The sequence below is a fragment of the Pseudomonas sp. EpS/L25 genome (assembly GCF_001512295.1).
GTDB lineage: Bacteria > Pseudomonadota > Gammaproteobacteria > Pseudomonadales > Pseudomonadaceae > Chryseomonas.
In genome coordinates, this window is record NZ_LNUP01000018.1 from 319,832 (window position 1) to 376,428 (window position 56,597).

Consider the following 56,597-nt stretch of genomic DNA (forward strand, 5'->3'; position numbering starts at 1 on the left):
GGCACCGGATGCCCGGGTGCGCGCCGGGCTGGTCCAGGTGCTGGAGGGGCGCCACTGTTTCGGACGGCTCAGCGTGGAAGAGAACCTGCTCAGCGGCGGCTTCGTCCGCCGCCTGGGGCGGGACGCCCGGCGCAACGAGCTGGAACGCGTCTATGCCTGGTTTCCGCGCCTGGCGGCCAAGCGCAAGCACCTGGCCGGGCTCACCTCGGGTGGCGAGCAGCAGATGATCGCCCTGGGGCGCGCCCTGATGGCGCGGCCCCGCCTGCTGCTGCTGGACGAACCTTCCATGGGCCTGGCGCCCCTGGTGGTGGAAGAGATCTTCGCCAGCGTCGCCCGGCTCAACCGGGAGGAAGGCCTGAGCGTACTCATGGCCGAGCAGAACAGCGCCATCGCCCTGGACTACGCCCATCAGGCCTATGTGCTGGAGGGTGGCCGCGTGGTGCAGGCGGGCGTTCCCGGCGAAGGCCTGTCGCGGGAGGCGGTGCAGGCGGCCTATCTGGGAGCGGGCTGACCGCCTCGCCGTGGCTGCTCAGGAAAGACCGACCCTGCGTTGTGGCCCTGACGCGGCGGCAAGGAGGACTGGACGATAATCGCCCGGATTGTGCGTTCCGCCGGGTTGCGAACGCTCAAGGGCACGTCACGCGCACCGATACGCTGAGGCATTACCAATACCTTTGGCGGTGGAGCCTCGATGAACCTGAATAATTACAATATCGGAACCCGGGCAGGACTGAGTTTCGCGGTGATCGCCGCGCTGGTGCTGCTGCTAGGGCTGTTCGGCCTCTATAATGCGCACTCGCTACGCAGCGCGCTGGTCCATACGGAAGACGTCACCCTGGCAGGTAGTCGTTCGCTGGCCCAGATCCGCGACAACCAGCTGGGCATTCGGGTCATCACCCTGCGCATGATGCTCAACCGCGAGCCCGCGGTGCTCACGCCTACGGTGGCCCGGCTCGAGGTATTGATCGGACTGTTGGACAAGGCCATGCAGGACTACCGCCAGGTGGTGACTGCCCAGGGCCTTAGCGGTTTCGAGCAACTGGACGCCACCATCGGCAACTACCGGACCCTGCTCGGCCAGTATCGCAGCCTGTCCGACCGGAATGACCTGGACGGTATGCGCGCATTGCTCAATGGCGGCATCCAGGACGCCTCCAACAAGACCGGGGATCTGTTCAACGCCCTGCTCAAGACCAACGTCGAGGAGAGCAATGCCTATACCGCTGAGGCGACCGCTCGCTACCAGACCATCTGGTTCGGCTCGCTGGCGGTGCTGGGCCTGGCCCTGCTGCTGACGATCACGCTGGCCTGGGCGCTCACTCGCAGTATCGTCAAGCCGCTACGGTCCGCCATCGTGGCGGCTCGGGCCATGGCCGATGGCGATCTGCGCCAGAGCCTGCAGGTACAGGGCCGTGACGAGCCTTCGCAATTGCTCGAAGCCTTGTCCGGGATGCAGGCGAGCCTGCGTCAGGCATTGGGGTTGATCAACAGCACCTCGGACCAACTGGGCGGTGCCTGTGGCGAGGTGAGTCGTATCACCCAGCGCAACCTGGGCGAAGTGGCGCAACAGCACGACGAAATCCAGCAGGCTGCCACGGCGGTCAACGAGATGACTGCCGCCGTGGAAGAGGTGGCCAGCAATGCCGTTTCCACCTCCCAGGCGTCCGACGAGTCCCAGCGGATCGCCCGGCGGGGCAGCCAGCAGGTACAGCACACCCTGGCCACCATCCGGGTGCTGGGACAGGACATGGGCCAGGCGTCCACTGACATCGGGGAACTGGCAGAAGAATCGCAGAGGATCGGTACGGTGCTGGATGTGATCCGCGCCATTGCCGAACAGACCAACCTGCTGGCGCTCAATGCGGCCATCGAGGCGGCCCGCGCTGGCGATGCCGGTCGGGGTTTCGCCGTGGTGGCCGACGAGGTACGGGCCCTGGCCGGACGTACCCAGAGCTCCACCGCCGAGATCGAACAGATGGTCTCGCGCATCCAGAATGGAACGCGCCAGGCGGTGGACGCCATGCAGAACGGTACCCGCCAGGTGGGCGAGACCCTCGTCAGCGCCGAGTCCAGCGGCCAGGCGCTGGAGGAGATCAACCAGGCGATCATCGCCATCCACGAGCGCAACCTGGTGATCGCCAGCGCCGCCGAGGAGCAGGCCCAGGTCGCCCGGGAAATCGACCGCAACCTGGTGAACATCCGCGATCTCTCGGTGCGCAATTCGGAGGCCTCGTCCCAGGTGGGCAGCGCCATCGACGAATTGAATGGGACCTCGGGTGAACTGCAGCGGATGCTGCATCGCTTCCAGTTCTGAGGCGTGACGGAGGTCGAGTTACCTTTGCTCCGGCGCCCCCTTACTGTTGCTACCCTGGGCTGAGCTTCCAGGACAGCAACAGGATTTCACCGTGAACAAGACCTCCTACAACGCCATCGCCGATACCTTCCGCCAGGCCAGGAGCAGCCTCCGAGAAGACGAAGGTCGTTATCTGGACGTGCTCTTGGAGAAGCTGGCGCCTGGTGCCACCCTGCTCGACCTGGGCTGTGGCACGGGGACGCCGGTCGCGGCGGCCATCATCGCCCGGGGGCATCGCGTCCTCGGGGTCGATCAGGCGGCCGCCATGCTGGCCCATGCCCGCCGGGAATTCCCCAAGCAGCGCTGGATAGAGGCGCGCCTGGAAAGCTATGCCTGCGCCGAGCCCTACCAGGGGGCGCTGCTCTGGGATTCGCTGTTTCATCTGGAGCGCCAGTGGCATGCCATCGTCCTGGGTCGGGTGATCGCCGGACTGCCGCAAGGTGGGCGGCTGATGCTGACCTCGGGCGGTTCGACCAACGAGGCCTTCGTCGACCGGATGTTCGACCAGCCGTTCTTCTACGACGCCCATCCCCCCGAGGTGCTGCGCGAGCTCTTGCTGGCGCAGGGCACGCGCCTCCTGGTCGAGGAGTTCATGGACCTGCCCGACGGCGAGCGCAACAAGGGGCGCTGCGCCTTCGTCGTCGAGAAGGTCTGATCAGTCCGCGCGCGTCACTCCTTCCAGCCCGGCTGGTAGAGCGTGCCATGGGCCTGGTCCAGGGCGGCACGGACCTTGGGCGAATGCTGGTAGACATCGATCAGCTTGGCCAGCCGTGGATCGTCCTTGTTGTCTGGCCGCGCGACGAACTGGATGACGTACTCGGGATGGTCGAGACCGTCGAAGAGCAGGGCCTGGTTGGGGTCGATGGTCTTGGCCAGGCGCAGGTAGTGGGGATAGCCCTGGGCCACGTCGACGTCGTCCAGCGAGCGCGCCAACTGCACGGCCTCCAGCTCGACGATCTGGATGTCGCGCGGATTGCTGGTGATGTCGGCCAGGGTGGCGTGGTAGCCAACGCCGGGCTTGAGCGTGATGAAGCCGGCCTTTTCCAGCAGCAACAGGCCACGGCCGCCGTTGATGGCGTCGTTGGCGATGGCCACCCGCGCGCCCTTAGGTACCTCGGCCAGGGTCTTGTACTTCTTCGAATAGAGCCCGACGTTGTTGATGATCCCCGGCGCCACCGCCACCAGGTCGTAGCCGGCGGTGCGCTTGGCGTTCTCCAGAAAGGGGATGTGCTGGTAGTAGTTGGCGTCGATGTCGCGGTTGGCGAGGCTGGTGTTGGGGGCGATCCAGTCGCTGAATTCGACAATTTCCACGTCCACGCCGGCGGCCTTGGCCTCCTGCACCGCCACTTCCAGCGGTGGGGCGAAGGCGGCGGTGGTGCCGATCTTGAGCGGATCGGCCAGGGCCGCGGTGCTGAGGAGGCCGAGGGCGAAGAGCAGGGGGTTTAGGCGGGTCATAGGGCGTCCTTGAGAGGTCAGTCCTGGCGGAAACGGGTGCCGAAGTGGTGGGTGTCGAGGTGGTCGCCGCGGCCGAACAGCTTGTGTCTGAAGCTGCCCTCGGCGTAGGCGGTCTTGTACCGACCTCGGCTCTGCAGCTCCGGGATCACCAGGTCGATGAAGTCGGCGTAGCACTCGGGGGTGACGGTGCGGGCCAGGTTGAAGCCGTCCAGTCCGGTCTCGTCGATCCAGCCGAGCAGGGCATCGGCCACCTGCTGGGGATCGCCGACGATTGCGGTGTAGCGTCCGCCCAAGGCGTGCTGCTCCAGCAACTTGCGGCGGGTCCAGCCGGCGTCCTTGGCGACCAGGCGCTTGAGCGCCGATTCGATGGCCTCGGTCCTCTGTGGGCGGATGGGGTCGTCGAGTCCGTAGGCGGCCAGATCGATGCCCACCGAGGCGGCGTGGTGTGCCACGCCGGCCTCGGCGCTGGCATGGCTGAGGTATTCGGCATGTTTGTCGCGCGCCTCGGCGGCGGTGGGTGCGACGATCACCGTGAGGCCCATGAACAACTTCACGTCATCCGCGCGCCGGCCGGCGGCCACCGCCGCACCGCGCACCCGCTCGACCTGGGTGCGGGTGGCGGCCTGGTCCTGCCCGGAGATGAACACGCACTCGGCATGGCGCCCGGCGAAGGCCAGGCCGCGCTCCGAAGAACCCGCCTGGAACAGCACCGGGGTGCGCTGCCGCGAGGGCTCGCAGAGGTGGTAGCCCTCGACGTCGAAGAATTCGCCGTGGTGCTGGACCTTGCGCACTCGCTCCGGGCGGGCATAGATCCGCTGGGCGCGGTCACGGACCACGGCGTCGTCGGCCCAACTGCCTTCGAGCAGCTTGTACAGGACTTCCAGGTATTCGTCGGCCTGGTCGTAGCGGCGGTCGTGGGCGATCTGGCGGTCCAGGCCCATGGCGCGGGCGGCGCTGTCCAGGTAACCGGTGACGATGTTCCAGCCCACTCGCCCTTCACTCAGGTGATCCAGGGTGGAGAGGCGGCGGGCGAAGGGATAGGGCGGCTCGTAGGTGAGGTTGGCGGTGAGGCCAAAACCCAGGTGCCGGGTGCTGGCGGCCATGGCCGAGACCAGCAGGAAGGGATCGTTGACCGGCAGTTGAATGGATTCGCGCAGGGTCAGGTCGACGTTGCCGCCATAGACGTCGTAGACACCGAGGATGTCGGCGATGAACAGGCCATCGAACAGGCCGCGCTCCAGCAGCTGGGCCAGCTCGGTCCAATAGCCGAGGGTGTGATACTGGCTGGAGGTGTCGCGCGGATGGGTCCAGAGACCGTGGTTGATGTGACCCACGGTGTTCATGTTGAAGGCGTTGAGCAGCACCTGCTTGGTGGGGCCGCTCATGGCGCGGGCGCCTGCTTAGGGGTAAAGGTCCGGAGCACGGCCATGGGATCCTCGGAATCAGGGCAAGGGGAGAGATCCGGTGGTCCGGTATTTATACGATAGCCTCAAGGTCCAGGCAGTTTTAAATAGCTTTTCGGAATAACTTTAGGGTGCGGGCAGAGTCGTGCGGCTCTCTAACCAAATTCCAAATCGGTATTAAGATGCACTTTGCATATTCCTTATCTTGGCCGGCGACTATCCGCCGCCTGCCGAGGAATCCATGGCCGCCATCCGTTTTTCATTGGGCCCACGCCTGCGCCAGGGGCTACTCGCCCTGGGCTTGCTGGGCCTCGCCTGTGCCGCCCAGGGCGATACCGCCCTGCGCATCGGCTATCAGAAGTCGTCCACCCTGCTGGTATTGCTCAAGGAACAGGGCACCCTGGAACGGGATCTGGCAGCCAAGGGCATCACCGTGAGCTGGCATGAGTTCTCCAGCGGCCTGCCGCTGCTGGAATCCCTCAACGTGGGCAACGTGGATCTCTCCGCCGACGTCGCCGACACCGTGCCGGTGTTCGCCCAGGCGGCGGGTGCCAAGCTCACCTATTTCGCCCGGGAAACGCCTTCGCCCCAGGCCCAGGCCCAGGCCATCCTGGTCCCGGAGGGCTCGCCGCTGAAGACGCTGGCCGATCTCAAGGGCAAGCGTATCGCCGTGACCAAGGCTGCCGGTAGCCACTACCTGCTGATCGCCGCCCTGCAGAAGGCCGGTCTGACCTTCGCCGACATCCAGCCGGCTTACCTCACCCCCGCGGACGGTCGCGCCGCCCTTGAGAACGGCAAGGTGGACGCCTGGGTGACCTGGGAGCCCTTCGTCGCCAGCGCCCAGCGCCAGCAGCAGGTGCGCATCCTCGCCTCGGGCGAAGGCCTGGCCAGCTACCAGCGCTATTACCTGGCCGCCACCCCCTATGCCCAGGCTCATCCCGAAGTGCTGGCCCTGGTGTTCGCCGAGCTGCAGCGCACGGGGCAGTGGGTGAAGCAACATCCCGCCGAGGCGGCACGTATCCTCGGTCCGCAGTGGGGTCGCCTGGACGAGGCCACCGTAGAGCTGGCCAACGGCCGCCGCACCTACGATGTCCAGCCGGTCAGTCGCGGGGCCCTCGGCGAGCAGCAGCGCATCGCCGATGCCTTCCACGCGGCCAGGTTGCTGCCCACCGCGGTGGACGCCAGCGCCGTGAACCTCTGGACCCCGACGTTACCGTGAACCCTCCGAGCTGAGCAGGTTTTCACTCAGGACAAGGCCCAGCAACGCCGGGCCTTGTGTCTTGCCCCGCCAAGCCAGGCCGCTCCGGTCGGGGACGCCTATCTGAACCACGCCTCCTGGCGCCCACCACCGGATGCCGGACGCGAGCGCTCGCGCGTCCGGCGAGGCTTCATCGACGCTGTACCTATTAGGTCAGGGCCTACAAGGTCGAGTACCTCTTGTTCGCTTTATCCTGTTGGTATAACGTGATTACAAAGTACCAAAGGCAGTTTGACAGCCGTGTTCTCTGGTCGGGTTTCATGAGGCCCATGGCTGCGCTGTTCAAAATCATTGCAAATATTGTCTTTCGTTGTAATAAAAAACATATGAGGTTCGTTCATGATCGAAGTCGTCAACCCCGCCACCGGGGCCACCATCGCGACCTACTACACCCACACGCCGGCCCAGGTCGAAGCGCGCCTGGCCCAGGCCGCTGCGGCGCAGCGGTCGTGGGCGGAGCGTCCTCTCGCCGAGCGCTGCGCGGCCCTGGTACGCCTGGCCGCCATCTTGCGCGCCGGTCGCGATACCTATGCGCGGCTCATCGTCAACGAGATGGGCAAGCCGCTGGTGGAAGCCGAAGCGGAGATCGAGAAATCCGCGCTGACCTGCGAGTTCTACGCCGAGCGGGCGCCTGGCTTTCTCGCCGATACCCCGGTGGTCAGCGCCGCCGCCGACAGCCGGGTGGTCTACGATCCGCTGGGCGTGGTGCTCGCGGTGATGCCCTGGAACTATCCGTTCTGGCAATTCGTCCGCTTTGCCGCACCGGCTATTGCCGCCGGTAATGGTGCCATCCTTAAGCACGCCAGCAATGTGCCGGGCTGCGCCCTGGCGCTGGAACAGGCGTTTGCCGAGGCTGACCTGCCCACCGGCCTGGTGGCGACCCTGCTGATCGAGGCCAGGGAGGTCGCCGGGGTGCTGGCCGATTCGCGCATCGCCGCCGTCACCCTGACCGGCTCCACCGCGGTCGGCCAGCAGGTGGCCAGCCAGGCCGGCACGCTGATGAAGAAGCAGGTACTGGAACTGGGTGGCTCGGACCCCTTCATCGTGCTGGCCGATGCCGACGTGGCCCTGGCCGCGCAGACCGCAGTCAAAGCGCGTTTCGGCAACGCTGGTCAGAGCTGCATTTCCGCCAAGCGCTTCATCGTCGTCGAGGCGGTGGCCGATGCCTTCACCGAGGCCTTCGTGACCGCTGCCGCTACCTTGCGGCTGGGCGATCCGCTGGAGCGGACCACTCAGATCGGTCCGCTGGCCCGTGCCAGTCTGCGCGAGGATCTGCAGCGCCAGGTGACCCTCAGTCTGGCCGAAGGCGCGCGTCTAGTTCTGGGTGGTACGCCGCTGCCGGGACCTGGCTTCTTCTACCCACCCACCATCCTCGACCGGGTGACGCCCGAGATGACTGTGGCCCGTGAGGAAACCTTCGGGCCGGTGGCCGCGATCATCCGCGTCGCGAACGAGGAGGAGGCGATCCGCGTCGCCAACGCCAGCGAATTCGGGCTCGGCGCTGCCCTCTGGACGCGTGATCTGGCGAAAGCCCAGCATCTCGCCCGACGCATTGAGGCCGGTGCAGTGTTCATCAATGCCCTGGTGGCTTCGGATCCGCGGGTGCCCTTCGGCGGCATCAAGCAGTCCGGCTATGGCCGTGAGCTGGGCGAATGGGGCATTCGCGAATTCACCAACGTCAAGACCGTCTGGCAAGGCTGACCTCAAGGAGTTTTCCATGATCAAGACCAATTCCGATGCCTGGCTGCTCAAACCCGAGGCTATCACCAAGCACGACCGCGGCGGTGGCGCCGCTACCACGCCGCTGGTGACCGCAGGCCTGGGGGCACGCACCTTCATCAACGGCTACACCGAATTCCAGGGTGGGGCGCAGATTCCCTTCCATTTCCACAATTGCGAAGAGAGCGTGATGCTGGTGGAGGGCCAGGCGATCTTCGACATCGACGGCCAGGAATTCACCATCGCCCCCCAGGACGTCACCTATATCCCCGCCGGGGTGCCCCATCGCTTTCGCAATGCCTCGTCGACCGAGCCCATGAAGATCCTCTGGATCTACGGCTCGGCCGACGCCACCCGTACCCTGGTGGAGACGGGCGAAACGCGCCCGATCGCCGCCGAACATCGCAGCTAGCCAAGGAGTCTCTCATGCCGGAAATCATCGTCCATGCAGTTAAGGGCCGTAGTGCGGAACAGAAGAAGCTACTGATGAAACGCATCACCGAAGCCGTCGTAGACAGTTTCGGTGTACCCGCCGACAGGGTTGTGGTGCAGATCGTCGAGGCCGAGCCGGAAGACAAGGCGCGCGGCGGTGTGCCTTACAGCGAACGCTGAAACAGGCACGTCGCAAGAGTTCGCCAGGCGCGAACGCTGCGTTGGCCAAAGGTCAATTTTCGCTGGGCAGCGGGTTGCCTAAGGTGGCGCAAGCGGGTCTGACGGTCGCCATGGCGCGGACGTCGGACCTTTCCAGTCGGTGCCAGGAGAGTCCTATGTACGCCTATGTCGGCAGCCGAACCACCCGTGCCCGTCAGGCCCGCGGGGAGGGGATCAGCGTTTACCGCGTTACTCCCGCAGGCGCGCTGGAACTCGTCCAGGTGGTCGGTGACCTGATCAATCCATCCTACCTGACCCTGAATCGGGCGGGGGACCGTCTCTATACGGTGCATGGCGACGAGCAGGCGGTCAGCGCCTTCGCCGTCGACCGCTCGAGCGGCTGCCTGACCCTGCTCAACCAGCAGGCCAGCGGCGGTTGCAATCCGGTTCATCTGGCGCTGGCGCCGGACGATCGCCACCTGGTGGTGAGCAATCATCTCGGTCGCAGTCTCGCCGTCCTGCCCGTAGCGGAAGATGGCCGGCTGGCGCCGCTGGTCCAGCTGCTGGAGCTGCAGGGCGAGCCCGGGCCGCACCGCCAGGAACAGCCCCATGCCAAGCCGCACTGCAATCCCTTCGACCCAAGTGGCCGCTTCGTGCTGGTGCCGGACAAGGGGCTGGACCGGATCTTCAGCTTCGCCTTTCGCGACGGACGCCTGGTGCCGGTGGCCGAGGTGGCGACCCGCGAAGGGGCGGGGCCGCGGCATCTGGTATGCCATCCGCGCCTGCCGCGCGCCTATGTGGTCAACGAACTCGATTCGACCCTTACCAGCTATGCCTTCGATGCTAGCTCCGGTGTCCTCGAACCCCTGACCATCCATTCGACGCTGCCGGCCGACTTCACTGGCAACAGCCGGGCGGCGGCCATCGAACTGGATCGGAGCGGCCGCCTGCTCTACACCTCCAATCGCGGCCACGACAGTCTGATGGTCTTCACGCTGGATTCCCAGAGCGGGCTGCCGACGCCGATCGGCAGCCTGTCGAGCGGGGGCCGCACGCCACGCGCCTTCGCCCTCGCACCCGATGGCCGCCAGCTGTTCGCCCTCAACGAAGACAGCGACAGCATCGTCTCCTTCCTGGTCGACGAGACCCGCGGAATCCTCGAACCCACGGGCACGGCGGTGCGCTGCGGCAGCCCAGTGTGCCTGGTCTTCAGCCGCTGAAGATCGTCGCCACATCCTACAACAACAAGATCGGCCGCCTCGTCGCGGCCCTGTGAGGCCATCATGAACACTACCCCCGTCACCCGGGAGCAGGCCATCATCCGCAAGGTGGCCTGGCGCATCATCCCCTTCGTCTTCCTGCTCTACATCGTTTCCTATCTGGATCGGGCCAACATCGGCTATGCGGCGTTGCAGATGAACGCCGAGCTGGCTCTGTCGAGCGAGGTCTTCGGCTTCGTTTCGGGCATCTTCTTTATCGGCTACTTCCTGTTCGAGGTGCCGAGCAATGTCATGCTCGAGCGCTTTGGCGCACGGATGTGGATCGCGCGCATCCTGGTCACCTGGGGTGTGATCGCCGCGGCCACGGCCTTTGCCCAGACCGCCATGCACCTCTATGTCCTGCGCTTTCTGCTGGGGGTGGCCGAAGCGGGTTTCTTTCCCGGGATCATCGTCTACCTGACCTACTGGTTCCGTTCCCGCGAACTGGCCACCACGGTGGCCCTTTTCACCGCGGCGATTCCGGTGTCCTACATCATCGGCGCGCCGCTCTCGACCTGGATCATGGACAACGTCCACTGGCTGGGCTGGAGTGGCTGGCGCTGGATGCTGTTCCTCGAAGGCATCCCGGCGGTGTTCCTAGGTGTCATGTGCTACCTCTACCTCACCGATCGGCCCGAACAGGCGCGCTGGCTGGCAGATGAAGAAAAGGTCTGGCTGCTCGCCGAGCTGGAGCGTGATCGCCAGGCGCGCAAGAACGTCAAGCATTTCGGCGCGCTCAAGGCCATGAGCAATCCCAAGGTGCTCTACCTGGCCTTCATCTACTTCGTCTACCAGTGCGGCAGCCTGGGTGTAGGCTACTGGATGCCGCAGATCATCAAGGGCTTCTCGTCCACGCTGAGTCACACCCAGATCGGCCTGATCGCCACCATCCCCTATATCGTCGCCACTCTGGTGATGATCGCCTGGTCGCGGCGTTCGGATCGTCTCGGCGAACGGCGGCTGCATTCGGCCTTGCCGCTGGCGGTCGCGGCGGCGGCGCTGGTGGGGGCCGGACTGGTGCGCGAGCCTTACCTGGCGATCGGCCTGATCAGCCTGGCGCTGGCCGGTCTGTACAGCTTCAAGTCGCCGTTCTGGGCGTTGCCAACGCTGTTTCTCAGCCGCTCCACGGCCGCAGTATCCATCGCCGTGATCAATTCCATTGGCAACCTGGGCGGCTTTGTCGGCCCCTTCATGATCGGCATGGTGAAGGGCAATACCCAGAGCGCCTCGGCGGGTCTGCTGTTTCTCAGTGCGCTGCTGGCGATCGCCTTCATCATGACCCTGCTGATCCGCCTCGACCGTGGTGACGACGACACCCGCGCCGCCGCGGCTACCACCTGACCTCCAAGGAGTTTTCCCATGACCCCCAGCTCAGCGGTACTCGCGGACCTCGCCCCCAAGGGCGCGCTCCGGACGGCGATCAACTACGGTAATCCGGTGCTGGCGCAGCGCGGTGCCGAGGGGCAGCCGGCCGGGGTGTCCGCGGCCCTGGCCCATGCCCTGGCCGAGCGCCTGGGCGTACCCGTGCAGTTCAGCACCTGCGACGCCGCCGGCAAGGTCTTCGCCGCCCTCGAAGGCGACGCCTGGGACTTGGCCTTTCTGGCCATCGAACCGGTGCGGGCGGCGCAGATCGACTTCAGCCACCCCTACGTCATCATCGAGGGCACCTATCTGCTGCGGGACGCCGACCCGGCCCAGAGCGTGGCCGAGCTGGACCGTGCCGGCCGCCGTATCGCCGTGGGGCAGGGCGCCGCCTACGATCTCTATCTGAGCCGCACCCTGACCCAGGCCGAGCTGGTGCGGGCGCCGACCTCGGCGGCAGCGGTGGACTGGTTCGTCGACCAGCGCCTGGACGCGGCTGCCGGCGTTCGCCAACCGCTGGAAGCCTATGCCCGGGATCACGCCGGCTACCGCGTGCTGGCCGACAGCTTCACCGAAATTCGCCAGGCCATGGCCGTCCCCAGGGGGCGCAGCGCCGGCGCGGCCTTCGTCCGTGGTTTTCTTGACGAGCAGATCCGCAATGGCTTCGTCGCCCGCGAGCTGGCCACCAGCGGTCAGTCCGAGGCCCGGGTGGGACCGGCACTGGGCGGCTGACAGCATCTGGACCAGGCTGCGGGCAGAGGTCGCAGCCCGGTCCTCGGCGTTCGCCACGCGGCTGGCAGCGTTGCGCTGTCGCCGCCGGCGCTAGTGCGGTTCCCTGACCACCGGCTCTACCGGGCGTGCAAACCAGCGTCGATACAGCGGCTCGGCCACCGCCATCACCACCACCAGCCGCAGGATCTGCATGACAGTGACGGTGCCCACGCCCAGCCCCAGGGCCTCGGCCGTCAGGTACATCTCGGTGGTGCTGCCTGGGGTCATGCCCAGGCCCAGGGTGGTGAAGGGCAGGGCGAACACCTTGGCCAGCAGCCAGGCGATCAGGAAGGTGGCGACCAGGCAGAGCAGGGTGTAGAGCGTAGCCAGCAGCAGAAAGCGCGGCGAGCGGCGAAAGAAGGCGCGGTCGAAGTGACACCCCAGGGTGACGCCGATGAGCATCTGGGCCAGGTGACTCAGCGTCGGCGGCAGGCTGGTAACCAGACCGCTGGAGGCGGTGACCAGGCAACACAGCGCCAGGGGGCCGAACATCCAGGGATTGGGCCAGCCGCGGCGCTTCCAGGCCAGGGCCGCTACCAGGCCCGCCGCCAGCAGCGGCGCTAGCCAGCGCCAGTCCGGCGGGGGCGGCACGTGGGCGGCATGGGCGATACCTGGCACGCCCCAGAGCATGGCCGGCGGCACCACCAGCACGATGATCACCAGGCGCAGGGTATGGGCGGCGGCGACCTTGGGCGCATCGGCGCCATGGCGTTCGGCCAGATTGATCATCTCGGCGAAGTTCGCCGGCATGAAGGCGAAGAAGGCGGTCTTGCGTTCCGTGCCCAGGCGCTGCACCGCCATGATGCCGAGCAGCGCCAGCAGCAGGGTGGCGACGGCGGCCAGGGCCATCAATGGCAGGTGGCCGACGACCTCGGTCAGTACCGCCGGAGTGAAATGCAGGCCGATGGCCGTGGCGATCAGCCATTGCCCGGCCGGGCGGCCGTGGGGAATGGCGCTGATGCGCCAGCCCAGGCAGCGGCACAGGGTCACCGCGACCAGCGCGCCGGTGATCCAGGGCAGCGGCCAGTGGACCAGGCTGGCGAGCCAGCCGCCGAACAGGCCGACAAAGGGGGTGGGCCACCAGGGGCGAGGCGCGAAGCGGGAGGTCGGCATGGCGTTGTTCAGGGATCCGGTAGCAGGTTCAGGAACGTAGATGACCGACGAAAGCCTTGGCCACGGGCGACAGCGCACTGTAGCGCCGCACCACCACGACGATGGCGCGACTGGCCCAGGCTTCGTCCAGCTCCAGGGCCACCAGTTTCATCGGCTTGAGATAGGGCCGCACGATGGATTCGGGCAACACGCACAGGCCCAGGCGAATCGCCGCCAGGCGGCACATCGCCTCGAAGCTGCTGATGCGCACGCGCTGACGGATACTGCGCTCGAGCAGCGCCGCCTGGCGCGAGAGCAGGACGTTCATCGAGCTTTCCACGTGGGGACCGATGAACTCGTGGTCCAGGGTCGCGGCGAAGCTTACCCGCTTGTGCCCGGCCAGGGGGTGATCCGCGGCGGCGATCACTACCAGTCGCTCGCGGCGATAGGCGAAGGTCTCCAGGTCCAGGGCGGCGGTATCGGCCGCAACGATGCCCACATCCGCGCGACCTTCCGCCACCGCCTGGACAATGCTGCCGCCCACCCGCTCCTCTATGTCGAAATCGACCCGCGGATAGAGGCCCATGAAGCTGGCGAGGTCCGGAGTCAGGTGGTTGGTCAGCGCGGAGGTGATGGCTTGCAGGCGGATATGGCCGGTGGCGCCGCTGCCGTGCTCGTTGAGTTCCAGCTGCATGTGACGAAGATCGTCATGCACCCGCTCCACATAGTGCAGCATGGTCTCGCCAGCCGGGGTCAGCCCCATGCCGCGAGCATGACGGATGAACAGCGGCACCCCGACCTGGTCTTCCAGTTCGCTGATTCTCTTGCTCACGGCAGAGACCGCCAGGTGGCAGAGCCGCGCGGCGCGGGTGACGTTGCGCTCCTGGGCCACCACCCGGAAGACGTTCAGGCTGACTAGGTCATAGCGTGGCGGAGAGCCGCTCATGGGCGATCCTCGCAAGGGGTCAGGGGGCGACGGCCAGAGCCCGTTCAAAGAAGTCCGGCGTACCGAAGTTGCCAGACTTGAGCGCCAGAGCGATGTCGCCCTGGGCACCGCTGCCCAGGGTCCAGGGTACTCCAGGTGCGATGGGAGCGCCGATACGCAGGCTGGAGATCGCCAGCGCCTTCACTACCGCGCCGGAGGTTTCGCCCCCGGCCACCACCAGGCGTCTCACTCCACGCTCACGTAGGCCGCTAGCGATACGCGCCAGGGCGTCTTCGACCAACTGGCCGGCCCGTTCCACTCCCAGTTGAGCCTGGGCCTTGCGTACCTCTTCGGGATCGGCACTGCCGTAAATGAGGACTGGTTCCTGCGCCAGGCGCGGTTCGGCCCAGGCCAGTGCGGCGCTGACCTGATCCTCGCCAGCGGCCAGGGCCAGCGGATCGAGGCGAAAGCCCGGTCGGTGCGCTAGCCAGACGGCAACCTGCCCGCGGGTAGCGGTCGAACAGCTGCCCGATAGCACGGCAGCGTGACCCGGCATAGCGGGCAGCGCTGCCGCTTCGGCATGGGCAGCCAGCAGGCCGCGACGGCGGAAGTTGGCCGGCAGTCCCAGCGCCACGCCGGAGCCGCCGGTGACCAGCGGATGATCCGCCACTGCGGCGCCTATGGCGTGAAGGTCGGCATTGTCGATGGCGTCGACGATGGCATGACGGACGCCCTGCGCCTGGAGGTCGGCCAGGGCCGTGGAGAGCGCGGCGCTGCCCTGGCGCACCTGGGGCAGGCGTACCAGGCCCACGGGGTGGGGCGTCTGGGCTTGCAGCACCCGCATCAGGTTGCTGTCGGTCATGGGCGTCAGCGGATGGTGGCGCATGCCCGACTCGGCCAATGGCTGGTCACCCACGAACAGCTGACCGAGGTAGAGCGTCCGGCCGTTCTCGGGGAAGGCGGGGCAGGCGATGCTCAACTTGGCGCCGAGGGCTTCGGCCAGGGCGTCGGCGACCGGTCCGATGTTGCCGGCAGCGGTGGAGTCGAAGGTGGAGCAATACTTGAAGAAGAACTGCTGGCAACCCAGCTCCTGCAGATAGGCGAGGGCCGCCAAGGACTGGGCGACCGCCTTGGTGGCGGGCAGGGTACGGGACTTGAGGGCGACCACCACGGCATCGGCGTCGGCGGGCAGCGGGCCCTCCGGCACGCCTAGTACCTGAACGGTGCGCATGCCCTGGGCCACCAGGGTACTGGCGAGGTCGGTCCCGCCGGTGAAGTCGTCGGCAATGCAGCCCAGTAGCGGCGTGGCCATGGGGATTTTCCTTGTTCTTGTCAGGGATGCCCGGGGCGCGAATGTCCCCGGGAGCAACGGGTACCGCCCTAGCCGCGCAGAACCTGGGCCACCGCTTGGCCAAAGGCGGCGCAGCCCAGGCTGCCGCCCAGGTCGGCGGTGCGCTTGGCCGGATCTTCCAGCACCTTGTCCACCGCCTGGTCGATCGCTGCGGCCGCTTCCTGCAGCTTGGCATTGCCACGGTGCTCGCCCATCCAGTGCAGCATCATGCCGATGGACAGGATCATCGATACCGGGTTGGCCTTGTCCTGGCCGGCGATGTCCGGCGCCGAGCCATGCTGGGCCTGGGCGCAGCAATGGATGTTGCTGGCCATGATGGAGCCGGCGAGGCCCAGGCTGCCGGAAAGTTCGCTGGCCAGGTCGCTGATGATGTCGCCATAGAAGTTGGTGGCCACCAGCACGTCGAAGCGTTCGGGGTTGCGCACCAGATGCGCGGTGGAGGCGTCCACCAGCAGGTCGTCCAGCTGCACCTCGGGGAATTCCTTGGCCACGTTGCGCACGCATTCAAGGAACAGGCCGTCGGTCATGTGGAAGCTGTTGGCCTTGTGGATGGCGGTGACCTTGCGGCGGCGCTTCATCGCCAGCTCGAAGGCCTGGCGGGCGATGCGCTCGCTGCAGTGGCGGGTGATCTTGCGAGTGGACAGCGCCATGTCCGGGGAGGGCATCACCTCGCCCCAGCCGCGGCTCATGTTGCGATCCGGATAGAAGCCTTCGGTGGCCTCGCGCATGATCACCAGGTCCATGCTCTTGCCTTCCTTCATGTTGGAGGCGAGGAACGGCCGGGTGCGCGCCGGGCGCACGTTGGCATAAAGATCGAGACCGATGCGAAAGCCGGCAGAGACGTTGCGACCGCCTTTCTCAGGCGCCGGGTAGTCGGCATGGGACTGGGTGCCGAGGATCACGCCATCGTAGGTCTTGGCCTTTTCCAGGGTCTCGTCGCGCAGAGTGATGCCGTGCTTCTCCAGGCTGGTGAAGCCGACGTCGTCGTAATCGAAGGTCAATCCCAGGCCGAACTTCTCGTTGGCGACATCCAGCACGGACATGGACGCCTGGATGATTTCAGGACCGATACCGTCGCAGGGCAGGACCAGAATGCGCATTGTTTTCTCCTTGTAGATTCTGTGGGAACGTCGGCCTGGTGGGTGAGCCTAGGGCGATCACGACATCACCAAACTCTTTGTACTTTATGTCACCTAAAAACAATTCGTGCAACGGCGCAGGACAAAAAAAGCGGTGCCTATTCGTGGCTTGCGAACGCGCGCGCGCAACGCCTGTACGGAGGACGGCCGGGTAGGAGAGGTGGAAGGTTCAGGCGGGTGGGCAGATCAGGCTGGCTGCTTTGCCGCGTCTTCTTCGGCGGCTTCGAGTTGGCGGTCCTGGGCGGCCTTGAGCCGGCTGACCACATCGAGATGCTGGTGCAGGAAGAGCGCCGCTTCTTCGCGACTGCCGCCTTCGAGCAGGTCGAGGATATGCAGGTGTTCCTGACTCTGGCCGATCTGCCGTGAGCGTTCGACGTTGGAACGATAGGCCATGAAGCGACGCAACTGATTCTGCCGGCGGATGGCTTCGAGCAGGAAGACGTTGCCCGAGCAGCGCACCAGCAATTCGTGGAAGCTGGAGCCGATCTCGAACAGCTGGGCGCGGGACAGGGTGAACAGCTCCCCGTCCAGCAGCCGTTGCTGCCACTGACGGGCCTGGGCGAAGGCGCGCTTGTCGATGCGATAGCCCGGCTCGCGCAGGGCGAAGGGCTCGATGGCCATGCGGAAGCGATAGCTCTGGATATGGGCTTCACTGTCATGCAGGAAGGTATTGATCTCCCACCCCTGGCCAGGGCGGCGTTCGATCATGGCCTCGCTGGCCAGGCGGTTGAGCACCTTGAGCAACTGGCCGCGGGGGATCTGGTAGCGCCGCAGCAACTCGGCCTCGAAAAAGCTGCTGCGGATGTCGCCACGCAGCATGTCGTCCACCACCCGCAGGTAGAGCTCCTCATAGGGATCGTCCTCGCTGGGCAGGGCCGTCTGCTCGATGGTGCTGGCATTACGGGTCAGGAAGAAGCCGCGATTAGGCTCCTTGCGCGCCAGTCCCAGCTCTTCGAGAAGGGCAAAACCGCGTCGTACCGGTGAACGGGAAACCCCCAGCTCCTTGGCGAAGGCCTCTTCGCGCAACGGATCGCCGGCCTTCATCGAGCGGGCACGGGCAAGATCGATGATGCGCGGGGCGAGCTGTTCGGCGAGGTCTTTTTTCATCGGGATTCTTCTGGACTACGGGTACTGGAAGGCCAGTACGGGTAGGTTGGCTAACTCGTTTTCGCGGATTGCCGTGACGTTACCACAACGGCGACCGCTGGAGCATTTGAGCGGCCGGTGACGGCGCCGGAAGCGCCGTCACCGAGGCCTTCAGACTGCCGAATAGAGGGGAAAGAGTCCCAGCGCCATGGAGGCCGCCATGATCAAAAAGCTCAGGGCGAACGCCCATTTCATGGTGTATTTCTGGTGGTCACTAAACTCCACTCCGGCCAGGCCCACCAGCAGATAGGTGGACGCTACCAGAGGACTGAGCAGATGCACGGGCTGCCCGATGAGCGAAGCCCGACCGATCTCCGCCGCCCCTATGCCATAGGCCTCGGCTGCGTGGGCCAGTACCGGCAGTACGCCATAGTAGAAGGCGTCGTTGGACATGAAGAAAGTGCCGGGGATGCTCAGCAGCGCGGTGATGGGCGCCAGGTAGTTACCCCAGCTTTCCGGCAGGGCCCAGAGCAGCGAGCCGGACATCGCCTTGACCATGCCGGTCCCGGAGAGGATGCCGGCGAAGATGCCGGCGGCGATGAATATCGAGATCTGGGTGAGCGCTGCGGGTGCATGGGCTGATATACGCCGACGCTGGTCGTCCATCTGCCGATAGTTGATGGTGAGGGCGATGCAGAAGGCGACCATGAACAGGATCGGCAGCGGCAACAATTCGATCACCAGGCAGGTCATCAGCGCCAGGGTAAGGATGGCGTTGAACCAGAACAGCTTGGGCCGGCGGAGCTCGGCGTTCTCATCGCTCAAGGTGAGCAGATCACCCATGTCTTCGTCCATGCCAGTCGCGCGTAGCGAGTTGCTGCCCGGCGCGACCAGCAGACCCAGACGGCGCCGCTCCCGCAGCCCCAGCCAGAACGCCAACGCCAGGACCCCGATGAAGCTGATAATCATCGGCGGAATCAGCGGAATGAACAGCTGGCTGGTTTCCACCTGCAGCGCGGCGGCGACCCGCGCCATGGGTCCGCTCCAGGGCAGCAGGTTGGTGACGCTGGCAGCGAGGATGACCACGCAGGGCAGGATCAGTGGATTCAAGCGCAGCCGCCGGAACAGCGGCAGCATGGCGGTCAGGGTGATCATGTAGGTGGTGGAACCGTCGCCGTCCAGGGAGACCATGCCGGCCAGCAGGGTGGCGAAGAGCACGGCTTTGGCGGGGTCGCCTTTGATCAGCTTGATGAAGGTGCGGATGATGGGGTCGAACAGTCCGGTATCGAACATCAGGCCGAAGTAGAGGATGGCGAACATCACCATGATGGCGGTCGGCGCGACCTTGCGCAGGCCATCGATCATCATTGGCCCCATCTCCGGAGCGAAGCCGCCAATGATGGCGAAGATGATGGGGATGATGGTCAGGGCCACCAAGGGCGGCAGCCGCTTGGTCATGATCAGTGCCATGAAGGTCACGATCATTCCATAGCCGAGCAGAGAGAGCATCTGTATCTCCTGGTTCCAAAATACAACTTTTGTTGTGGTTGTCGTTGTGATCCGGTGGAGGAGCGTAATTAGCTCATGTGCAGGCCACCATTGAGGGAGAAGTCCGCACCGGTGGCGAAGGCCGATTCGTCCGAGGCGAGCCAGGAGCAGATAGAAGCAATCTCTTCCGGAGTGCCCAGGCGCCGCATAGGAATCTCGTGGACGATACGGTCCATGAGATCGGTGCGGGTCAAGGCCTTGAGCCGAGGCGTGGCGATGTAGCCGGGCGAGACGGTATTGACCGTCACCCCGCGCGCCGCCAGTTCGCGGGCCAGCGCGCGGGTGAAGCCCCGTATTGCCGACTTGGCGGTGGAGTAGTTGACCTGACCGACATGACCGAGTTGGGCGTTGACTGAAGAGATATTGATGATCCGGCCCCAGCCGCGGGAGGTCATGCCATCGATCACCTGGCGGGTGACATTGAACAGCGAGTTGAGGTTGGTATCGATGACGGTCTGCCAGTCGCCCGGCTGCATGTCGCGGAACACCACGTTGCAGGCGGTGCCGGCGTTGTTGACCAGCACATCGATCGGTCCGACCTCGTCGCGGATCTTGGCGAAGGCGGCGCGCGTGGATTCCCAATCGGCGACGTTGCCTTCGGCGGCGATGAACTCGAAGCCCAGCTTGCGCTGCTGCGCGAGCCAGTCGGTCTTGAGTGGTGAATCCGGTCCGCAGCCAGCGATGACGGTGAAGCCGTCCCGGGCCAGGCGTTGGCAGACGGCAGTACCCAAGCCGCCCATGCCGGCGGTGACGAAGGCGATACGCTTGCTCATGTGTTGCTCTCCTGTTGTCGTTTTTGTCAGTTGCGAGCCCTTGTACGAGCAAGGTACGGTGCGTCATATTGTTCTGTAAACATCTAAAATACAATTTGTCGACGTTCTGCGCGTTTCCTGTCGGCCGTCGAAGTCTTCCACGGCAACGGGCAGTTCTGTCGGGACTGAGAACTAGAACGAGTAACCAGAGAGGCTTACATGACCCCGGAAAGTCGCTTGCGTGAAGAAATTTGTACGATCGGCGAAAACTTCTATCGACGCGGCTACTGCGTCGGCAGCGCTGGCAACATCAGTGCGCGCCTCGAGGATGGCTGGCTGATCACCCCTACCGATGCCTGCCTGGGCCGCCTCGATCCGGTGGCGATTGCCAAGGTCAGCAGCAGGGGCGAATGGCTATCGGGGGACAAACCTTCGAAGACCTTGACGCTGCATCGGCGGATCTATGAGCGGGCCACTAGCGCGAATGCGGTGGTCCATACTCATTCCACCTCCCTCGTCGCGCTCACGTTGCTGGAATGCTGGCGCAGCGATGCCATCCTGCCGCCTATCACGCCCTACCAGGTCATGAAGGTCGGGCGCATTCCGTTGATTCGCTATCGCCGGCCCGGTGCCTCCGAGGTGGCCGACGAGGTCGCCCAGTTGGCGGCGGAGGTCCGCGGCGTGATGCTGGAGCGACTGGGCCCGGTCCTCTGGGAAAGCTCGGTGAGCCGGGCCAGCTATGCCCTTGAAGAATTGGAGGAGACGGCGCGTCTGTGGCTGCAGACCACGCCTCGCCCCGCGCCTCTAGATGATGTTGCCGTGGCCGAACTGAGCGCCGTCTTCGGAGCTAGTTGGTGAGCGGGCCCCTCTCGCAGGCATCCGACTCAGGGGCTTCGTGGGTATTCACGGGCTCCGGAGCGGTCCTGGGCTGCTATCGCTTCCAGCCGGAAGCGGGTGAGCTGGAATGGATCAGCGAAAGGGCGCTACCCGCCAAGATCCAGTACGCCACCTTCGATCCGCAGCGACGGCTGGTCTATGTGGCCGTGAGTGATGCTGGCGCGGGCGTAACCGGCGCCCCGGGGCACCTCCACCAGTTACACACACTCGGCCTGGATACCTTACCGGCAGCGCCACGCATCATCTGCGAGCCACTGACGTTGCCGGAACGACCGATCCACGTAGCCTTGGATACCCAGGGCGCTGCCTTGCTGATCGCCTTCAACCGGTCCGGGAGCATCGCCCGAGTGGCATTGGATACCCTGGGCTGTCCACGCAACGAGCCGGTGACTACCTTGCCCGCCGGCATATTCACCCATCAGGTTCTTCCTGCTCCCAACGGCCAGTATGTGATCGCCTTGAGTCGTGGCAATGCGGCCACGGCAGGACGGGAAGAAGAGCGGGGTAGTGTTCATCTCTACCGGTACCGGGCGGGGGCGCTGCTAGAAACTGGCTATCACCCCTGTGAGCCACAGCTTGGCCCCCGTCACCTGGCCTTCCATCCCATGAGGCCTTGGCTATACATGGCCATGGAGCGAGGAAATGCGCTGCGTCACCACCACCTCGATGAGCAAGGCGAACCGGTCTTTCCGGCCGTCGACCACGTGCCCACTCTGCGAGATGCAGAGCACGGGCGGCTGGACCGGCAGAAAGGAGGCTGTCTGGTCTGCCATCCCAACGGCCGCCATCTTTACGTCAGCAATCGCTCAGACATCATTGAAATGCGAGGTGGTCGCCCCGAGCTCAGTGCTGGTGAAAATACGATTGCCGTCTTCGCGCTCGATCAGCTCACTGGCGCGCCGCGTCTAGTCCAGCAATTAGACAGCGGCGGAATAGAGCCACGTTGCCTCGCGATCGACGGTTCGGGTCGCTGGCTTATCGTCGGAAATCAACTACCCGCCTGGCTGCCAGCGGCCGCGCGTTATCAGCCGGCCAACTTGGCTGTCTTTCGCATCGGTGAGGAAGGTCGGCTGGATTACCACGGCCAACACCAGCTGGCAGCGTACGCCAGCCTGTTCTGGCTGGACGTACTTCCCGCCTAAGGGGCCAGACGGCTGTTCGCTCAGCTACGCGGCAAGGCGTCCGGGTCCAACCGCGAGGTTGTCGGCGCCGACAGGGGGGCGCTCGTGGATGGAGTAGCGTCCGCCTTCAGTTCAGGTTCTGGCCGCCGCTCCAACGCGGCGTGCATCCGCTCCAGGTCCAGCGAACCCTCCCATTTGGCGATCACCACACCGGCGACGGCATTGCCGATGATGGACGTTAAAGCCCGCGCCTCGCCCATGAACCGATCGATACCCACCAGCAAGGCGATTGCACTAAGAGGTAGCACCTGCACCGCGCTCAAGGTAGCCGCGAGCGCTACGAAGCCACCGCCCGGAACGCCGCTCATGCCCTTGGACGTAAACAGGCCGATCCCAAGGATGGTGAGCTGCTGCATCAGGGTCAGCGGGGTATCGGTCGCCTGGGCGATGAATAGCACCGACATGGTGAGGTAGATGCAGACGCCGTCCAGATTGAAAGCGTAGCCAGTGGGGATCACCAGGCCGACCACCTCTTTCTTGCAGCCAGCCTTTTCCAGTTTCTGTAGAAGACCAGGCAGGGCTGGTTCGGCGCTGGCGGTACCCAGGGTGATCAGCAATTCGGTCTTCAGGTAGGCCAGGAACTTGAACAGGTTGATGCCGCATGCCTGCAGGATGCCGCCCAGCACCAGGCCGATGAAGAGAATGCAGGTGACATAGAAGGTCAGCATCAAGTAACCGAGCGAGGCAAGGCTGCCGATACCGTACTTCCCGACGGTGAAGGCGATCGCGCCGAAGGCTCCCAAGGGAGCGAATTTCATCAGATAGCCGATGATCGAGAACAGAGTGGTCAGGCACTGATCGATAACGTCCACCAGTCCGCGCACCCTGTCTCCGCCTTGGGCCAGCGCCATGCCAAACAGCACGGCCAGAAACACCACCGGCAGGATCTCGCCGTGCACGAAGGCGCCGACCAGCGTCTCGGGGATGATGTGCAGGAAAAATTCCTTCAGCGACTGTTCGGCGGCCACCTTGGCATAGCCGGCGACCGCGTTCAGGTCCAGCGAGCGGGGATCGACGTGCATGCCGGCACCCGGCTGCATCAGATGGGCCACCAGGATGCCGATCAGCAGGGCCAGGGTGGTGACCACCTCGAAGTAGAGCAGCGCCTTGGCGCCCACGCGACCGACCGCCTTGACGTCGCCCATCCGGGCAATGCCGACCACGACGGTGGCGAAGACTACCGGTGCCACCAGCATTTTGATCAGCTTGATGAAGGCATCGCCCAAAACCTTGAGCTGGACGGCGGCCTGGGCGTCGACCAGGGCGAACAGAGCGCCCAAGACGACCCCGATGAGGACTTGGACATAGAGCGGGGGCATACGACGGGAGATAGCTGACGCCATGGTCGAGCTCCTTGACTACGGTGTTGTTATTGTCGAGCTCCACTCATGAGGAGCTATCGGGGTAGTATTTATTGTTCTTCAATAAATCAAAATACAATCTAGATCAAGTCGGGACGTCCGGCAATGCTGGCAGACGCTCGCTCCAGAGCACTGTGCGTGGGCAATGAAGAGGATGTGACAGGGTGGGCAGGCGGACCCTTGGGGTCCGCCACTACAACAGGGCGCGGCGTCTAGGCGTCGCTGTCACCCAGGGTCTTGCGGATCACATACGGCAGGATGCCGCCCTGGCGCAGGTAGAGGATCTCCTGGCTGGAATCCAGCGGCAGCTCCAGCGTGACGCTGGCCTGGCGACCGTCCGAGCGGGTGATCTGTAGGGTGATAGGATTCAATCCGACGCGCAGCTCGTCCAAGCCATAGAAGTCCAGGCGCTCGTCACCGGTCAGGCACAGGCTCTCGGCGACTTGCCCGGCGGGGAAGCGCACCGGGAAGATGCCCATGCCGATCAGGTTGCTGCGGTGAATTCGTTCGAAGCTCTGTGCCACCACCAGCCTGACGCCCAGGGTAGCCTGGGCCTTGGCCGCCCAGTCACGACTGGAGCCGGCGCCGTAGTTGATGCCGGCGAACACCACCAGTGGCGTGCCGCGGCGGACCCAACTGAGGGCGGCGTCGTACACCGGCAAGACCTCGCCGTCGGCTGCCCGCGCCCAGCCGCCCTGGCCCGGATGCGCCGGCAGCAGGCGATTCTTCACTGCGCGGTTGACGAAGGCACCGCGCATCATCACCTCGTGATTGCTGCGCCGGGTCGAGTATTGATTGAGGTCTTCCGGCGTCTCGCCATGGTCGACCAGCCAGCGGCCGGCCGGACTGTCCAGGGGAATGGCACTGGCCGGCGAGATGTGGTCGGTGGTGATGTTATCGCCCAGCACCATCAGCGTGCGGGCGTCGCGTACGGCCAGCGACGTCGGCGGCTCTGGGGTAATCCCCTGCAGATAGATCGGCCGGCGCAGATAGGTCGAGCTGGGCGACCAGGGAAAGCGCACGCTGCCCTCGGCGGACAACGCCTGCCAGTGATGGGTCCCATCCCAGAGAGTGGCGTTGCGCTGGCGGAACAACTCCGGGCGCACTGTCTCGCGGACCAGCGCCTGGACGTCGTCATCGTCCGGCATCAGGTCGCGCAGGTAGACCGGCTGACCGGCTTGATCCAGGCCCAGCACGGCCTGTTCGAGATCGACGTCGATACTGCCGGCGAGGGCATAGGCGACTACGAGGGCCGGCGAAGCCAGGTAGCCGAATTGCGCCTTGGGATTGACCCGGCCTTCGAAGTTGCGATTGCCCGAGAGCACTACCACCGTTTTCAGGCCCTGATCGGCGAAGGCTTCCACATGAGGTTCGAACTTGCCCGAGTTGCCGATGCAGGTCATGCAGCCGAAACCCGCCAGCTCGAAACCAAGGGCGGCGAAGTCGCTCAGCAGGTCGGCGTCCTGCAGGTAGTCGGCCACTACCCGGGAGCCAGGCGATAGGGAGGTCTTCACCCAGGGCTTGCGCGTGAGGCCACGCGCCCGCGCCCGTCGCGCCAGCAGCCCCGCCTGGATCATCTGGCTCGGATTGGCGGTATTGGTGCAACTGGTGATGGCGGCGATGGAGATGGCGCCGTGGGTCAGCGGCTGGCCAAAACTCGGCTCGAAATAATCCGCCGGGGCAGGGGTGGAGCGGGCGATCAACGCCGTATCCGGTTCGGCACGGACCTGGGCACGAAAGGAGTTGGCGGCTTCAGCCAGTGGCTGCCACTGATGCGGCTGGTGCGGACCGGCCACGCTTGGCTCGATGCTGGCGAGATCCAGCGTGATGACCTCGGTGAAGGTGGGCTCGGGATCTTCGTCGTGGCGCCACAGGGTCTGCACCTCCAGGTAAGCGGCGACCCGCTCGCGCAGCTCGGGGCTGCGGCCGGTGAGCTCGAGGTACTCCATGGTCACCGTATCGAAGGGAAAGAACACCACGGTCGCGCCGTATTCCGGTGCCATGTTGGACAGGGTGCCGCGGGCGGCCCAACTCAGGCCCGACAGGCCCGGTCCGCAGAACTCGACGAACTTACCCACCACGCCGCGCTGACGCAGCAGCTGGGTGACTTTCAAGGATAGGTCTGTGGCGGTCACCCCCGGACGCAGCGCATTGGTCACATGGATACCGATGACCTCGGGAAAACTGATCGGTACTGGCTCGCCCAGCATGGCCGCCTGTCCTTCCAGGCCGCCCACGCCCCAGCCGAGGATGCCGATGGCGTTGATCATCGGCGTATGGCTGTCGGTGGCGACCATGTCGTCCGGGTGCAGCAGCGGTTGGCCGTCGCTGGTCTCGCTTTCCCAAACCACGGTGCCCAGGGACTCCATGTTGACCTGGTGGATGATGCCAGTGCCCGGTGGGACCACCTTGAAGTTGTCCAGGCTCTCCTGCGCCCACTTGATGAACTGGTAGCGCTCGGTGTTGCGGCGGTAATCGATGTCCAGATTGGCTTCCACCGCGTCCGGCTCGGCGAAGCGTTCGACGATCACCGAGTGGTCGATGGTCAGCACCGCCGGGATGCGTGGATTCATCCGGCTCGGATCGCCGCCCAGTTCGGCCACCATGTCGCGCATGCCGGCGAAGTCGGCCAGGGCGGGCAGGCAGGTGGTGTCGTGGAACATCAAGCGGTTGGGCAGGAAGGGTGCTTCGCACGGCGGCCCTTCGCCACGGGCACGGGCCAATACCGGCGGTAGCGCCTCGGGAAAGCAGCGGGCGACGTTTTCCACCAGCAGACGCAGGGAGTAGGGCAGGCGCGCCAGGGTGTCGGCATCGAACAGACGCTTGAGGTCAACATAGGCGTAATGCCGGTCGCCGAGGGTGAGCTGGCCGGTGTAGGTGGAATCCAGGGCAAACTTCATGGGCTGTCCGGTCTGGTTGTCGTGATCGTGGGCGGTGTGAACGTCATGCTAGGAAAGCTGGCAGTCACTCGAAATTGGTATCTGGCTAACGCAGCGTTCTCGGTCGGCGAACGCTGGAATCCAGGTGCGGCTAATATTGTTCTTTATGGATATAAAAGACAATAATAGTGACCTGAAATCATTCTGGGCTGTTGCTGCCCAAGGGGCGTCAGCTCCTAAATAGACGAGGTCCACCTTGCTTAACGCCCTGTCCGATCCGGTCTTCCTGACCAGTCTGCTCCAGATCGTCATCATCGATATCCTGCTCGGCGGCGACAACGCCGTGGTGATCGCCCTGGCCTGTCGGCGTCTGCCGGAAGCGCAACGCCGCAAGGCCATCCTGGGCGGGGTGGCGGGCGCCGTGATCCTGCGCATCCTGCTGCTGTTCGTCGCCAGCTACGTGCTGGGCTGGCCGCTGCTCAAGGTGGTGGGCGGCGTGCTGCTGCTGTGGATCGGCATCAAGTTGCTGCTGCCCGAGGACGACGAGGCCGACGTCAAGGCCGGTACCACCCTGGGCCAGGCCATCTGGATCATCATGGTGGCCGACGTGGTGATGAGTCTGGACAACGTCATCGCCGTGGCGGGCGCCGCCCAGGGCCATCTGGGCCTGGCCGTCGCCGGGGTGCTCATCAGCATCCCCATCATCATCTTCGGCAGCCAGCTCATCCTGAAGCTCATGGAAAGGTTTCGCTGGCTGGTGGTGGCCGGCGCGGCCCTGCTCGGCTGGATCGCCGGCAAGCTGATCGCCAGCGACGAACTCCTGCAGGCTTGGCTCGGTACTGGAGACCTGCACTGGGTTCCCTATGCGGCTGGCGTCGGCGGCGTCCTCATCGTGCTCGTGACCGGCCAACTGTTGGCACGGCGAACGGTTACGGCCTGACCGATCTTTCGACCACCAAGGAGCATCACCATGACCTTCAAGACCACTGATCTCTGCGACGCGCATGGCGACCACGCGAGGGTTCTGCAGCCGATCTTCCAGGACCTGGGCGGGCGGCCTGATTTCGTCGGGCCGGCGCTGACGGTCAGGTGCTTCGAGGACAACTCGCGCATCAAGGAACTCAGCCAGCAGCCGGGTGAGGGGCGCGTGCTGGTGGTCGATGGTGGCGGCAGCGACCGCTGTGCGCTGCTCGGCGACATCATCGCGGAGGACCTGGTGAAGAACGGCTGGGCCGGTGCGCTCATCTATGGCCAGGTCCGCGACAAGGCGGTGCTGACCGGGTTGCCGCTGGCCATCAAGGCGCTGGGCGTCTCACCGCGCAAGTCGGTCAAGCGTAACGAAGGCCAGATCGGCGAGCCGGTGACCTTTGCCGGGCAGACGATCCGCAACGGTGATCACCTTTATGCCGACGCCGACGGCGTGATTATCCTCGACGCCCACTAAGGCGTTTATCGGCCATCGGCCGCCCTCCAGGCGGCCCTTCAATGAGCGCTATCGCCATGACCGCTGCCAAACGCGTCTTTCTGATTCACGCCACCCGCATTGCGATCGAACCCATCAACGCTGCCTTCGCTCAAGGCTGGCCAGAGGCGAAGCGTTTCGATCTCTGGGACGACTCGCTGTCGAAGGACGCCGGTACCGCCGGGGGTAGTACCCCGGCGCTTGACCAGCGCATCCAGGACCTCGCCGATCATGCCTTTCGCAGCGAGGCCGACGCCGTGCTTTTTACCTGCTCTGCCTTTTCCAGCGCCATCGAAGCCTGCCAGCGTCGTCATCAGCGACCTGTCCTCAAGCCCAATGAAGCGATGGTGCAGGAGGCGCTGGCCATAGGCGGACGCATCGCTGCCCTGACAACCTTTGGCCCGGCAGGCGCGGCCATTGTCAGCGACTTCGAGCGCGAGGCAAGCCGCCGTGGCCAGGCGGCGGACATCACACCGATCCTCTGCGAAGGCGCGCTGGAAGCCCTGCATGCGGGTGACCAGGCCCGCCACGACGCCCTGATCGCCGCAACTGCAGAGCGGCTACGCGGCGACTACGACATGCTCTGCTTCGCGCAATTCTCAATGACCGCTGCCCAATCGGCCAGCGAAGCCGCCTGGGGCGGCTCGGTGCTTACCACGCCGACCAGCGCCGTGCGGCGGCTGCGGCAGCTGCTTGAAGGGTAGGACCGTTCCAGCGTTCGAACACTCACCCAGTTCGGCATCTCCGTGCATATGGTTAGATAAATTCCTTCTTTACCAAAAGTTATAACAGCTCATTAGCCTATAACGCTTTCGGATAGCCAGTCGGCACGGAGCGTGATGATGAGCAGGGTAGGGAAGGGGGTTGCGGCGCTTGCCGCTGTGGTTGGTGCCCTCGGGTTCGCCGCTTGCGCCACGGCCGAGGGCAGGATCAGCATCGCCCAGCAATTCGGCATCGGCTACCTGATCCTCGACGTGGTACGCGATCAGAAATTGATCGAGAAGCACGGCAAGCAGGCCGGCCTGGATATCCAGGTGGACTGGAACAGCATCTCCGGTGCCACCGCCATGAACGAAGCGCTGCTGGCCGGCGCCCTGGACGTGGTCTCGGCCGGGGTGCCACCGATGCTGACCGTCTGGGATCGCACCCGCGGACGGCAGAACGTCAAGGCTATCGCGGCGCTGGGTGCCATGCCCAACTACCTGCTGAGCAACCGCGCCGAGGTCAAGTCGATCAAGGACCTGACCGACCAGGACCGCATTGCCGTACCGGCCGCGGGCGTGGGCTTCCAGTCCCGCACCCTGCAGATCGAGACGGCCAAGGTCTTCGGCGACGCCCAGTACAAGAAATTCGATTCGATCAGCGTGAGCCTGCCGCATCCCGATGCCAATGCCGCCCTGACCGCCGGTGGCTCCGAGATCACTACCCATTTCTCCAGCCCGCCGTTCCAGTACCAGGCGCTGGAGAATCCCAAGGTCCACCGCATCCTCAGCAGCTACGACGTGCTCGGCGGGCCGGGCACCTTCAACGTGCTCTACACCACCGAGAAATTCCACGACGAGAATCCCAAGACCTATCGCGCCTTCTACGACGCCCTGGTGGAAGCCGCCGCCTTCATCCGTGCCAATAAGGCCGCCGCGGCCGAGGCGTACATCCGGGTGGAGAACTCCAGGCTGCCCCTGGTCCTGGTGCAGCGCATCGTCGAGGACCCGGAGATCGACTTCACCGTCGAGCCGCAGCGCACCTTCGTCTACGCCCAGAAGCTGCACGAGCTGGGCGTGCTGAAACACCAGGCTGCCTCCTGGCAGGACTATTTCTTCCCTGAAGCCCACGAGCGTCCCGGCAGCTGAGCCGGACCACCAAGGAGAAAACTCCATGACCCTCGCCGCCCACGCACCGGCTGCTGGCCAAGCCTTCGAGATCCGTCCCTTCGGCAACCTCGGGGCCGAGATCATCGGTATCGATCTGGCCCAGCCACTCAATGCCGAAGACTTCGCCCGCGTGCATCGCGCCCATCTGGAGCACCACGTGGTGGTGTTCCGCGACCAGCGCATCACCCCCGAGCAGCAGATCGCCTTCAGCCGCCGCTTCGGTGAGCTGCAGATCCACGTGCTCAAGCAATTCCACCTGACCGGCCATCCGGAGATCCTGATCGTCTCCAACATCATCGAAGACGGCCAGCCCATCGGTCTCGGCGATGCCGGCAAGTTCTGGCATTCGGATCTCTCCTACAAGGAGCTGCCGAGCCTGGGCTCCATGCTGCATGCCCAGGAGTTGCCGGAGGAGGGCGGCGATACGCTCTTCGCCAACATGCACCTGGCCTACGACACCCTGCCGGACGCGATCAAGCGCCAGCTCGAAGGCTTGCAGGCCGAGCATTCCTACACCGCCACCTACGCCAAGCCCAAGTTCGAGGGCAACTGGCGGCCGACCCTGACCGCCGAGCAGCTGGCCGAGGTCAAGGCGGTGGTGCATCCGGTGGTGCGCACCCACCCGGAGAACGGCCGCAAGGCGCTGTTCGTCAGCGAGGGCTTCACCACCCACATCGTCGGCCTGCCGGAAGACGAGAGTCGCGACCTGCTCGACCAGTTGTATGCCCACAGCGTCAAGCCCGAGCACCTCTATCGCCACCAGTGGCAACCCCATGATCTGGTGTTCTGGGACAACCGCTCGCTGCTGCACCTGGCCGCCGGCTGCCCCAACCATATGAGGCGCAAGCTGTATCGCACCACCATCCAGGGCGACGTGCCCTTTTGACGCGGGAGACGATCATGAACGCACCCCTCGCTTCCCGTCCGCACCTGACCCTGGCACAGACCCAGCCACTGCTGCAGGTGCAGGACCTCGACCTCGAATACCGTACCCGCGAACGCCGGGTACGGGCTACCCACCAGGTATCCTTCGAGGTGCACGGCGCCGATCGCTTCGTCCTGCTCGGTCCGTCCGGCTGCGGCAAGTCCAGCTTGCTCAAGTCGGTAGCGGGCTTCCTGCCGCCGCTGAACGGTGAGATTCGTCTGGAGGGCCAGCCGGTCAAGGGGCCCGGACCGGATCGCATCGTGGTGTTCCAGGAATTCGATCAGCTCCCGCCATGGAAGACGGTGCTGGAGAACACCATGTTCCCGCTGCTCGCCAGCCGCCAGGCCAGTCGTGGCGAGGCCCGCGAGCGGGCGCTGCACTACCTGGACAAGGTCGGCCTGGCGCGTTTCGTCGACGCCTATCCGCACCATCTCTCCGGTGGCATGAAGCAGCGGGTGGCCATCGCCCGCGCTCTGGCCATGCAGCCCAAGGTGCTGCTGATGGACGAGCCCTTCGCCGCCCTGGATGCCCTGACCCGGCGCAAGATGCAGGAAGAGCTGCTGGCCCTCTGGGACGAGGTGCGCTTCACCCTGTTGTTCGTCACCCACTCCATCGAGGAGGCGCTGGTGGTGGGCAATCGCATTTTGCTCTTGTCGCCCCATCCGGGCCGGGTGCGGGCCGAGCTCAACTGCCACCAGTTCGGCCTCGAAGACTTCGGCGGCGCCGAATTCCAGAGCACCGCGCTGCGCATCCACAACCTGCTGTTCCCCGACGACGTCCAGACGCTGCCACCGGAGGTGGCCGACGAGCGCCTGCGCCTGCAGCAGGCCATCGTCCAGGGCCGCATTTCCTACTAGCAGTTCGAGGTAGACCCCATGACACGACAGCCCCCGGTACGAGCCGAATACCAACTGGACCTCCCATCCCTCAACGACCTGCCGTTGGCGGTCGAGCTGCCGCTCGCCACCCGCCTGTGGAGCCAGGCCTGGCTGCGCAAGCTGTTGATCCTGGCGATCCTCATGCTGGTCTGGGAGGCGGTGGCCCGCTGGCAGGGCAACGACCTGCTGCTGCCCAGTTTCCTGCAGACCGCCGCCGCCTTCTGGGATGGCCTGGTCACCGGGGAATTGCCGGCCAAGGTCGCCATCTCCCTCGGTACCCTGCTCAAGGGCTACCTGCTGGGCGTGGTGCTGGCCCTGGCGCTCAGCGCCCTGGCGGTCTCCACCCAGTTCGGTCGCGACCTGCTCGGCACCCTGACCTCGATGTTCAATCCGCTGCCGGCCATCGCCCTGCTGCCCCTGGCGCTGCTCTGGTTCGGCCTCGGCGAGAACAGCCTGGTGTTCGTGCTGGTACATTCGGTGCTCTGGCCCATGGCGCTCAACACCTATTCGGGGTTTCTCGGCGTCTCCGACACCCTGCGCATGGCCGGGCGCAACTACGGCCTCAAGGGTCTGAGATACGTCGGGCTGATCCTCATCCCGGCGGCCCTGCCGGCCATCGTCTCGGGCCTGAAGATCGGCTGGGCCTTCGCCTGGCGCACCCTGATCGCCGCCGAGCTGGTGTTCGGTGCCTCCAGCGGCAAGGGCGGCCTGGGCTGGTACATCTTCCAGAACCGCAACGAGCTCTACACTGATCGCGTCTTCGCCGGCCTTGCCGCGGTGATCATCATCGGCCTGCTGGTGGAGGGCCTGGTGTTCGCCACCCTGGAGCGGATGACGGTGAAGAAGTGGGGGATGCAGCGGTAGGGATTCTGCCAGGCTCTACACCTCCTCATCGCGGCCATGGGCCGCTCCTACGGGCACGGTGGCTATGCTCGACCGCGGTTTTCCAGGCTTGACCGAGACCGATGCTCGCTCGAATAACCCCCCTCCCTTTGGCAAAGGGCGGGCTGCGGGCGCCCTTCGTAGCGAACACCCGGTGGAAAAGGCTGCGCCGTTTTCCACGCTACGGCGCTATGGGTAAGAATGCTCCTGTAGGAGCGGCCCATGGCCGCGATTAATGTTACGGCATCCTGATACATGCGAAATTCAAATAAAACTAGAATTAGGATATGCGCATAAGGAATTTCCTTCTTATGCCCTGCCTGCCTAAGGTGGACCCCAGCCAACGCCTTTCCTGAAGGCACCCTTTCACCTCGGCACGGGATCCACTCCATGAGCGTTCAATTCCTCGGCATGATCGGCCACCGCCTCACCTCGGAGATCATTGCCCCCTCCGGTCCCATCTTCGACAAGGGCTACGTCACCCGTTTCGCCCAGGCCCACGAGCAGGCCGGCTTTGATCGCATCCTGGTCGGCTACTGGTCCGATCAGCCCGATGGCTTCCTGGTCACCGCCCTGGCCGGGCAAGCCACCCGGACGCTCAAGTTCCTGCTGGCCCACCGCCCCGGCTTCGTCGCCCCGACCCTGGCGGCGCGCAAGCTGGCCACCCTCGATCATCTGCTCGACGGCCGCCTGGCGGTACACATCATCAGCGGCGGCAGCGATGGCGAACAGCGCAAGGACGGCGACTGGCTCGATCACGACCAGCGCTACGCCCGTACCGAGGAATTCCTCGACGTGGTGCGCCAGGAGTGGACCGCTACCCAGCCGTTCGACCATGAGGGCGAGCATTACCGGGTCGCGCATGGCTTCTCCGCCATCAAGCCGTTGCAGCAACCGAGCCTGCCGGTTTACTTCGGGGGTTCCTCGCCCGCCGCGCTGCGGGTGGCCGGCAAGCACGCCGATGTCTTCGCGCTGTGGGGTGAGTCCCTGGCCCAGACCCGCGAGACCCTCTTCGCGGTCCGCGCCGAGGCGGCGCGCCATGGCCGCACGCCGAAATTCAACGTCTCCTTCCGGGTGATCCTCGGTGATACCGAGGACGACGCCTGGGCGAAGGCCGAAGCCATCCGCCAACAGGCCAAGGCGCGCCTGGCCGCTGAAGGCGCCGTGCACCCGGCCAAGCCGGAAGCCGTGGGTGCCCAGCGCCTGCGCGACACCGTGGCCCTGGGCGATAGGGTGGATCGCCGCCTCTGGACCGGCATCGCCGCCCTGGTGGGCGGCGGGCACAACTCCACCGCTTTGGTGGGCACCGCCGAGCAGGTCGCCGATGCCTTGCTGGATTACTACGACCTGGGCGTCGACAGCTTCCTGATCCGCGGCTTCGATCCGCTCAACGACGCCGTCGAATACGGTCGCGAGCTGATCCCGCTTACGCGTGAGAAGGTCGCCGCGCGCCTGGCCGGCGCCCGTCGTACCGGCTGAAGCCTTCTGGCCAACCCACCGCGCGACCGTACCCACGGAGCGCTCCCGAGCCCTTCGAGGAGACGCCTTCGTGATCAAGGGATTGCTATTTGCCGCCGGCCTGCTGGCCGGTACCTCCGCCAGCCTGGCCAAGGCGGTCACCCTCACCATCGGTGACCAGTTCTACTACAGCAGCACCCTGTTGGAGCAGGCCGGCGAGCTCAAGGAACTGCCCTACGAGATCCAGTGGAAGAGATTCAATGCCGGCGGGCCGGTGGTGGAGGCGCTCAACGTCGGCTCCATCGACCTGGGCATCGTCGGCGACACGCCGGTGATCGCCCTGGCCGCCCGCGGTGGACCGGTCAAGGTGGTGGCGGTGACCCGCAATCGCCCGGACGGCACCGCCATCGTGGTCGGCAAGGATTCACCCATCGAGACGGTGGCGGATCTGGCCGGCAAGCGCGTGGCCATCTGGAAGGGCTCCTGGAGCCAGCAACTGGTCTACTCGGCGCTGGAACAGGCCGGGCTGCCCAGCGATGCGCCGCGCTACAGCTACCTGATGCCCACCGAGGCGGTAGCCGCCTTGAGCCAGGGCACGCTCGACGCCACCGCCACCTGGGAGCCCTACGTGAGCATGGTGGAGCGCCAGGGTGGACGGGTGCTGGTCACCGCCAAGGACCTGATGCCGGCCCCGGTCTACGTGGTAGCCAACACCCAGCACCTGGACGAGAACCGCGCCGCCATCGGCGATTTCGTCGCCCGCCTGCAACGCGCCCGTAGTTGGGCCCGCGACCACGTCGATGCCTACGCCCAGGCCTGGGCCAAGCGCAACAACTCCGATCCGGCCATCGCCGAACGCTGGTTCCGCCGCGATGCCACCTGGGTCGAGCCGATCAGCGCCCAGACCCTCAGCGATGGTCAGAAGACCGCCGATTTCCTGGTCAAGGCCGGGGTGCTGCAACAGCCCTACGACGTCCAGTCGCTCTATGACCAGAGCTTCAATCGTTATCTGCAGACGCCCCGGGAGGCCAGCCGATGAGTCGCCAACTGCACCTCGCCGGCTTCCTGCTGGCCGGTCCCGTCGTCCATAGCCATGCCGTCTGGCGCCACCCTGAGACCCAGGGCGACTTCCTCGACCCGGACTACTACGTGCGTGCGGCCAAGGCCCTGGAGGAAGGGCTGTTCGATTTCCTGTTCTTCGCCGACCGCCTGGCCGTGGGCGACCAGCTTGGCGGCTCGCGGGAAACCGCCCTGCGCCTGGGCGCCCAGGACGCCACCCGCCTCGATCCGCTGCCGCTACTGTCCTATCTGGTCGCCCATACCCGCCACCTCGGCCTGGGCTGTACTCGCTCCACCACCTACTACGAGCCGGCCCATGTCGCCCGGGCCTTCGCCACCCTCGATCACCTGTCCCGCGGGCGCGCCGCCTGGAACATCGTCACCTCGATGAACGACAGCGAAGGCCGGTTGTTCGGCAAGGATCGCCATCTGGAGCACGACCTGCGCTACGACCGCGCCGACGAATTCGTCGAGGTGGCGGTAAAGCTCTGGCGCAGCTGGGGTCCGCAGGCCCTGCACCTGGATCGGGAAGGCGGGGTGCTGGCCGATCCGGCGCAGGTTCGCTCTCTGAATCACCAGGGCAACTGGTTCCGCGTGGAAGGCCCGCTCAATATTCCGCGCAGCCCCCAGGGCCGCCCCGTGCTGATCCAGGCCGGTTCCAGCGGCCGCGGACGGCGCTTCGGCGCGCGCTGGGCCGAGGCCATCTTCACCATCCAGCCGAATCTCGCCGCCATGCGTGCCTTTCGCGACGACGTGCGCCGCCAGGTGCTGGAGCAGGGACGCTCTCCCGATGGCTGCAAGATCCTTACCTCGGTCATGCCCTTCATCGGCGGCAGCGAAGCCGAGGCGCGCGCCAAGCAGGAAAGGCACAACGCCCTGGCACAACCGGAGGTGGGGCTGATCACCCTTTGCTCCCAGCTCAATATCGACCTCTCCCGCTTCACCCTGGATACGGCCCTGGGCGAGGTGGCCGAGGTCGGCGACCTGCCGCCGGCCGCTGCCGAGAAGCTCCTGGCGCTGGGGCCGCGCACCACCCTGGCCGAATTGGGTCGCAGCTACGCCGCCAGCGTCCGTGTGCCGCAGCTGGCGGGTACCGGTGCCCAGATCGCCGAACGGCTGGCCGAGTGGTTCGAAGCCGGCGGCTGCGATGGCTTCGTGATTTCCCCCGGCTACCTGCCGGGTTCCTTCGTCGAATTCAGCGAGAGCGTGGTGCCGCACCTGCAGCGACGCGGCCTGTTCCGACGCCAGTACCAGGGCGAGACCCTGAGAGATCAACTGGGCCTCGGCCCTCTGGAGGACTAGATGAGCATGATCAAGGAGGCCGACGGCTGGCTGGCCCTGGCCCGCGAAATAGCCGTGGAGTTCGCCGCCCGGGTGGTGGCCGACGAGCGTGACCGGGTCCGCCCCGATGCCCAATTGCAAAGACTCAAGGACAGCGGCCTGACCAATCTGGTCATTCCCGTGCGGCTCGGGGGCGCCGGTCAGCCCTGGTCGTTGGCCATGCGGGTGCTGCGCGAGATCGCCGCCGGCGACGGCTCGGTGGGGATGCTCCTTGGCTATCACCTGCTCAACACCGTCAACCTGCGCCGCGAGCCTCAGCCGCGGCGCGACCAGTTGCTGGCGGAGGTCGCCGAGGGGCGGCTGTGGCTGGCCGGGGTGATCAATCCTCGCGACGACGACATCCGCGCCATCCCGGTCGCCGGCGGCTATCGCCTGACCGGACGCAAGGGCTTCTGCAGCGGCGCCGCCTTCGCCGACCGACTTGCCATCAGCGCCCGCGACCAGGTAAGCGGGGCGCGGCTGATGCTCACCCTGCCGGCGGATCGTCCGGGACTGGTGTACGCCGATGACTGGGACCACTTCGGGGTGGCCCGCAGCGACAGCGGCAGCTTCACCCTCACCGAAGTCTGGGCCAGCGCCGAGGAAGCCCAGGTCTGCGACCTGGAGGATGCCAGCGACTTCGCCGCGGTGATCCGCACCCCGGTCAATCAGTCGGCCTTCACCCAGTACTACCTGGGCGCCGCCCAGGGTGTTCTGCGGGAGGCGCGGCGTTATCTCCATGAAGAGGCCCGGCCCTGGGTGCATTCCCTGGCCACCCACGCCACCGAGGACCAACTGGTGCTGAGCCAGGTGGGCGAGCTGTGGATCGCCCTGCAGGGCGCCGTGGCCCTGGCGGACGTGGCAGCAGGCCGGGTGGATGCCCTGCTCGCGGCTGATGACGCCTTCACCGCCGAACTGCGCGGCGAGACCTTCATCGCCGTGGCCAGCGCCAAGGTGCTGGCGGCCCGTACCGCCCTGGACGTCACCACCCGGGTGTTCGATGCCCTGGGCGCCCGCGCCACCCACAACCGCCTGGGCCTGGACCGCTTCTGGCGCGATGTCCGCACCCACAGCCTGCATGATCCCCTGGCCTACAAGGTGCTGGAGGTCGGCCGCTATGCGGTCAATGGCCAGTATCCCGGCATCCGTGCCTATACCTGACTTAAAGTCTGCTGCGCGTCGGCCAAACGGCGTTGAAAAGACCTTCGGAATGCTCATTTACCCTTCGTAAACTCCGCTTCCTCAGGTCTTTTCGCCTTGTTTGTCTCTAGCTCGCGAGCCTTTGAATAAGCACTAAGGAATTCCCATGCTGCGCAAAATCCTCGCGAGTCTCACCCTCGGCCTGCTGGCCGCCACCCAGGCGTTGGCCACCACCCTGGTGGTGGGCGACCAGAGTTACAACACCCGCACCGTGATGGAGGCGGCCGGGGTCCTACACGGCCTGCCGTACCAATTGGAGTGGAAGCAATTCACCGCCGGCTCGCCGGTGGCCGAGGCGCTCAACGTCGGTAGCCTCGACCTGGGGCTACTGGGCGATGCGCCCCCGTTGTTCCTCGGTGCCCTGGGCGCACCGATCAAGGTAGTCGGCATCAGCCGCCAGAGCCTGGACGGCGTGGCGGTGCTGGTGCGCGGCGATTCCAGCATCCGCAGCCTGGCGGATTTGCCGGGCAAGACGGTGGCGATCTGGAAGGGGTCCTGGAGCCAGCAGCTGGCATTGTCCGCCCTGGACCGCGCGGGCGTGCCGCGCGATCAGGTGAGCTTCCGCTATCTCAATGCCCTGGATGCCTCCCACGCCCTGGAAGGCGGCTCAGTGGACGCCATCGCCACCTGGGAACCCTATGTCACCCAGGCCCAGCGCCACGGCGCTCGGGTGCTCACCACCGCCGAAGGCCTGATCCCTGCGCAAAGCTTCGTGGTCGCCAGCCAGGGTGCGCTGGACGATGCGGCCAAGCACCAGGCCATTGCCGACTTCCTCCAGCGGCTGCACCAGGCGCGCACCTGGGCCAATGCCGATCCCGAGCATACGGCGCGCTACGCCAGCGCCTGGGCCGAGCGCACCCGCGCCGACGCTGCGATCGCCCAGGCCTGGTTCGCCCGAGCGCGCACCGCTATTGGACCGGTCACACCGGCGGCCATCGCCCAGGCGCAGCGTACCGTCGACTTCTTCGCCGCTGAGGGCCTGGTCAAGGGTTATGACGCCAGCCGCCTGTTCTACGACGGCTTTGGCACGAGCCTGGCGCCGCTGACAGAGACGGCACAGCGCTGAGCCCGATACCGACGTGGAGGCGTTGCGTTATGCTTGAGGCGCATGTCCATCAGCCGGAAGTCAGACGCCTCCTCATGAAGACCGACGATATCGAAGCCTTCGTCGCGGTGATCCGCAGTGGCTCCCTCAACGCCGCTGCCCTGTCCCTGGGGCTCACCCAGCCGGCCATCACCCGCCGGCTGCAGAGTCTCGAACAGGATCTCGGGGTCGAGTTGCTCGACCGCCACACCAAGCCACTCAAGCCGACCCGCCTGGGCCAGGAGGTCTATGGTCACTGCCGCGCCATCCTGCGCGAGATGGATGCCCTGCGCGAGCGGGTGGCGGGCGATGCCCCGCCGTCCGGGCTGCTGCGCCTGGGCGTGCCCCAGACCCTAGGCGATGCGCTGTTGCTGGAGGCCGTGAAGGACATCCGCACCCGCTACCCGGAGCTGCGCACCCAGGTGGCGACCGGCTGGGGCAGCGTACTGGTCAGCCGTATCGAGCACGGCGAGCTGGACGGCGCCCTGGTGCTGTTCCCGGCCAACAAGGTGTTTCCCGACGGCGTCGAGGCCCAGGCCCTGGGCGCCATGCCGCTGCAGGTGGTTTGCGCGCGCGACCAGTTGCCACCCAGGGCGCAGCGGCTGGCCGACATCCAGGGCCAGGGCTGGGTGCTCAACCCCGACGGCTGCGGCTTTCGCGCCAGCCTGCAGCGCACCTTGGCCGAACAGGGCCAGGCGCTACGCATCAACCTGGAAACCTATGGCACTGAACTCCAACTCGGCCTGGTGGCCGATGGCCAAGGGCTCGGCCTGGTCCCGGCGCCGCTACTGGCGCGCAGTGTCCACCGCGAACGTCTGGCGGCCCTCCCGCTGAAGGACTTCAAGCCGGAAATCCAGCTATGGCTGATCCACCCACGCTTTCTCGGGCCGTTGCAGGAGGTGGTCGAAGGGTTCGGGCGGGATGCGCAGTGCTTGCTGGAGGGCTGAGGCCACTCACTCGATAGCGGAGCCTATGCAACGAGCGAATATTCGCTCCAGTGCACGGTAGTCGCAGTGGACGGCGGCGACGTTGGCAGCTATCCATTCATCGCGCGCTACCGGTGACCAATCGATCTGGTAGCCCGCGTTGATGATGAGATGCTCGAACAGCAGGCGCTGGGCACGGCCGTTGCCATCGCGGAAAGGGTGCACCATGTTCAGATCGCCGTAGAGTTCGGCACTCAACCCGATCAGGACGTCACGGGATTGCCCCTCGAACCAGTTTTCCGCCTGCATTTTCGCAAACAGCTTGTTGGCCTCCGGTATCAGCCGGTGCGCTGTACAAAGCGGGTGCTGTCCTTGGCAATATCGAGGGTGCGCAGTTCGCCAGCCCAGGGGTAGATGTCTTGGAACAGCAGCCGATGCAGTTGGCACAGACAGTCAAGGTCGTAGGTCGGTAATTCGAACATCAACTTGCTGGCCGCGAGTCGAGAGAGATCGCGTTCGGCTGCCGCCAGTAACTTGTCATCCCGGATGTCGAGCAGGTTGCGTAAGGTCGTGGTGCCGGGATAGCAGTACGGATCCTGACCGACTCCGTACTTATCGATCATTGCGCCTGGCTCAGACGTCGGTAATGCGCGAGAAGGGCTTGCTTATCTTTCCCGACGGTTTCCAGAGCGTCGGATTTCAGGTCAAAGCCTTCCAGTTTCAAGCTGGCTACATAGTTGGCCTGACGTATACGTATGTAGTAGCGCCGTTTCGTATCCAGATTGGGCTGGGGCATGAGTATACCTCTCACAGGGCGCTTTCAAGTTTAGCTGAAGCCGCCCGTCCTAGTGGAACCTGGCTGTTCGAGTCCAGGTGGCATGAACGGATATCCTGGAAATGGGAGGTTGCCCCGGTCGCAGTGACCGGGGCAGGGTTCATCAAGCCGCCGGCTTGGCCAGGAACTCCCGCAGTACGTAGTGCAGGATGCCGCCGGCCTTGAAGTAGCTCACCTCGTTGACCGTGTCGATGCGGCAGAGCACCTCGACGCTCTCCAGGCTGCCGTCCTCGCGGGTGATCTCCAGGGTCAGGGGCATGCGCGGACGCAACTCGACGCCATCGATCCCCAGCACGGCTATCTTCTCCTTACCGGTCAGTCCCAGGGACTTGCGGTCCACGCCGTCCTTGAACTGCAGCGGCAGCACGCCCATGCCCACCAGGTTGGATCGGTGAATTCGCTCGAAGCTTTCGGCGACCACGGCCTTGACGCCCAGCAGGTTGGTGCCCTTGGCCGCCCAGTCGCGGGAGGAGCCAGTGCCATATTCCTTGCCGGCGATGATCACCAGTGGGGTGTTCTCCAGCTCGTACTTCATGGCCGCGTCATAGATCGACAGTTTTTCGCCACTGGGCACGTGAAGGGTATTGCCGCCTTCCTCGCCACCGAGCATCTCGTTCTTGATACGGATGTTGGCGAAGGTGCCTCTCATCATGACTTCATGGTTACCGCGGCGGGAGCCATAGGAGTTGAAGTCGGCGTAGTCCACGCCATGCTCGGCCAGGTAGCGGCCGGCGGGGCTGTCCTTCTTGATGTTGCCGGCGGGGGAGATGTGGTCGGTGGTGACCGAATCGCCCAGCAGCGCCAGGATGCGCGCGTCGTGGATGTCGGCGATACGCGGCGGGTCGCCGGCGATGCCCTCGAAGAAAGGCGGATTCTGGATGTAGGTGGAATCGGCATCCCAGACATAGGTCTCGGCGTCCGGTACCTGGATGGCCTGCCACTTCTCGTCGCCGTCGAACACGGCGCCATACTGCTTGTGGAACATGGCGGTGTCGAGCTTCTGCACTGCCTCGGCCACTTCCTGCTGGCTGGGCCAGACGTCCTTCAGAAAGACCGGCTGACCATCGTTGCCGGTACCCAGCGGCTCCTCGGTGAGATCGACCTTGACGCTGCCGGCCAGGGCATAGGCCACCACCAGCGGCGGGGAAGCCAGCCAGTTGGTCTTGACCAAGGGATGCACCCGACCTTCGAAGTTGCGGTTACCGGAAAGCACCGAGGCTACGGTGAGATCGGCGTCCTGAATGGCCTTCTCGATGGGGTCGAGCAACGGGCCGGAGTTGCCGATGCAGGTGGTGCAGCCGTAGCCCACCAGATCGAAGCCGAGGTCGTTGAGATAGGGGGTGAGGCCGGCGGCATTGTAGTAGTCGGTCACTACCTTGGAGCCGGGGGCGAGGGACGACTTGACCCAGGGCTTGCGCTTCAGGCCCTTCTCGGCGGCCTTCTTCGCCAGGAGGCCGGCGGCCATCATGACGCTGGGATTGGAGGTGTTGGTGCAGGAAGTGATGGCGGCGATGACCACGGCACCGTCTTCCAACTGGAAGGTCTCGCCTTCGAGCTGAACCTCGACGCCACTGCCGACCTTGGCTGCCTCGGCCTTCTTCGGCGCCAGGGCGGCGAAGTCACCGAAGGTCTTGGCCACGTCGCCGAGCAGCACGCGATCCTGGGGCCGCTTGGGGCCGGCCAGGCTGGACTGGACTTCGCCCATGTCCAGTTCCAGGACATCGGTGAAGACCGGCTCGTCCCCAGGGTTGCGCCATAGGCCCTGGGCCTGGGTGTAGGCTTCCACCAACTGCACGGTTTCCTCGGGGCGACCGGACAGGCGCAGGTAATCCAGGGTGATCTGGTCCACCGGGAAGAAGCCGCAGGTGGCGCCGTATTCGGGAGCCATGTTGCCGATGGTGGCGCGGTCGGCCAGGGGCAGGGTGGCCAGGCCATCGCCGAAGAATTCGACGAACTTGCCCACCACGCCCTTCTTGCGCAGCATCTGGGTGACGGTCAGCACCAGGTCGGTGGCGGTGATGCCCTCGCGCAGCTTGCCGGTGAGCTTGAAGCCCACCACCTCGGGGATCAGCATGGACACCGGTTGGCCGAGCATGGCCGCCTCGGCCTCGATGCCGCCCACGCCCCAGCCCAGTACGCCCAGGCCGTTGATCATGGTGGTGTGGGAGTCGGTGCCCACCAGGGTGTCGGGGAAAGCATAGGTTTTGCCGTCTTCTTCCTTGGTCCAGACGCTGCGCCCCAGGTACTCCAGGTTGACCTGGTGGCAGATGCCGGTGCCCGGTGGGACCACGCGGAAGTTGTCGAAGGCGTTCTGGCCCCAGCGCAGGAAGGCGTAGCGCTCGCCGTTGCGCTCCATCTCGATCTCGACGTTCTCGTGGTAGGCGTTCTCGCTGGCATAGCTATCCACCATCACCGAGTGGTCGATCACCAGGTCGACGGGGGAAAGCGGATTGATCCGCTGCGGATCGCCTCCGGCCTTGGCCACGGCTTCGCGCATGGCGGCCAGGTCGACCACCGCCGGTACGCCGGTGAAGTCCTGCATCAGCACCCGCGCCGGGCGGTACTGGATCTCGCGGTCGGCGGAGCGGGTCTTGGTCCAGTCGGCCAGGGCCTGGAGGTCTTCGCCGGTGACGGTCTCGTTGTCCTCCCAGCGCAGCAGGTTTTCCAGCAGCACCTTGAGCGACTTGGGCAACTGGTCGAGATTGCCCAGGGTCTTGGCCGCGTCCGGCAGGCTGTAGTAGTGGTAGGTGCGCTCGCCGACCTGCAGGGTCTTGAGGCTGTTGAGGCTATCCAGGGCTGGCATCAGGGGTCTCCTTATCGACGCTTCGACGGTTGCCCGCTGGCCGTTCGAGCCTCGAAAGGTGAAAGAGACCCGAACCAGCGCTGGGCGGACTGATTTTTCTAGGTGTAGTACTGGACCGATAGGCGCCGTCTACGTTCCCTGTCTGGCGCGCTGGGGTATAGTGCGCGCCCTGCGTGACCCCTTGAGGAAGCCCCGTCGTGAATACCCTGTTGCTGCTGTGCCGTACCGGTTTCGAAAGCGAAGTCTGCGCCGAACTCGGCGAACGGGCGGCGCTGCTCGGCGTGGCCGGTTACGCCAAGGGCAAGCCGGGGACAGCCTATGCTGAATTCGTCTGCGGCGACGCGGCGGGTGCGGCCCGGCTGATGCAGAACATCCACTTCGCCGAGCTGATCTTTCCGCGCCAGTGGTCGCGCGGCGCCTTTCTCGGCCTGCCCGAGCAGGATCGCATCGGTCCGCTGCTGGAGCTGTTGGCTGACTATCCCGTCTGCGGCAGCCTGGCCCTGGAGATGCCCGACACCAACGACGGCAAGGCGCTGTCCACCTTTTGCAAGAAGTTCGAGCGCCCCCTGACCCTGGCGCTGCGCAAGGCCGGCCGCCTGGTGGACGATGCCCGGGCGCCGCGGCTGCAGCTGACTTTTCTCAGCGGGCGCGAGGTCTTCGTCGGCCTGGTCGAGCCGGACAACGCCGCGCTCTGGCCCATGGGCATTCCGCGGCTGAGATTTCCCCGCGAGGCCCCCAGTCGCTCGACCCTCAAGCTGGAAGAGGCCTGGCACCACTTCATTCCGCGTCCCGAATGGGAAACCCGGCTGTCCTCCGAGATGCGCGCGGTCGATCTGGGCGCTGCCCCAGGTGGCTGGACCTGGCAACTGGTGGCCCGCGAGATGCTGGTCACGGCGGTGGACAACGGCCCCATGAACGAGGCGCTGATGGATACCGGCCTCGTCGAGCACCTGCAGGTCGACGGCTACGCCTTCGTCCCCAAGCGACCGGTGGATTGGATGGTCTGCGACATCGTCGAGAAGCCCGCCCGTACCGCGGCGCTGATCGAGCGCTGGATCGGTGAGGGCCATTGCCGCGAGGCGGTGGTTAACCTCAAGCTGCCGATGAAACAGCGCTATCGCGAAGTGGCCGGCATCCTCGAACGCCTGCACGACCACTTCGCAGGCCGCGGCCTGCGCGTCACCATCGGCTGCAAGCAGCTCTACCACGACCGCGAGGAAGTGACCTGTCACCTGCGGCGGCTGGATAAGAAACCCTGAGAACCTATCCAACGTTTGCTGCGCGTCGGCCAGGCTGCGTTGAAAACTGCCTGGATCGCCAGCCCCACCTGGGCGGCCCCGTCGCAATGCTCATTCACAGCTCGTAAACTGCGCTTCCTCGGCGTTTGATTCGCTGGCGCTCACCCTTCGGGCCAGCCGTTGGCTGTTACTCCCGCTGGTCGTTGCGCCTTCCCTGTCTCTAGCTCGCGAAACTTTGCACAGATTCTCGCGCCTACTCGATGTCTATTTTAAGCGTTTTCTGGAGTACCGATGACCCTCGAAGCCGATGCCACCCTCGACGCCAGCGGGCTGAATTGTCCGGAGCCGGTGATGATGCTGCACAACAAGGTGCGCGACATCGCTCCCGGCGCCTTGCTCAAGATCATTGCCACCGACCCCTCCACCCAGCGCGACATCCCCAAGTTCTGCGTCTTCCTCGGCCATGAACTGGTGGAAAGGAGCGAAGGGGAAGGGCGTTATCTATATTGGATTCGCAAGAAGGTGGAGTGAGGGTGCTCCGCCTGGGCCGAGATGGTGCCATCGTCGAAGCCCGACGGTGCGATGCGGAGTTCGGCCTGTTGGGCTTCGCTTGCGCTCAGCCCAACCTACGATGCACCGCCGCGCGGGCCCGGCTCTCGTAGGTTGGGTTGAGACGGCTCTATCGTCGAAGCCCAACGGACCGATGCCAAGCGAGTCGTAGCGTGGAAAACCGCGTAGCGTTTTCCACTGTGTGGTCTCGCGTCCGCGGACAAGGCTGCGCCGTTGTCCACGCTACGCTCAGGCGCTTGCGGCCGCTCTGACCACCCCCACCAGGTGCTCCCCCAGCCGCAGATGCTGGTCCGCCGCGAAATGTACGCCGTCCACCGGACTCACCCGGATGATCTCGCCCGCATCGACGAAGGCCGCGCCCTGGGCTGCGGCCACCTGGCGATAACGTGCGGCCAACTCGCGGGACTTGGCTGCGCCGCCGACGAAGATCTCGCCGAGAAAGCCCACTTCCTCGATGGGCGCCGGGGCCATCACGATCAGCTTGGGCTGGCCACCATCCGGGCCGGCGTTGCAGCGCCCGATCTCCTCCAGCAGCACCTGCAAGGCACTAGCGATGTCCGCCGGCGTCATCGAAAGACGGGCCTTCAGATCGTTGGTGCCCAGCATCAGGATGAGCACATCCACCGGTAGCTGGCTTTCCAGGCAAGGCCGCAGGTAGCTAAGGCCGTTCTTGTGGTGGCCATCGATGGGATCGTCGTGGACCGTGGTGCGGGCGGGCAGCCCTTCCTCGATCAACCGCCAGTCGTGACCCAGGCCACGGGCCAGCACGCCGGTCCAGCGCTCGTCCCAGCCGAAGCGTTCGAGTACGCCGGGCTGGGTCATGGGGCGGGTACCGTGGGTATTGGAGTCGCCGTAGCAGAGCAGGGTGCGCAGGGGCATGGGAAATCCTCGTTGGTGCAGGTCATTCCCACCCTAGAGGCTATTCCCGCCGGTCGCGAGGGCCGGTGGTCGTGCCAGCGAAGCCGAGTCAGCCCTCGCTCGGCGCTTCGCCGCCCCGCGTAGCAGGGTCCGGCGGCGGCCCACCCGTCTCGTAGCGCACGTTCATGCGTGGCGAGGCCAGCTCGATGCCGGCGTCGTCCAGGTAGCGCTTGAGCCTGAGGTTGAAGGCCCGCGAGACCTCCCACTGCTTGATCGGCGCGGTCTTGAAGCGGAATCTCAGGATGGCCATGCCGGAATCGAAGCTCTCCACCCCCTGCAGCTCCAGCGGCGACCAGATGTCCCGGCCGATGAGCGGGTCCTGGCGCAGCGAGCGGCCGACCTCCTGGACCATCTCGATGGCCTTGTCCACCGAGAGCGCCTGGGGAATGGGCAGGCGGAAGATGGCGTAGCCGAACTGCCGCGAGTAGTTCTGGATGCTCTTGATCTCGCTGAAGGGGATGGTGTGGACGATGCCGTCGATGTCCCTCAGGCGTACGGTACGGATGGTCAGGCCCTCGACGGTGCCCAGGTGGTTGCCCACGTCGACGTAGTCGCCGATGGCCAGGGAGTCCTCGATGATGATGAACAGCCCGGTGATGAGGTCGGCCACCAGGCTCTGGGCACCGAAGCCTACCGCCAGGCCGATGACGCCGGCACCGGCCAGCAGCGGGGTGACGTTCACGCCCATGTTGGCCAGGGCGACGATCAGGGCGATGACGAAGATGGTCAGGAACAGCACGTTGCGGATCAGCGGCAACATGGTCTGGGCACGCGCGTTGTTGGGGCTGACGCGGTGCAGGTTGAGGCCGCGGTGGATGGCGGTGTCGGCCAGGATCCACACCAGCCAGGCCAGCAGCAGGGTGCCGCCGAGGCCGAAGAACTTGCTGGCGACCACATGGCCGTCGCCCTGGCTGAATCTCAGCAGGGAGACGTCCCAGGCGCGCAGTGCCAGTTCGATGCTCGTCAGCCAGATGACGATGCCCAGCACCAGCACGAAGAAGGCCCGCAGCCGCTCGGCATAGGCCTCCTGGATGCGGCCGTGGTGGCGTCGACGCAGCAGTCGCGCTCGCACCAGGGCATTCAGGCCCAGGGCGGCGCCCAGCAGTACCGCGCTGAGCAGGGCACGGCGCAGGGCGTCGCTGGTATCGCCCGCAGAGACGAAGGTAGCCACCACCGAGACCGCCACCAGGATCAGCAGCGGCAGGTGCCAGAGCCGGGCGATCAGGTGGCGCACGCCCTGTAGGCCATGCAGCGCCTGGCGCTTGGCCAGGGGCTGGTTGCGGATCAGGTGGGCAACCGGGCGCCGGAATCTCAGCACGAACTGGGCACTGAGCAGTGCGGCGCAGACGTTGGCGCCGATGGCGATGACGGCGGCCAGGTGCGGCCCGAGGGTCTCGGCCAGGTGCGGATCGCTGGCCGCACCACCCAGGGCGGCCAGGCTGCCGATGATCCACAGTGGGCGGAAGGCGCGCCGGCGCAGGATCAGCAACGCGCGGTTACGGTGGGCACCGCTGGGCAGGGAGCAGATGATCACCACGGTGGCGGCGAACAACGGACCGGTCACCGCAGCGTAGGCCAGGGTCACGGCCACCGTCTTGCCGAGGGAATCCGGCAGCCAGAGCGACACCACCAGGGTGAGGACGAAGGCCACCAGCCAAGGGGCCAGCTTGCGCAGGGCGAAGCGCACCAGATCCAGGGGACGGGGCCTGAGCGGCAGTTCCTCGGACAGCCCGAATCTCACTCGCAGGCGATGGCTGAGGGTCTTGAGACCGAGGGCGCAGCCGGCCCAGAAGGCCAGGGTGACGACGAAGCCGGAGAGCAGATCCAGGCGTTGTTCGGGCGCGGGTGCCAGCGCGGCCAGCTCGGCACCGGCCTGCTCCAGCTGGAATTGCCAGCGCTCGCGCAGGTTGTCGCGCTGCAATTGGTTTTCGACCACCGTGAGGGTGTCGGTGATCAGGCCGATCACGCCTTGCGAGGCGCTGGGCTCGGCCTTGGCCTGGGCGGCCTGGAGTTTCTTCAGGTCGGCGAGCAGGCGATTGCGCTGCTGGTCGCTTTCCAGGGTCTTGATGACCTGGTCCAGGGACTGGCCGAACTGCGGATCGACCTGATCCTTCTGGGTGGTCGGCAGGCCCGGTATGGCCGCCTGTGCCGGACCGATGAGGATGAAGCAAAGACAGAACAGCTGTAGCAGGCGAAAGATCATCGCAGCCGCACTCTCGCGAAAGGAGGAAACGCTCGTCTTGGACGGCGCGGGGCCGTCCGACGAGGCGGGCAGTGTAACAAGGCCGCGTACTAGGCGCGGTGGATGCGTCGACGGGCACTACGCGCCAGGCGCACCGCGAGCAGGATGGCGGCGCAGGTCAGGCCCAGCACCAGACCCTGCCACAGCCCGGCCGGCCCGCGCGGCGCACCGAACCAGTCGCTCAGCCCCAGCGCCCAGCCTACCGGCAGTCCCACGCCCCAATAGGCCAGCAGGGTGATGAGCATGGTGGCGCGGGTGTCCTGGTAGCCGCGCAGGGCGCCGGCGGCGGTGACCTGGATGGCGTCGGAGAACTGGAAGATGCCGGCGAACACCAGCAGCGAGGCCGCCAGCTGGATCACCGCCAGGTCCTGGGAATAGAGGCCGGCGATGAAGGTGCGCGCAGTGAGCATCAGAGTGCAGGAGACGCAGGCGCAGAGCAGCCCGGCGGCCATGCCGACGCCAGCAGCGAAGCGTGCCTCCCGCGGTTCGCCGCGGCCCAGGGCCTGGCCGACCCGTACCGTCACCGCCATCCCCAGCGCCAGGGGCACCATGAACACCAGCCCGGAAAAATTGAGCGCCACCTGGTGCCCGGCGACCACGGTCGGACCCAGCTCGCCGATCAGCAGGGCGACCACGGAAAAGATGCTGGATTCGGCGAACACCGCGATGCCGATGGGCACGCCGATGGCGAGCAGGGCGCGCAGCGTCGGTCCGTGCGGGCGCTCGAAGCGGGCGAAGAGGGCGCAGGGGCGATAGCGCTCGGTGCGCACGATCGCCAGCATGGCCAGCAGCATCGCCCACATCACCGTGCCGGAGGCGAAGCCACAGCCGGCGCCGCCCAGGGCCGGCATGCCCAGGTGGCCATGAATGAAGATCCAGTTCAGCGGTACGTTGAGCGCGAGGCCCGCGAGGCCCACCAGCATCGCCGGTCGGGTGCGTCCCAGACCATCGCTGAAGCAACGCAGCACGTAGTAGAAGGCCGTCGCGGGCAGGCCCATGGCGATGCCCTTGAGATAGAGCAGGGTCGGGCCGATCAACTGGGGATCGACATGCATGGCCACCAGCAGGGGGCGGGCGTTGAGCAGCAGCAGGCTGGCGACGAGGCCGCAGCCCAGGGCGAGCCACAGCGCCTGGCGGACCAGCGGGCCGATCTCGCCGGTGCGGCCGCCACCGTGGCGTTCGGCAACCTTGGGCGTAGTGGCGAGCAGGATACCGGTCATCAGCAGGAACACGGGAATCCACACCGAGTTGCCCAGGGCGACGGCGGCGAGGTCCAGCGGTCCGACGCGACCGGCCATGACGGCGTCGACGAAGCCCATGGCCGAGTGGGAGAGCTGGGCGATGACGATGGGCGCCGCCAGGGACAGCAGGGCGCCGAATTCACGTCTGATGCGGGGCAAGGAGGCAGTCACTTGATCGTTCGGTCAGCTTCGGGGCCGCTAGTCTAGTCCTCATGGCTATCCTGGCAACCTTCGCGGCGATCGTTGCCTGCCGTGATTGGCCTGCTAAAGTGCCGGTCCTCCGACCCGAGTGCCCAGGCATGCACATCCTCGCCGACGAAAACATTCCACTGCTGGACGCCTTCTTCGCTCCCCATGCAACACTGGAGCGCCTGCCGGGCAGGGCCTTCGATCACGCCGCCGTGAGCCGCGCCGATGCCCTGCTGGTCCGCTCCATCACGCCGGTGGACGAGGCTCTGCTGAAGGATTCGCCGGTACGCTTCGTCGGCACCTGCACCATAGGCACCGATCACCTCGACCTCGACTATCTCGACCGTACCGGCATCCGCTGGAGCAACGCCCCCGGTTGCAATGCCCGGGGCGTGGTGGACTGGGTGCTCGGCGCCCTGCTGGCAATGGCCGACTGGGCGGGAACCGAGCTGTCCAGCCGCACCTACGGCATCGTCGGTGCCGGGCAGGTCGGCGGGCGCCTGGCCGCGGTGCTGCGTGGCCTCGGTTGGACGGTGCTGGTCTGCGATCCGCCCCGCCAGGCTGCGGAGGGCGGCGACTTCTACCGCCTGGATGAGCTGATCGAGCGCTGCGACGTGCTCTGCCTGCACACTCCCCTGATCCGGGATGGCGATCACCGCACCCTGCACCTGTTCGATGCCGCGCGCCTGGCCCGCCTGCGTCCAGGTACCTGGCTGCTCAATGCCTGCCGTGGCGAGGTGGTCGACAACGTCGCTCTGCGCGCCCTCCTGGCAGGTGGCGCCGCGGTGGCGGTGGCGCTGGATGTCTGGGAGGGCGAGCCGGGCATCGACCCCGAGCTGGCCACGCTGTGCCGGATCGCGACGCCTCATATCGCCGGGCACAGTCTGGAAGGCAAGTGGCGTGGGACGGCGCAGATCTATCAGGCGTTCTGCGCCTGGGCCGGCGTGACGCCGCGGCTGACCCTGGCTGAATTGCTGCCGCCACAACACCTCGAGCGCTTGGTTTTCGGCGAGGAGGTATCGGAGGCGACCGCCTTCAAGCGCATCTGCCGGGCGGTCTACGATCCGCGCGACGACGATGCGGCGCTACGCGCGACCCTCGGCCTGCCGGCCCTGGCGCGTGCCCAGGCGTTCGACGCCCTGCGCAAGGGCTATCCCATGCGTCGGGAGATTCCGGGGCTGGTGCTCGAAGGGGCGGGCGTGGCTCGCCTGGCGAGTGCCCTGGGGTGCGACTGGCGACATGGCGACGGCTCCTGAAAGGCTGCGTCGCTTAGGACCGAACGGCGGTTGAAGCGTTCAGCCCGGTCGCACACTCGCCGGTCGGCCAAGGCGGCCGAGCGACGTGATCATCGACTAGGCGTCGGGCTCAGTGGTATTCGCAAAGGTAGGCGGTATCTTCTGCTACCTTGAGCTGGAACTTGGCGTTGGCCGGCACGGTGAACTGGCTGCCCGCGGTGAAGGTTTCCCAGCTCTCGCTGCCTGGCAGTTTGACGGTCAGGGCGCCGGCTACCACGTGCATGACCTCCAGCTGGCTGGTGCCGAACTCGTATTCGCCGGGTGCCATCACGCCCAGGGTGGCGGGCTTGGACTTGAGGCTGAAGGCGATGGATTTGACGGTGCCGTCGAAGTATTCGTTGACCTTGAACATCGGATTTCCTTGTGCGAGAGCGGTTAGAACCGTCCGCGAGTATGCCCAAGGCCGTCCCCCGCTGTCACCGGTTCTCAGCCCTGGCGCGTGAAGGCCGCCAGGCTCGCCGGCAGCAGCTTGGCGGTGTTGCGGGCATCGGTCTCGGCCCGGTGCAGCACGCCGGTGAAGGTAAGGCCGGCCGACTCCAGAGCCGCGGTGAGCCCCAGCGGCTTGGTCAGGCCACGTGCCTTGGCGAAGGCCTGTCTGAGGTTGCGGTGCGGGACGCGTGCCAGATGGGTGTGCAGGTCGTGCTCGCGCCAGGCCCGCTCCAGCAGGCGGCGGTCGAAGTCGCCCCAGCTGCACCAGCCGGCCAGGGTGGTCTCGTAGGCGCTCAGCCAGCTTTCGAAGCAGATCCAGGCGTCTTCCAGGCGCCCGGCGGCATCGACGTCCGCCTGGCTGATGTGGGTGAGCTCGCGGCAGAAGGGCGTGAGCAGCGGCAGGCGGCGCGGCTGGACGAAGCTCTGGTAGCGATCCAGCTCCTGGCCCTCGGCGTCCACCATCACCGCGCCGATCTCGATGATTTCCATCAGCTCTATCGGCCAGCCGCCTTCGTCGGTGGTCGCTTCCAAGTCCAGCACCAACCAATGCTTCATCGTCACGTCCTCGGCCGGCCGCCTCGTTCATCGCAGATATGACGGTGGAAACCTCGCGGGGTTGCGTAGCAGCCCGCGCGCGGATGTCACATTCATGACTCGATAGTGACATCTGGTCACGATTCGCTTGTGAGACCCCCGCCTTGCTCTTAAGCTTGGAGCCTCCTTCCTGCGAGTTTCACCCATGGAGTGCCGTCCGGGTTGTGGCGCCTGTTGCATCGCGCCGTCGATCTCCTCACCACTGCCGCGCATGCCCCAGGGCAAGCCGTCCGGCGTGCGCTGTGCCCATCTGGACGCTACCAATCGTTGCGACCTGTTCGGCTCGCCGCTACGCCCTGCCGTCTGCGGTGGCTTCCTGGCCGAGCCGGCCTTCTGCGGTACCAGCAGTGCCGAGGCCATGGCGATCCTCCTGCGCCTCGAGGGTGAAACCGCCGCCTGATTCCGATTGCCGCTAGCGCTCTCCGACAACCACAACAACAAGGGACGTCCCATGCACAAGCCGCTTCGCTCCATCCTCGCCCTGACCCTGCTCGCAGCCGCCGGCCTCGCCCAGGCCGAGGATTGGCAACTCGCCAAGCAGGAAGACGGTATCCAGGTCTACACCCGCGCCGTGCCCGGCTCCAAGTACAAGGCCTACCGCGGCGTGGTCCAGATCAAGGCCGATCCGGCCGCCATCGCCAAGCTGCAGGACGACCCGGTGGGGTCGTGCAAGTGGATCTTCCGTTGCCAGTCGCTGCAGGTGCTCAAGCGTCAGGACAACCAGGCCTGGACCTACATGCGCATCGACATGCCCTGGCCGGTGACCGCCCGCGACGTGGTGCTGCACGTGACCGAGCAGAAAACCCCAGACGGCGGCTTCACCCGTATCCTCGAAGGTCAGCCGGACTACCGCCCCTCCGCCGACGGCTATGTGCGCGTAGCGAGCTTCCAGGGCCAGTGGCGCGTAGTGCCGAAGAACGGTGGCTCGGAAGTGACCTACGAAGCCCAGAGCGAACCGGGCGGCAGCGTGCCGTCCTGGCTGGCCAACAGCTTCGTGGTGGATGCGCCGCTCAATACCCTGAAGGGCCTGCGCCAGGCCGCGCAACGCTGATCGAGGGCGGGGCTCCGGTGGCGGAACCCGCTGGAGCCCGATCGTTCGACTAATACCACCCCTGCCATCGGTCGCCTCCGGGTAGGCTATGGCACTCGCCGCTATCATCGATTAATACCACCCCTATAAGTGCAAGGTGGAAAGTTGTCCTTCCTACCTCGGCTACCCGTGATCAACGGGTGGGGATCGTCGCCGATTGGCTGCGGCGTCGACGGCGCCAGCCGTCCACCACTCGGAAGGCCAGTAGCGCAGCGCCGATCGCGGCATAGATCGCCCACTCCTCGAGGTCCGAGCGCACGATCCAGAGGTAGTGCAGCAGGCCTAGGCCCAGTACCAGATAGGCCAGCCGATGCAGCTCCTTCCAGCGTTTGCCCAGGCGGCGCATGGCCGGTCGATTGGAGGTGACGGCCAGCGCCAGCAGGATCAGCAGGGCTGCGGCGCCGACGATGATGTAGGGCCGGCGCTGCAATTCCACGCCCAGTTGCGACAGGTCGAACCCCAGCACGAAGGCCAGGTAGCCGAGGAAATGCAGCAGGGCGTAGGTGAAGGTCCAGAGGCCGAGCTGGCGACGGATCACCGGCCAGAGTTTCCAGCGAGTCAGGCGCGACAGTGGGGTGAGGCTCAGCGTAAGCAGGAGCAGCACCAGGGCGCCGGTGCCCAGCTTGTCCACCAGCGCCTTGCCCGGGTCCGGGCCGAAGGCGAAGATCCAGGCCTGGTACAGCCACCACAGCGGCGGGCAGAGCGCCGCGACGAACACCGCGCCGCGCCAGAGCAGCAACCCCATCAGTAGTTTCTCCGCAGATCCATGCCGGCGTAGAGCGAGGCCACTTCCTCGCCATAGCCGTTGAACATCAGCGTCGGTCGTACGTTGGGGCTGAACAGGCCGCTCGGCAGGCGGCGCTCGCGGGCCTGGCTCCAGCGTGGGTGGTCCACTTCCGGATTGACGTTGGCATAGAAGCCGTACTCGTTGGGTGCCATGCCCTGCCAGGTGGTGCGTGGCTGCTCTTCCACGAGGCTGATGCGGACGATGGACTTGATGCCCTTGAAGCCGTACTTCCAGGGCACGATCAGGCGCAGCGGCGCGCCATTCTGATTGGGCAGCACCCGGCCGTACATGCCCACCGTCATCAGCGTCAGCGGATGCATGGCTTCGTCGAGTCGCAGGCCTTCCACATAGGGCCAGTCCAGCAGGGCGAAGCTGGAGTTCATGCCCGGCATGTGCTGCGGGTCCTTGAGCGTCTCGAATCTGACGTAGCGTGCCTTGCCGGTGGGTTCGACGCGCTTGAGCAGGCTGGCCAGCGGAAAGCCGAGCCAGGGGATGACCATGGACCAGGCCTCCACGCACCTCATGCGGTAGATGCGCTCTTCCAGGGTGTCGGGGGCGAACAGGTCTTCCAGGCCATAGGTACCGGGCTTGCCGACCTCGCCGTCGACCACCACACTCCAGGGCTGGGTGGGCAACTGGGCGGCGTGGGCGGCGGGGTCGCTCTTGTCCGGGCCGAATTCGTAGAAGTTGTTGTAGTGGGTGGCGTCCTTGAAGGGGGTGATGTCCTCGCCCTTGACCGTGGCCGCCTGCCAGCGGGTATCCGGCAACTTGCGCTCGAACCAGTCCGGACCCTTGGCGGCCTCGACGTCGCCATAGGTGGAGGCAGCGGCCAGTGCCCAGCCGGGCAGGGCGGCGCCGGCGAGCAGGGCGCCGCCGGCACCGAGCAACTGGCGACGGGAGAGATAGACGGCTTCGGGGGTGATCTCCGACGCACGACAGGCGGAGCGCGGAACGATCTTGATCGGCATGTGAACCTCGACGGGGGCAGCGCGCACAGCGGCGCGGCGAACGATCAGCGTGAGACATCCCGGTCACGAAAAGCTCCCACGCGCTGACGATAGCCTGCCGTGATGGTCCGGCGGAAGGCCGTCACGCTTTGGGTGACGCCACCCCGCGGTCGCCGGGCAGGTCCGGGGCCCCGTGCCATACTGCAGAACCCTCGCCCTCAGGAGTGCCCGATGAAGAAGCTGATCAACAGCCCCACCGCGGTGGTGCGTGAATTGCTCGAAGGTCTGGTGAGCCTCGATCCCGCTCTGGCCTTGCTGGTCGACGAACAGGTCATCCTGCGGCAACCGCTGGCCGCCGCCGCGGAGCGTCCGGTGGCGGTGATCTCCGGTGGGGGCAGCGGTCACGAACCGGCCCACGCCGGCTACGTTGGCGAGGGAATGCTGACCGCCGCGGTAGCCGGTGACGTCTTCACCTCGCCCAGCGTGGACGCGGTACTGGCGGCCATCCGCGCCGCTGCGGGAGCTGCCGGGGCGCTGCTGGTGGTGAAGAATTATACCGGCGACCGCCTCAACTTCGGCCTCGCCGCCGAACTGGCCCGCAGCGAAGGCATTCCCGTGGAGACGGTGCTGGTGGCCGATGACGCCGCCCTGCGCCATACCGTGGCCCCCGAGAAGCGACGGGGCATCGCTGGCACCGTGCTGATCCACAAGCTCGCGGGGGCCGCGGCCGCTGCAGGCCTGCCGCTGGCCGAGGTGGCCGGTCTCGCCCGGGCGGCAAGTGCCGAACTGCGCAGCATGGGCGTGGCGCTCGGTGCCTGCACCGTGCCGGCGGTAGGGCATCCGGGTTTTGCGCTAGCGGACGACGAAGTGGAATGGGGCCTGGGCATCCATGGCGAGCAGGGCGTCGAACGCGGTCCCTGGCTGGGCGCCGATGCCACCGTGGCACGACTGCTGGATACCCTGATCGAAGATGGCGGCTTTTCCCCGGGAACGCGCTTGGCGCTGCTGGTCAATGGCCTGGGCGCCACGCCGCCACTGGAGCTCGCCCTGGTGGCGCGGGCGGCGTTGATCGACTTGCGACGACGGGGGCTGGTGGTGGAACGGGCCTGGACCGGCACCTTTCTCAGCGCCCTGGACATGCCCGGCTGCTCGCTGTCGCTGCTGCCGGTGGACGACGACCGCTTGGCCTGGCTGGACGCCCCGACCCGGGCGCGGGCCTGGCCCGGCGACGGGCGACTGCCGGCCACGCCCTGCCGGCTGCCCGCGCCTCAGGCGCCGGGCGAGGCGGTGACCGGGGCGCCGGGCCCCCTGGCGGAGCCCTTGCGCAGGGCCGCGGCGGCGGTGATCGCCAGCCTGCTGGCCAACGAAGCCCGCCTGACCGAGCTGGATAGCCGTGCGGGCGATGGCGACCTGGGCACCAGTCTGGCCCGCGGCGCCGAGGCGATCAAGACCCTGCCGGCCACGGTCTGGTACGCCCCGACGACGGCCCTCGCGGCCATGGGCCAGGCCCTACGGCGGGCCATTGGTGGCAGTTCCGGGCCCTTCTATGCCTGCGCCCTGTTGCGGGCTGCCCAGGTGCTGGATGGCGTGGAACGTCCCACCCTGGCCCAGTGGACCGAGGCCTTCGATCAGGGCGTCCAGGCCCTCGCCGAGCTGGGCGGTGCCCAGCCGGGACAGCGCACCATGCTCGATGCACTGAGGCCTGCCGCGGATGCCTTGCACGCGGCCGCGCACGCCGGCTCGCCGGCCGCACAGGCGTTCGCCGCGGCACTCGCTGCCGCCCGGAAGGGCGCCGAGGCTACTGCCGACATGGTCCCGGCCCAGGGGCGTGCCAGCTACCTGGGCAACCGGGTGCTGGGCATTCCCGACGGCGGTGCGGTGGCCGTGGTCTGCTGGTTGGAGGCGCTGGAGCCGGTGATCGTCGCCTAGGCTCTATACGAAAGGTACCTACGCTCTCAGCGGATGACGTTCA

At 66.0% G+C, this 56,597-nt stretch carries 51 protein-coding genes and 2 pseudogenes (1 of these 53 cut by a window edge); 32 read left to right on the top strand and 21 right to left on the bottom strand.

Annotated features, from left to right (window positions below; translation table 11 throughout):
* The 4 genes and pseudogenes from AR540_RS23845 to AR540_RS23855 form a co-directional block, all read left to right on the top strand.
* On the top strand, positions 1 to 511 hold the 3' portion of the coding sequence (locus tag AR540_RS23845) for an ABC transporter ATP-binding protein (protein ID WP_059232435.1). 236 nt of this gene lie to the left of the window's left edge; only the last 511 of its 747 coding nucleotides appear in the window; the start codon falls outside the window, past its left edge; the stop codon is at positions 509 to 511.
* Between the two features lie 180 nt (positions 512 to 691).
* Positions 692 to 1,459, top strand: a pseudogene (locus tag AR540_RS26740) (MCP four helix bundle domain-containing protein); the annotation flags it as partial.
* Positions 1,451 to 2,314 carry a methyl-accepting chemotaxis protein gene (locus AR540_RS26745; RefSeq protein ID WP_442963815.1) on the top strand — a complete coding sequence of 288 codons (864 nt, stop codon included), beginning with the start codon at positions 1,451 to 1,453 and terminating at the stop codon, positions 2,312 to 2,314. The pseudogene AR540_RS26740 and the gene AR540_RS26745, both read left to right, overlap by 9 nt.
* 91 nt (positions 2,315 to 2,405) lie before the next feature.
* Positions 2,406 to 3,008 (top strand): class I SAM-dependent methyltransferase, encoded by a 603-nt coding sequence (locus AR540_RS23855; RefSeq protein ID WP_059232437.1) that lies wholly within the window; start codon positions 2,406 to 2,408, stop codon positions 3,006 to 3,008.
* A 14-nt stretch (positions 3,009 to 3,022) separates the two neighbouring features.
* On the opposite strand, the gene AR540_RS23860 is transcribed toward AR540_RS23855, so the two are convergent.
* Both AR540_RS23860 and AR540_RS23865 read right to left on the bottom strand, forming a co-directional pair.
* The gene (locus tag AR540_RS23860; RefSeq protein ID WP_059232438.1) at positions 3,023 to 3,808 is read right to left on the bottom strand and encodes a MetQ/NlpA family ABC transporter substrate-binding protein; all 786 of its coding nucleotides are present in this window, start codon (positions 3,806 to 3,808) and stop codon (positions 3,023 to 3,025) included.
* 17 nt (positions 3,809 to 3,825) lie between these two features.
* A complete protein-coding gene (locus tag AR540_RS23865) occupies positions 3,826 to 5,193 on the bottom strand; it encodes an LLM class flavin-dependent oxidoreductase (protein ID WP_059232439.1) in 1,368 nt (455 codons plus the stop codon).
* Positions 5,194 to 5,452: 259 nt separating this feature from the next.
* Between AR540_RS23865 and AR540_RS23870 the strand changes: the two genes are divergently transcribed.
* The 7 genes from AR540_RS23870 (at position 5,453) to AR540_RS23900 (ending at position 12,132) form a co-directional block, all read left to right on the top strand.
* Positions 5,453 to 6,430, top strand: a complete 978-nt coding sequence (locus AR540_RS23870) for an aliphatic sulfonate ABC transporter substrate-binding protein (protein WP_059232537.1) — start codon at positions 5,453 to 5,455, stop codon at positions 6,428 to 6,430.
* Between the two features lie 378 nt (positions 6,431 to 6,808).
* A complete protein-coding gene (locus AR540_RS23875) occupies positions 6,809 to 8,170 on the top strand; it encodes an NAD-dependent succinate-semialdehyde dehydrogenase (protein WP_059232440.1) in 1,362 nt (453 codons plus the stop codon).
* Between the two features lie 16 nt (positions 8,171 to 8,186).
* Entirely contained in the window at positions 8,187 to 8,600 is a 414-nt protein-coding gene (locus AR540_RS23880; RefSeq protein ID WP_059232441.1) for a cupin domain-containing protein, read from the top strand.
* A 14-nt stretch (positions 8,601 to 8,614) separates the two neighbouring features.
* The gene (locus AR540_RS23885) at positions 8,615 to 8,800 is read left to right on the top strand and encodes a tautomerase family protein (RefSeq protein ID WP_059232442.1); all 186 of its coding nucleotides are present in this window, start codon (positions 8,615 to 8,617) and stop codon (positions 8,798 to 8,800) included.
* 155 nt (positions 8,801 to 8,955) lie between these two features.
* Entirely contained in the window at positions 8,956 to 9,999 is a 1,044-nt protein-coding gene (locus AR540_RS23890) for a lactonase family protein (RefSeq protein ID WP_059232443.1), read from the top strand.
* Positions 10,000 to 10,062: 63 nt separating this feature from the next.
* Positions 10,063 to 11,379 (top strand): MFS transporter, encoded by a 1,317-nt coding sequence (locus AR540_RS23895; RefSeq protein WP_059232444.1) that lies wholly within the window; start codon positions 10,063 to 10,065, stop codon positions 11,377 to 11,379.
* Between the two features lie 18 nt (positions 11,380 to 11,397).
* Positions 11,398 to 12,132 (top strand): transporter substrate-binding domain-containing protein, encoded by a 735-nt coding sequence (locus tag AR540_RS23900; protein WP_059232445.1) that lies wholly within the window; start codon positions 11,398 to 11,400, stop codon positions 12,130 to 12,132.
* A 90-nt stretch (positions 12,133 to 12,222) separates the two neighbouring features.
* Here AR540_RS23900 and AR540_RS23905 read toward each other — a convergent pair whose 3' ends face one another.
* From AR540_RS23905 to phbB, 7 genes are all read right to left on the bottom strand, one after another.
* A complete protein-coding gene (locus AR540_RS23905) occupies positions 12,223 to 13,284 on the bottom strand; it encodes an AbrB family transcriptional regulator (RefSeq protein WP_059232446.1) in 1,062 nt (353 codons plus the stop codon).
* Between the two features lie 28 nt (positions 13,285 to 13,312).
* Positions 13,313 to 14,209 carry a LysR family transcriptional regulator gene (locus tag AR540_RS23910; protein ID WP_059232447.1) on the bottom strand — a complete coding sequence of 299 codons (897 nt, stop codon included), beginning with the start codon at positions 14,207 to 14,209 and terminating at the stop codon, positions 13,313 to 13,315.
* A 19-nt stretch (positions 14,210 to 14,228) separates the two neighbouring features.
* Positions 14,229 to 15,500: a 3-oxo-tetronate kinase gene (otnK, locus tag AR540_RS23915; RefSeq protein WP_059232448.1), complete on the bottom strand. Its 1,272-nt coding sequence runs from the start codon at positions 15,498 to 15,500 to the stop codon at positions 14,229 to 14,231.
* 68 nt (positions 15,501 to 15,568) lie between these two features.
* On the bottom strand, positions 15,569 to 16,639 hold the full coding sequence (locus AR540_RS23920) for an isocitrate/isopropylmalate dehydrogenase family protein (RefSeq protein ID WP_059232449.1): 1,071 nt from the start codon (positions 16,637 to 16,639) through the stop codon (positions 15,569 to 15,571).
* Positions 16,640 to 16,864: 225 nt separating this feature from the next.
* Positions 16,865 to 17,785 (bottom strand): GntR family transcriptional regulator, encoded by a 921-nt coding sequence (locus AR540_RS23925; RefSeq protein ID WP_059232450.1) that lies wholly within the window; start codon positions 17,783 to 17,785, stop codon positions 16,865 to 16,867.
* 150 nt (positions 17,786 to 17,935) lie between these two features.
* The gene (locus tag AR540_RS23930; RefSeq protein ID WP_059232451.1) at positions 17,936 to 19,273 is read right to left on the bottom strand and encodes a CitMHS family transporter; all 1,338 of its coding nucleotides are present in this window, start codon (positions 19,271 to 19,273) and stop codon (positions 17,936 to 17,938) included.
* Between the two features lie 68 nt (positions 19,274 to 19,341).
* On the bottom strand, positions 19,342 to 20,085 hold the full coding sequence (gene phbB, locus AR540_RS23935; RefSeq protein WP_059232452.1) for an acetoacetyl-CoA reductase: 744 nt from the start codon (positions 20,083 to 20,085) through the stop codon (positions 19,342 to 19,344).
* Positions 20,086 to 20,283: 198 nt separating this feature from the next.
* Here phbB and otnC point away from each other — a divergent pair, with 198 nt between their 5' ends.
* A complete protein-coding gene (gene otnC / locus AR540_RS23940) occupies positions 20,284 to 20,922 on the top strand; it encodes a 3-oxo-tetronate 4-phosphate decarboxylase (RefSeq protein WP_059232453.1) in 639 nt (212 codons plus the stop codon).
* Complete coding sequence (locus tag AR540_RS23945; protein ID WP_059232454.1) at positions 20,919 to 22,103, top strand: lactonase family protein; 1,185 nt, start codon at positions 20,919 to 20,921, stop codon at positions 22,101 to 22,103. Before otnC ends, AR540_RS23945 begins: the two co-directional genes overlap by 4 nt.
* Positions 22,104 to 22,123: 20 nt before the next feature.
* Here AR540_RS23945 and dctA read toward each other — a convergent pair whose 3' ends face one another.
* Together dctA and acnA (AR540_RS23955) are read right to left on the bottom strand one after the other, a co-directional pair.
* Positions 22,124 to 23,485 carry a C4-dicarboxylate transporter DctA gene (gene dctA, locus AR540_RS23950; RefSeq protein WP_059232455.1) on the bottom strand — a complete coding sequence of 454 codons (1,362 nt, stop codon included), beginning with the start codon at positions 23,483 to 23,485 and terminating at the stop codon, positions 22,124 to 22,126.
* A gap of 230 nt (positions 23,486 to 23,715) precedes the next feature.
* Entirely contained in the window at positions 23,716 to 26,403 is a 2,688-nt protein-coding gene (gene acnA / locus AR540_RS23955; protein ID WP_059232456.1) for an aconitate hydratase AcnA, read from the bottom strand.
* Between the two features lie 235 nt (positions 26,404 to 26,638).
* Here acnA (AR540_RS23955) and AR540_RS23960 point away from each other — a divergent pair, with 235 nt between their 5' ends.
* The 13 genes from AR540_RS23960 to AR540_RS24020 all read left to right on the top strand — a co-directional run bounded on the left by AR540_RS23960 (position 26,639) and on the right by AR540_RS24020 (position 39,468).
* Positions 26,639 to 27,322, top strand: coding sequence for a TerC family protein (locus AR540_RS23960; protein WP_059232457.1), 684 nt, complete (start codon positions 26,639 to 26,641; stop codon positions 27,320 to 27,322).
* Positions 27,323 to 27,352: 30 nt separating this feature from the next.
* Positions 27,353 to 27,826: a ribonuclease E activity regulator RraA gene (rraA, locus tag AR540_RS23965; RefSeq protein WP_059232458.1), complete on the top strand. Its 474-nt coding sequence runs from the start codon at positions 27,353 to 27,355 to the stop codon at positions 27,824 to 27,826.
* Between the two features lie 41 nt (positions 27,827 to 27,867).
* On the top strand, positions 27,868 to 28,548 hold the full coding sequence (locus tag AR540_RS23970; protein ID WP_236712117.1) for an aspartate/glutamate racemase family protein: 681 nt from the start codon (positions 27,868 to 27,870) through the stop codon (positions 28,546 to 28,548).
* A 138-nt stretch (positions 28,549 to 28,686) separates the two neighbouring features.
* Positions 28,687 to 29,694, top strand: a complete 1,008-nt coding sequence (locus AR540_RS23975) for an ABC transporter substrate-binding protein (protein ID WP_236712118.1) — start codon at positions 28,687 to 28,689, stop codon at positions 29,692 to 29,694.
* Positions 29,695 to 29,719: 25 nt separating this feature from the next.
* The gene (locus tag AR540_RS23980) at positions 29,720 to 30,601 is read left to right on the top strand and encodes a TauD/TfdA dioxygenase family protein (protein WP_059232460.1); all 882 of its coding nucleotides are present in this window, start codon (positions 29,720 to 29,722) and stop codon (positions 30,599 to 30,601) included.
* A 14-nt stretch (positions 30,602 to 30,615) separates the two neighbouring features.
* Entirely contained in the window at positions 30,616 to 31,497 is an 882-nt protein-coding gene (locus tag AR540_RS23985) for an ABC transporter ATP-binding protein (RefSeq protein ID WP_059232461.1), read from the top strand.
* An 18-nt stretch (positions 31,498 to 31,515) separates the two neighbouring features.
* Entirely contained in the window at positions 31,516 to 32,382 is an 867-nt protein-coding gene (locus AR540_RS23990) for an ABC transporter permease (protein WP_059232462.1), read from the top strand.
* Between the two features lie 408 nt (positions 32,383 to 32,790).
* On the top strand, positions 32,791 to 33,879 hold the full coding sequence (locus tag AR540_RS23995; RefSeq protein WP_059232463.1) for an LLM class flavin-dependent oxidoreductase: 1,089 nt from the start codon (positions 32,791 to 32,793) through the stop codon (positions 33,877 to 33,879).
* Between the two features lie 70 nt (positions 33,880 to 33,949).
* Positions 33,950 to 34,897, top strand: a complete 948-nt coding sequence (locus tag AR540_RS24000) for an ABC transporter substrate-binding protein (RefSeq protein WP_059232464.1) — start codon at positions 33,950 to 33,952, stop codon at positions 34,895 to 34,897.
* Positions 34,894 to 36,219, top strand: a complete 1,326-nt coding sequence (locus AR540_RS24005) for an LLM class flavin-dependent oxidoreductase (RefSeq protein WP_059232465.1) — start codon at positions 34,894 to 34,896, stop codon at positions 36,217 to 36,219. The genes AR540_RS24000 and AR540_RS24005 overlap by 4 nt, the downstream gene beginning before the upstream one ends.
* Positions 36,220 to 37,398 carry an acyl-CoA dehydrogenase family protein gene (locus AR540_RS24010; protein WP_059232466.1) on the top strand — a complete coding sequence of 393 codons (1,179 nt, stop codon included), beginning with the start codon at positions 36,220 to 36,222 and terminating at the stop codon, positions 37,396 to 37,398.
* A 145-nt stretch (positions 37,399 to 37,543) separates the two neighbouring features.
* Positions 37,544 to 38,503 carry an ABC transporter substrate-binding protein gene (locus AR540_RS24015; RefSeq protein ID WP_059232467.1) on the top strand — a complete coding sequence of 320 codons (960 nt, stop codon included), beginning with the start codon at positions 37,544 to 37,546 and terminating at the stop codon, positions 38,501 to 38,503.
* Positions 38,504 to 38,577: 74 nt separating this feature from the next.
* On the top strand, positions 38,578 to 39,468 hold the full coding sequence (locus AR540_RS24020; RefSeq protein WP_059232468.1) for a LysR family transcriptional regulator: 891 nt from the start codon (positions 38,578 to 38,580) through the stop codon (positions 39,466 to 39,468).
* Positions 39,469 to 39,474: 6 nt separating this feature from the next.
* Here AR540_RS24020 and AR540_RS24025 read toward each other — a convergent pair.
* The 3 genes and pseudogenes from AR540_RS24025 to acnA (AR540_RS24030) form a co-directional block, all read right to left on the bottom strand.
* A pseudogene (locus AR540_RS24025) lies at positions 39,475 to 40,070 on the bottom strand (Fic/DOC family protein).
* A complete protein-coding gene (locus AR540_RS25600; protein ID WP_153014306.1) occupies positions 40,067 to 40,243 on the bottom strand; it encodes a YhfG family protein in 177 nt (58 codons plus the stop codon). The pseudogene AR540_RS24025 and the gene AR540_RS25600 overlap by 4 nt, the downstream one beginning before the upstream one ends.
* 142 nt (positions 40,244 to 40,385) lie before the next feature.
* The gene (gene acnA, locus AR540_RS24030; protein ID WP_059232469.1) at positions 40,386 to 43,085 is read right to left on the bottom strand and encodes an aconitate hydratase AcnA; all 2,700 of its coding nucleotides are present in this window, start codon (positions 43,083 to 43,085) and stop codon (positions 40,386 to 40,388) included.
* A gap of 197 nt (positions 43,086 to 43,282) precedes the next feature.
* On the opposite strand from acnA (AR540_RS24030), the gene rlmM reads away from it, so the two are divergent.
* Positions 43,283 to 44,344: a 23S rRNA (cytidine(2498)-2'-O)-methyltransferase RlmM gene (gene rlmM, locus AR540_RS24035; RefSeq protein ID WP_059232470.1), complete on the top strand. Its 1,062-nt coding sequence runs from the start codon at positions 43,283 to 43,285 to the stop codon at positions 44,342 to 44,344.
* A gap of 270 nt (positions 44,345 to 44,614) precedes the next feature.
* Complete coding sequence (tusA, locus tag AR540_RS24040; protein ID WP_059232471.1) at positions 44,615 to 44,854, top strand: sulfurtransferase TusA; 240 nt, start codon at positions 44,615 to 44,617, stop codon at positions 44,852 to 44,854.
* A gap of 267 nt (positions 44,855 to 45,121) precedes the next feature.
* On the opposite strand, the gene AR540_RS24045 is transcribed toward tusA, so the two are convergent.
* The 3 genes from AR540_RS24045 to AR540_RS24055 all read right to left on the bottom strand — a co-directional run bounded on the left by AR540_RS24045 (position 45,122) and on the right by AR540_RS24055 (position 49,465).
* Positions 45,122 to 45,772, bottom strand: coding sequence for an SGNH/GDSL hydrolase family protein (locus AR540_RS24045; protein ID WP_059232472.1), 651 nt, complete (start codon positions 45,770 to 45,772; stop codon positions 45,122 to 45,124).
* A gap of 88 nt (positions 45,773 to 45,860) precedes the next feature.
* Positions 45,861 to 48,014 carry a mechanosensitive ion channel family protein gene (locus AR540_RS24050; protein WP_059232473.1) on the bottom strand — a complete coding sequence of 718 codons (2,154 nt, stop codon included), beginning with the start codon at positions 48,012 to 48,014 and terminating at the stop codon, positions 45,861 to 45,863.
* 89 nt (positions 48,015 to 48,103) lie between these two features.
* A complete protein-coding gene (locus AR540_RS24055; RefSeq protein WP_059232474.1) occupies positions 48,104 to 49,465 on the bottom strand; it encodes an MATE family efflux transporter in 1,362 nt (453 codons plus the stop codon).
* Between the two features lie 128 nt (positions 49,466 to 49,593).
* Here AR540_RS24055 and pdxB point away from each other — a divergent pair, with 128 nt between their 5' ends.
* A complete protein-coding gene (gene pdxB, locus AR540_RS24060; protein ID WP_059232475.1) occupies positions 49,594 to 50,739 on the top strand; it encodes a 4-phosphoerythronate dehydrogenase PdxB in 1,146 nt (381 codons plus the stop codon).
* Positions 50,740 to 50,848: 109 nt separating this feature from the next.
* On the opposite strand, the gene ppnP is transcribed toward pdxB, so the two are convergent.
* A complete protein-coding gene (ppnP, locus tag AR540_RS24065) occupies positions 50,849 to 51,130 on the bottom strand; it encodes a pyrimidine/purine nucleoside phosphorylase (protein ID WP_059232476.1) in 282 nt (93 codons plus the stop codon).
* Positions 51,131 to 51,204: 74 nt separating this feature from the next.
* The gene (locus AR540_RS24070; RefSeq protein WP_059232477.1) at positions 51,205 to 51,762 is read right to left on the bottom strand and encodes an exonuclease domain-containing protein; all 558 of its coding nucleotides are present in this window, start codon (positions 51,760 to 51,762) and stop codon (positions 51,205 to 51,207) included.
* A 184-nt stretch (positions 51,763 to 51,946) separates the two neighbouring features.
* Here AR540_RS24070 and AR540_RS24075 point away from each other — a divergent pair, with 184 nt between their 5' ends.
* Both AR540_RS24075 and AR540_RS24080 read left to right on the top strand, forming a co-directional pair.
* Positions 51,947 to 52,201, top strand: a complete 255-nt coding sequence (locus tag AR540_RS24075; protein ID WP_059232478.1) for a YkgJ family cysteine cluster protein — start codon at positions 51,947 to 51,949, stop codon at positions 52,199 to 52,201.
* Between the two features lie 51 nt (positions 52,202 to 52,252).
* Positions 52,253 to 52,852, top strand: coding sequence for an START domain-containing protein (locus AR540_RS24080; protein ID WP_059232479.1), 600 nt, complete (start codon positions 52,253 to 52,255; stop codon positions 52,850 to 52,852).
* 172 nt (positions 52,853 to 53,024) lie between these two features.
* Here AR540_RS24080 and msrQ read toward each other — a convergent pair whose 3' ends face one another.
* Both msrQ and msrP read right to left on the bottom strand, forming a co-directional pair.
* Entirely contained in the window at positions 53,025 to 53,636 is a 612-nt protein-coding gene (gene msrQ / locus AR540_RS24085) for a protein-methionine-sulfoxide reductase heme-binding subunit MsrQ (protein WP_059232480.1), read from the bottom strand.
* The gene (gene msrP / locus AR540_RS24090) at positions 53,636 to 54,646 is read right to left on the bottom strand and encodes a protein-methionine-sulfoxide reductase catalytic subunit MsrP (RefSeq protein ID WP_059232481.1); all 1,011 of its coding nucleotides are present in this window, start codon (positions 54,644 to 54,646) and stop codon (positions 53,636 to 53,638) included. The genes msrQ and msrP overlap by 1 nt, the downstream gene beginning before the upstream one ends.
* Positions 54,647 to 54,856: 210 nt before the next feature.
* On the opposite strand from msrP, the gene AR540_RS24095 reads away from it, so the two are divergent.
* Entirely contained in the window at positions 54,857 to 56,554 is a 1,698-nt protein-coding gene (locus AR540_RS24095; RefSeq protein WP_059232482.1) for a dihydroxyacetone kinase family protein, read from the top strand.
* Positions 56,555 to 56,597: the final 43 nt, after the last annotated feature.

Coding starts and splice junctions, on each gene's coding strand:
- AR540_RS26745 (WP_442963815.1), top strand. CDS start 1,451: ATGCAGGCGAGCCTGCGTCAGGCATTGGGGTTGATCAACAGCACCTCG.
- AR540_RS23860 (WP_059232438.1), bottom strand. CDS start 3,808: ATGACCCGCCTAAACCCCCTGCTCTTCGCCCTCGGCCTCCTCAGCACC.
- AR540_RS23865 (WP_059232439.1), bottom strand. CDS start 5,193: ATGAGCGGCCCCACCAAGCAGGTGCTGCTCAACGCCTTCAACATGAAC.
- AR540_RS23870 (WP_059232537.1), top strand. CDS start 5,453: ATGGCCGCCATCCGTTTTTCATTGGGCCCACGCCTGCGCCAGGGGCTA.
- AR540_RS23875 (WP_059232440.1), top strand. CDS start 6,809: ATGATCGAAGTCGTCAACCCCGCCACCGGGGCCACCATCGCGACCTAC.
- AR540_RS23880 (WP_059232441.1), top strand. CDS start 8,187: ATGATCAAGACCAATTCCGATGCCTGGCTGCTCAAACCCGAGGCTATC.
- AR540_RS23885 (WP_059232442.1), top strand. CDS start 8,615: ATGCCGGAAATCATCGTCCATGCAGTTAAGGGCCGTAGTGCGGAACAG.
- AR540_RS23890 (WP_059232443.1), top strand. CDS start 8,956: ATGTACGCCTATGTCGGCAGCCGAACCACCCGTGCCCGTCAGGCCCGC.
- AR540_RS23895 (WP_059232444.1), top strand. CDS start 10,063: ATGAACACTACCCCCGTCACCCGGGAGCAGGCCATCATCCGCAAGGTG.
- AR540_RS23900 (WP_059232445.1), top strand. CDS start 11,398: ATGACCCCCAGCTCAGCGGTACTCGCGGACCTCGCCCCCAAGGGCGCG.
- AR540_RS23905 (WP_059232446.1), bottom strand. CDS start 13,284: ATGCCGACCTCCCGCTTCGCGCCTCGCCCCTGGTGGCCCACCCCCTTT.
- AR540_RS23910 (WP_059232447.1), bottom strand. CDS start 14,209: ATGAGCGGCTCTCCGCCACGCTATGACCTAGTCAGCCTGAACGTCTTC.
- otnK (WP_059232448.1), bottom strand. CDS start 15,500: ATGGCCACGCCGCTACTGGGCTGCATTGCCGACGACTTCACCGGCGGG.
- AR540_RS23920 (WP_059232449.1), bottom strand. CDS start 16,639: ATGCGCATTCTGGTCCTGCCCTGCGACGGTATCGGTCCTGAAATCATC.
- AR540_RS23925 (WP_059232450.1), bottom strand. CDS start 17,785: ATGAAAAAAGACCTCGCCGAACAGCTCGCCCCGCGCATCATCGATCTT.
- AR540_RS23930 (WP_059232451.1), bottom strand. CDS start 19,273: ATGCTCTCTCTGCTCGGCTATGGAATGATCGTGACCTTCATGGCACTG.
- phbB (WP_059232452.1), bottom strand. CDS start 20,085: ATGAGCAAGCGTATCGCCTTCGTCACCGCCGGCATGGGCGGCTTGGGT.
- otnC (WP_059232453.1), top strand. CDS start 20,284: ATGACCCCGGAAAGTCGCTTGCGTGAAGAAATTTGTACGATCGGCGAA.
- dctA (WP_059232455.1), bottom strand. CDS start 23,485: ATGGCGTCAGCTATCTCCCGTCGTATGCCCCCGCTCTATGTCCAAGTC.
- acnA (WP_059232456.1), bottom strand. CDS start 26,403: ATGAAGTTTGCCCTGGATTCCACCTACACCGGCCAGCTCACCCTCGGC.
- rraA (WP_059232458.1), top strand. CDS start 27,353: ATGACCTTCAAGACCACTGATCTCTGCGACGCGCATGGCGACCACGCG.
- AR540_RS23970 (WP_236712117.1), top strand. CDS start 27,868: ATGAGCGCTATCGCCATGACCGCTGCCAAACGCGTCTTTCTGATTCAC.
- AR540_RS23975 (WP_236712118.1), top strand. CDS start 28,687: ATGAGCAGGGTAGGGAAGGGGGTTGCGGCGCTTGCCGCTGTGGTTGGT.
- AR540_RS23980 (WP_059232460.1), top strand. CDS start 29,720: ATGACCCTCGCCGCCCACGCACCGGCTGCTGGCCAAGCCTTCGAGATC.
- AR540_RS23985 (WP_059232461.1), top strand. CDS start 30,616: ATGAACGCACCCCTCGCTTCCCGTCCGCACCTGACCCTGGCACAGACC.
- AR540_RS23990 (WP_059232462.1), top strand. CDS start 31,516: ATGACACGACAGCCCCCGGTACGAGCCGAATACCAACTGGACCTCCCA.
- AR540_RS23995 (WP_059232463.1), top strand. CDS start 32,791: ATGAGCGTTCAATTCCTCGGCATGATCGGCCACCGCCTCACCTCGGAG.
- AR540_RS24005 (WP_059232465.1), top strand. CDS start 34,894: ATGAGTCGCCAACTGCACCTCGCCGGCTTCCTGCTGGCCGGTCCCGTC.
- AR540_RS24010 (WP_059232466.1), top strand. CDS start 36,220: ATGAGCATGATCAAGGAGGCCGACGGCTGGCTGGCCCTGGCCCGCGAA.
- AR540_RS24015 (WP_059232467.1), top strand. CDS start 37,544: ATGCTGCGCAAAATCCTCGCGAGTCTCACCCTCGGCCTGCTGGCCGCC.
- AR540_RS24020 (WP_059232468.1), top strand. CDS start 38,578: ATGAAGACCGACGATATCGAAGCCTTCGTCGCGGTGATCCGCAGTGGC.
- AR540_RS25600 (WP_153014306.1), bottom strand. CDS start 40,243: ATGCCCCAGCCCAATCTGGATACGAAACGGCGCTACTACATACGTATA.
- acnA (WP_059232469.1), bottom strand. CDS start 43,085: ATGCCAGCCCTGGATAGCCTCAACAGCCTCAAGACCCTGCAGGTCGGC.
- tusA (WP_059232471.1), top strand. CDS start 44,615: ATGACCCTCGAAGCCGATGCCACCCTCGACGCCAGCGGGCTGAATTGT.
- AR540_RS24045 (WP_059232472.1), bottom strand. CDS start 45,772: ATGCCCCTGCGCACCCTGCTCTGCTACGGCGACTCCAATACCCACGGT.
- AR540_RS24050 (WP_059232473.1), bottom strand. CDS start 48,014: ATGATCTTTCGCCTGCTACAGCTGTTCTGTCTTTGCTTCATCCTCATC.
- pdxB (WP_059232475.1), top strand. CDS start 49,594: ATGCACATCCTCGCCGACGAAAACATTCCACTGCTGGACGCCTTCTTC.
- ppnP (WP_059232476.1), bottom strand. CDS start 51,130: ATGTTCAAGGTCAACGAATACTTCGACGGCACCGTCAAATCCATCGCC.
- AR540_RS24070 (WP_059232477.1), bottom strand. CDS start 51,762: ATGAAGCATTGGTTGGTGCTGGACTTGGAAGCGACCACCGACGAAGGC.
- AR540_RS24075 (WP_059232478.1), top strand. CDS start 51,947: ATGGAGTGCCGTCCGGGTTGTGGCGCCTGTTGCATCGCGCCGTCGATC.
- AR540_RS24080 (WP_059232479.1), top strand. CDS start 52,253: ATGCACAAGCCGCTTCGCTCCATCCTCGCCCTGACCCTGCTCGCAGCC.
- msrQ (WP_059232480.1), bottom strand. CDS start 53,636: ATGGGGTTGCTGCTCTGGCGCGGCGCGGTGTTCGTCGCGGCGCTCTGC.
- msrP (WP_059232481.1), bottom strand. CDS start 54,646: ATGCCGATCAAGATCGTTCCGCGCTCCGCCTGTCGTGCGTCGGAGATC.
- AR540_RS24095 (WP_059232482.1), top strand. CDS start 54,857: ATGAAGAAGCTGATCAACAGCCCCACCGCGGTGGTGCGTGAATTGCTC.